The sequence below is a fragment of the Aeromicrobium sp. HA genome, assembly GCF_027171405.1.
Classification (GTDB): Bacteria; Actinomycetota; Actinomycetes; order Propionibacteriales; family Nocardioidaceae; genus Aeromicrobium; species Aeromicrobium tamlense.
Window position 1 is genome coordinate 1,861,464 of sequence record NZ_CP114372.1, and the last position, 55,373, is coordinate 1,916,836.

At 71.1% G+C, this 55,373-nt stretch carries 58 protein-coding genes (1 of these 58 only partly in view); 20 read left to right on the plus strand and 38 right to left on the minus strand.

The features are described 5' to 3' along the window. The 5 genes from prcB to arc form a co-directional block, all read right to left on the minus strand. Complete coding sequence (gene prcB / locus O3S82_RS09135) at positions 1-813, minus strand: proteasome subunit beta (protein WP_179428060.1); 813 nt, start codon at positions 811-813, stop codon at positions 1-3. Beyond that, positions 813-1,007 carry a ubiquitin-like protein Pup gene (locus tag O3S82_RS09140; RefSeq protein WP_179424303.1) on the minus strand — a complete coding sequence of 65 codons (195 nt, stop codon included), beginning with the start codon at positions 1,005-1,007 and terminating at the stop codon, positions 813-815. The genes prcB and O3S82_RS09140 overlap by 1 nt, the downstream gene beginning before the upstream one ends. Positions 1,008-1,023: 16 nt before the next feature. After that, entirely contained in the window at positions 1,024-2,529 is a 1,506-nt protein-coding gene (gene dop / locus O3S82_RS09145; RefSeq protein WP_269302299.1) for a depupylase/deamidase Dop, read from the minus strand. A gap of 147 nt (positions 2,530-2,676) precedes the next feature. Next, positions 2,677-3,129, minus strand: a complete 453-nt coding sequence (locus tag O3S82_RS09150; protein WP_269302300.1) for a GNAT family N-acetyltransferase — start codon at positions 3,127-3,129, stop codon at positions 2,677-2,679. 14 nt (positions 3,130-3,143) lie between these two features. Then, a complete protein-coding gene (gene arc, locus O3S82_RS09155) occupies positions 3,144-4,793 on the minus strand; it encodes a proteasome ATPase (RefSeq protein WP_179424301.1) in 1,650 nt (549 codons plus the stop codon). Positions 4,794-4,933: 140 nt separating this feature from the next. Between arc and O3S82_RS09160 the strand changes: the two genes are divergently transcribed. Together O3S82_RS09160 and O3S82_RS09165 are read left to right on the plus strand one after the other, a co-directional pair. After that, a complete protein-coding gene (locus O3S82_RS09160) occupies positions 4,934-5,476 on the plus strand; it encodes a hypothetical protein (protein WP_269302302.1) in 543 nt (180 codons plus the stop codon). After that, positions 5,473-6,351 carry a hypothetical protein gene (locus O3S82_RS09165; RefSeq protein ID WP_269302304.1) on the plus strand — a complete coding sequence of 293 codons (879 nt, stop codon included), beginning with the start codon at positions 5,473-5,475 and terminating at the stop codon, positions 6,349-6,351. Before O3S82_RS09160 ends, O3S82_RS09165 begins: the two co-directional genes overlap by 4 nt. 3 nt (positions 6,352-6,354) lie before the next feature. Here O3S82_RS09165 and O3S82_RS09170 read toward each other — a convergent pair whose 3' ends face one another. The 3 genes from O3S82_RS09170 to O3S82_RS09180 form a co-directional block, all read right to left on the minus strand. Then, positions 6,355-7,233 carry a tRNA (adenine-N1)-methyltransferase gene (locus O3S82_RS09170; protein WP_269302306.1) on the minus strand — a complete coding sequence of 293 codons (879 nt, stop codon included), beginning with the start codon at positions 7,231-7,233 and terminating at the stop codon, positions 6,355-6,357. Next, positions 7,230-8,147: a M50 family metallopeptidase gene (locus tag O3S82_RS09175; RefSeq protein WP_179424297.1), complete on the minus strand. Its 918-nt coding sequence runs from the start codon at positions 8,145-8,147 to the stop codon at positions 7,230-7,232. The genes O3S82_RS09170 and O3S82_RS09175 overlap by 4 nt, the downstream gene beginning before the upstream one ends. A gap of 71 nt (positions 8,148-8,218) precedes the next feature. Beyond that, on the minus strand, positions 8,219-8,875 hold the full coding sequence (locus tag O3S82_RS09180; protein ID WP_269302308.1) for an HAD family hydrolase: 657 nt from the start codon (positions 8,873-8,875) through the stop codon (positions 8,219-8,221). Between the two features lie 173 nt (positions 8,876-9,048). Between O3S82_RS09180 and O3S82_RS09185 the strand changes: the two genes are divergently transcribed. Beyond that, on the plus strand, positions 9,049-9,939 hold the full coding sequence (locus tag O3S82_RS09185; protein WP_269302310.1) for a sulfite exporter TauE/SafE family protein: 891 nt from the start codon (positions 9,049-9,051) through the stop codon (positions 9,937-9,939). A 6-nt stretch (positions 9,940-9,945) separates the two neighbouring features. Here O3S82_RS09185 and O3S82_RS09190 read toward each other — a convergent pair whose 3' ends face one another. Beyond that, on the minus strand, positions 9,946-10,767 hold the full coding sequence (locus tag O3S82_RS09190; RefSeq protein ID WP_269302312.1) for a class I SAM-dependent methyltransferase: 822 nt from the start codon (positions 10,765-10,767) through the stop codon (positions 9,946-9,948). Positions 10,768-10,817: 50 nt separating this feature from the next. After that, the gene (locus O3S82_RS09195; protein ID WP_269302314.1) at positions 10,818-11,795 is read right to left on the minus strand and encodes a carboxypeptidase-like regulatory domain-containing protein; all 978 of its coding nucleotides are present in this window, start codon (positions 11,793-11,795) and stop codon (positions 10,818-10,820) included. Positions 11,796-11,958: 163 nt separating this feature from the next. Here O3S82_RS09195 and O3S82_RS09200 point away from each other — a divergent pair, with 163 nt between their 5' ends. The 3 genes from O3S82_RS09200 (at position 11,959) to O3S82_RS09210 (ending at position 18,186) form a co-directional block, all read left to right on the plus strand. After that, a complete protein-coding gene (locus O3S82_RS09200; protein WP_269302316.1) occupies positions 11,959-13,416 on the plus strand; it encodes an MDR family MFS transporter in 1,458 nt (485 codons plus the stop codon). Positions 13,417-13,599: 183 nt separating this feature from the next. After that, positions 13,600-17,328 (plus strand): methionine synthase, encoded by a 3,729-nt coding sequence (metH, locus tag O3S82_RS09205; protein ID WP_269302318.1) that lies wholly within the window; start codon positions 13,600-13,602, stop codon positions 17,326-17,328. 9 nt (positions 17,329-17,337) lie between these two features. Further along, positions 17,338-18,186, plus strand: coding sequence for a PAC2 family protein (locus O3S82_RS09210; protein WP_269302320.1), 849 nt, complete (start codon positions 17,338-17,340; stop codon positions 18,184-18,186). A gap of 111 nt (positions 18,187-18,297) precedes the next feature. Here O3S82_RS09210 and mshC read toward each other — a convergent pair whose 3' ends face one another. Next, the gene (gene mshC, locus O3S82_RS09215; protein WP_269302322.1) at positions 18,298-19,521 is read right to left on the minus strand and encodes a cysteine--1-D-myo-inosityl 2-amino-2-deoxy-alpha-D-glucopyranoside ligase; all 1,224 of its coding nucleotides are present in this window, start codon (positions 19,519-19,521) and stop codon (positions 18,298-18,300) included. A gap of 47 nt (positions 19,522-19,568) precedes the next feature. Between mshC and corA the strand changes: the two genes are divergently transcribed. Beyond that, the gene (gene corA / locus O3S82_RS09220) at positions 19,569-20,522 is read left to right on the plus strand and encodes a magnesium/cobalt transporter CorA (RefSeq protein WP_179424289.1); all 954 of its coding nucleotides are present in this window, start codon (positions 19,569-19,571) and stop codon (positions 20,520-20,522) included. A gap of 178 nt (positions 20,523-20,700) precedes the next feature. On the opposite strand, the gene O3S82_RS09225 is transcribed toward corA, so the two are convergent. Further along, entirely contained in the window at positions 20,701-21,534 is an 834-nt protein-coding gene (locus O3S82_RS09225) for an undecaprenyl-diphosphate phosphatase (RefSeq protein WP_179424287.1), read from the minus strand. Positions 21,535-21,577: 43 nt separating this feature from the next. On the opposite strand from O3S82_RS09225, the gene O3S82_RS09230 reads away from it, so the two are divergent. Beyond that, positions 21,578-22,537, plus strand: coding sequence for an aldo/keto reductase (locus O3S82_RS09230; RefSeq protein ID WP_269307051.1), 960 nt, complete (start codon positions 21,578-21,580; stop codon positions 22,535-22,537). Then, positions 22,534-22,719: a DUF5703 family protein gene (locus O3S82_RS09235; protein WP_179424285.1), complete on the plus strand. Its 186-nt coding sequence runs from the start codon at positions 22,534-22,536 to the stop codon at positions 22,717-22,719. The genes O3S82_RS09230 and O3S82_RS09235 overlap by 4 nt, the downstream gene beginning before the upstream one ends. A 3-nt stretch (positions 22,720-22,722) precedes the next feature. On the opposite strand, the gene O3S82_RS09240 is transcribed toward O3S82_RS09235, so the two are convergent. The 6 genes from O3S82_RS09240 to O3S82_RS09265 all read right to left on the minus strand — a co-directional run bounded on the left by O3S82_RS09240 (position 22,723) and on the right by O3S82_RS09265 (position 26,582). Continuing rightward, entirely contained in the window at positions 22,723-23,751 is a 1,029-nt protein-coding gene (locus O3S82_RS09240; RefSeq protein ID WP_269302324.1) for a YihY/virulence factor BrkB family protein, read from the minus strand. Next, positions 23,751-24,017: a DUF3618 domain-containing protein gene (locus O3S82_RS09245; protein WP_179424283.1), complete on the minus strand. Its 267-nt coding sequence runs from the start codon at positions 24,015-24,017 to the stop codon at positions 23,751-23,753. Before O3S82_RS09245 ends, O3S82_RS09240 begins: the two co-directional genes overlap by 1 nt. Positions 24,018-24,030: 13 nt before the next feature. Next, positions 24,031-24,435 carry a phage holin family protein gene (locus tag O3S82_RS09250; RefSeq protein WP_269302326.1) on the minus strand — a complete coding sequence of 135 codons (405 nt, stop codon included), beginning with the start codon at positions 24,433-24,435 and terminating at the stop codon, positions 24,031-24,033. Further along, entirely contained in the window at positions 24,432-24,815 is a 384-nt protein-coding gene (locus O3S82_RS09255) for a YtxH domain-containing protein (RefSeq protein WP_269302327.1), read from the minus strand. Before O3S82_RS09255 ends, O3S82_RS09250 begins: the two co-directional genes overlap by 4 nt. 74 nt (positions 24,816-24,889) lie before the next feature. Beyond that, positions 24,890-26,179, minus strand: a complete 1,290-nt coding sequence (locus O3S82_RS09260; RefSeq protein ID WP_179424280.1) for a M20/M25/M40 family metallo-hydrolase — start codon at positions 26,177-26,179, stop codon at positions 24,890-24,892. Positions 26,180-26,192: 13 nt separating this feature from the next. Next, positions 26,193-26,582 (minus strand): SRPBCC family protein, encoded by a 390-nt coding sequence (locus O3S82_RS09265; protein ID WP_179424279.1) that lies wholly within the window; start codon positions 26,580-26,582, stop codon positions 26,193-26,195. A gap of 23 nt (positions 26,583-26,605) precedes the next feature. Here O3S82_RS09265 and O3S82_RS09270 point away from each other — a divergent pair, with 23 nt between their 5' ends. The 3 genes from O3S82_RS09270 to O3S82_RS09280 are packed head-to-tail and all read left to right on the plus strand — an operon-like array spanning position 26,606 to position 29,350. After that, entirely contained in the window at positions 26,606-27,490 is an 885-nt protein-coding gene (locus tag O3S82_RS09270) for an AAA family ATPase (RefSeq protein WP_218845746.1), read from the plus strand. Then, complete coding sequence (locus O3S82_RS09275; RefSeq protein WP_269302329.1) at positions 27,487-28,881, plus strand: VWA domain-containing protein; 1,395 nt, start codon at positions 27,487-27,489, stop codon at positions 28,879-28,881. The genes O3S82_RS09270 and O3S82_RS09275 overlap by 4 nt, the downstream gene beginning before the upstream one ends. A 13-nt stretch (positions 28,882-28,894) precedes the next feature. After that, entirely contained in the window at positions 28,895-29,350 is a 456-nt protein-coding gene (locus O3S82_RS09280; protein ID WP_269302331.1) for a hypothetical protein, read from the plus strand. A gap of 1 nt (position 29,351) precedes the next feature. On the opposite strand, the gene O3S82_RS09285 is transcribed toward O3S82_RS09280, so the two are convergent. Beyond that, positions 29,352-30,248: an EamA family transporter gene (locus tag O3S82_RS09285; RefSeq protein WP_269302332.1), complete on the minus strand. Its 897-nt coding sequence runs from the start codon at positions 30,246-30,248 to the stop codon at positions 29,352-29,354. A gap of 60 nt (positions 30,249-30,308) precedes the next feature. Here O3S82_RS09285 and O3S82_RS09290 point away from each other — a divergent pair, with 60 nt between their 5' ends. The 7 genes from O3S82_RS09290 (at position 30,309) to efeB (ending at position 36,626) form a co-directional block, all read left to right on the plus strand. Continuing rightward, the gene (locus O3S82_RS09290) at positions 30,309-30,806 is read left to right on the plus strand and encodes a macro domain-containing protein (protein ID WP_269302333.1); all 498 of its coding nucleotides are present in this window, start codon (positions 30,309-30,311) and stop codon (positions 30,804-30,806) included. A gap of 21 nt (positions 30,807-30,827) precedes the next feature. After that, on the plus strand, positions 30,828-31,352 hold the full coding sequence (locus O3S82_RS09295) for a metallophosphoesterase family protein (RefSeq protein ID WP_269302334.1): 525 nt from the start codon (positions 30,828-30,830) through the stop codon (positions 31,350-31,352). 5 nt (positions 31,353-31,357) lie between these two features. Further along, positions 31,358-32,020 (plus strand): hypothetical protein, encoded by a 663-nt coding sequence (locus O3S82_RS09300; protein ID WP_269302336.1) that lies wholly within the window; start codon positions 31,358-31,360, stop codon positions 32,018-32,020. Between the two features lie 53 nt (positions 32,021-32,073). Then, positions 32,074-33,228: an HNH endonuclease signature motif containing protein gene (locus O3S82_RS09305; RefSeq protein WP_269302338.1), complete on the plus strand. Its 1,155-nt coding sequence runs from the start codon at positions 32,074-32,076 to the stop codon at positions 33,226-33,228. 97 nt (positions 33,229-33,325) lie between these two features. Continuing rightward, positions 33,326-34,183 carry an iron uptake transporter permease EfeU gene (gene efeU / locus O3S82_RS09310; protein ID WP_269302339.1) on the plus strand — a complete coding sequence of 286 codons (858 nt, stop codon included), beginning with the start codon at positions 33,326-33,328 and terminating at the stop codon, positions 34,181-34,183. Then, positions 34,180-35,391 (plus strand): iron uptake system protein EfeO, encoded by a 1,212-nt coding sequence (efeO, locus tag O3S82_RS09315; protein WP_269302342.1) that lies wholly within the window; start codon positions 34,180-34,182, stop codon positions 35,389-35,391. The genes efeU and efeO overlap by 4 nt, the downstream gene beginning before the upstream one ends. Next, a complete protein-coding gene (gene efeB / locus O3S82_RS09320) occupies positions 35,388-36,626 on the plus strand; it encodes an iron uptake transporter deferrochelatase/peroxidase subunit (protein ID WP_269302344.1) in 1,239 nt (412 codons plus the stop codon). The genes efeO and efeB overlap by 4 nt, the downstream gene beginning before the upstream one ends. On the opposite strand, the gene nusB is transcribed toward efeB, so the two are convergent. From nusB to O3S82_RS09410, 18 genes are all read right to left on the minus strand, one after another. Further along, entirely contained in the window at positions 36,558-37,049 is a 492-nt protein-coding gene (gene nusB, locus O3S82_RS09325; protein WP_269302346.1) for a transcription antitermination factor NusB, read from the minus strand. The two genes, efeB and nusB, sit on opposite strands and share 69 nt — an antisense overlap. Then, the gene (efp, locus tag O3S82_RS09330; RefSeq protein WP_425545978.1) at positions 37,049-37,615 is read right to left on the minus strand and encodes an elongation factor P; all 567 of its coding nucleotides are present in this window, start codon (positions 37,613-37,615) and stop codon (positions 37,049-37,051) included. Before efp ends, nusB begins: the two co-directional genes overlap by 1 nt. Further along, positions 37,612-38,685 carry a M24 family metallopeptidase gene (locus O3S82_RS09335; RefSeq protein WP_269302349.1) on the minus strand — a complete coding sequence of 358 codons (1,074 nt, stop codon included), beginning with the start codon at positions 38,683-38,685 and terminating at the stop codon, positions 37,612-37,614. The genes efp and O3S82_RS09335 overlap by 4 nt, the downstream gene beginning before the upstream one ends. Continuing rightward, entirely contained in the window at positions 38,678-39,760 is a 1,083-nt protein-coding gene (aroB, locus tag O3S82_RS09340; RefSeq protein WP_269302351.1) for a 3-dehydroquinate synthase, read from the minus strand. Before aroB ends, O3S82_RS09335 begins: the two co-directional genes overlap by 8 nt. Beyond that, positions 39,757-40,269 carry a shikimate kinase gene (locus O3S82_RS09345; protein ID WP_269302353.1) on the minus strand — a complete coding sequence of 171 codons (513 nt, stop codon included), beginning with the start codon at positions 40,267-40,269 and terminating at the stop codon, positions 39,757-39,759. Before O3S82_RS09345 ends, aroB begins: the two co-directional genes overlap by 4 nt. Beyond that, positions 40,266-41,444 (minus strand): chorismate synthase, encoded by a 1,179-nt coding sequence (gene aroC / locus O3S82_RS09350; protein WP_179424263.1) that lies wholly within the window; start codon positions 41,442-41,444, stop codon positions 40,266-40,268. The genes O3S82_RS09345 and aroC overlap by 4 nt, the downstream gene beginning before the upstream one ends. A gap of 12 nt (positions 41,445-41,456) precedes the next feature. Beyond that, positions 41,457-42,125 carry a prepilin peptidase gene (locus tag O3S82_RS09355; RefSeq protein WP_269302356.1) on the minus strand — a complete coding sequence of 223 codons (669 nt, stop codon included), beginning with the start codon at positions 42,123-42,125 and terminating at the stop codon, positions 41,457-41,459. 10 nt (positions 42,126-42,135) lie between these two features. Then, positions 42,136-42,939 carry a shikimate dehydrogenase gene (locus O3S82_RS09360; RefSeq protein WP_269302358.1) on the minus strand — a complete coding sequence of 268 codons (804 nt, stop codon included), beginning with the start codon at positions 42,937-42,939 and terminating at the stop codon, positions 42,136-42,138. Between the two features lies 1 nt (position 42,940). Further along, entirely contained in the window at positions 42,941-44,077 is a 1,137-nt protein-coding gene (mltG, locus tag O3S82_RS09365; protein WP_179424260.1) for an endolytic transglycosylase MltG, read from the minus strand. Further along, complete coding sequence (gene ruvX / locus O3S82_RS09370) at positions 44,074-44,550, minus strand: Holliday junction resolvase RuvX (protein WP_269302360.1); 477 nt, start codon at positions 44,548-44,550, stop codon at positions 44,074-44,076. Before ruvX ends, mltG begins: the two co-directional genes overlap by 4 nt. Before the next feature lie 10 nt (positions 44,551-44,560). After that, the gene (gene alaS / locus O3S82_RS09375) at positions 44,561-47,218 is read right to left on the minus strand and encodes an alanine--tRNA ligase (RefSeq protein ID WP_269302362.1); all 2,658 of its coding nucleotides are present in this window, start codon (positions 47,216-47,218) and stop codon (positions 44,561-44,563) included. Next, complete coding sequence (locus O3S82_RS09380) at positions 47,218-47,487, minus strand: DUF6167 family protein (protein ID WP_269302364.1); 270 nt, start codon at positions 47,485-47,487, stop codon at positions 47,218-47,220. Before O3S82_RS09380 ends, alaS begins: the two co-directional genes overlap by 1 nt. Next, on the minus strand, positions 47,484-47,960 hold the full coding sequence (locus tag O3S82_RS09385; RefSeq protein WP_269302366.1) for a hypothetical protein: 477 nt from the start codon (positions 47,958-47,960) through the stop codon (positions 47,484-47,486). The genes O3S82_RS09380 and O3S82_RS09385 overlap by 4 nt, the downstream gene beginning before the upstream one ends. A gap of 10 nt (positions 47,961-47,970) precedes the next feature. Next, entirely contained in the window at positions 47,971-49,332 is a 1,362-nt protein-coding gene (locus tag O3S82_RS09390; protein ID WP_269302368.1) for a replication-associated recombination protein A, read from the minus strand. A gap of 34 nt (positions 49,333-49,366) precedes the next feature. After that, positions 49,367-49,861, minus strand: coding sequence for a DinB family protein (locus tag O3S82_RS09395; RefSeq protein WP_179424255.1), 495 nt, complete (start codon positions 49,859-49,861; stop codon positions 49,367-49,369). Next, complete coding sequence (gene aspS / locus O3S82_RS09400) at positions 49,858-51,627, minus strand: aspartate--tRNA ligase (RefSeq protein WP_269302370.1); 1,770 nt, start codon at positions 51,625-51,627, stop codon at positions 49,858-49,860. The genes O3S82_RS09395 and aspS overlap by 4 nt, the downstream gene beginning before the upstream one ends. After that, on the minus strand, positions 51,624-52,946 hold the full coding sequence (gene hisS, locus O3S82_RS09405) for a histidine--tRNA ligase (protein WP_269302372.1): 1,323 nt from the start codon (positions 52,944-52,946) through the stop codon (positions 51,624-51,626). Before hisS ends, aspS begins: the two co-directional genes overlap by 4 nt. Before the next feature lie 76 nt (positions 52,947-53,022). Continuing rightward, positions 53,023-53,718 (minus strand): MBL fold metallo-hydrolase, encoded by a 696-nt coding sequence (locus tag O3S82_RS09410; RefSeq protein ID WP_269302374.1) that lies wholly within the window; start codon positions 53,716-53,718, stop codon positions 53,023-53,025. Between the two features lie 56 nt (positions 53,719-53,774). Here O3S82_RS09410 and O3S82_RS09415 point away from each other — a divergent pair, with 56 nt between their 5' ends. Next, positions 53,775-54,998 carry a DUF349 domain-containing protein gene (locus O3S82_RS09415; RefSeq protein ID WP_269302377.1) on the plus strand — a complete coding sequence of 408 codons (1,224 nt, stop codon included), beginning with the start codon at positions 53,775-53,777 and terminating at the stop codon, positions 54,996-54,998. A gap of 110 nt (positions 54,999-55,108) precedes the next feature. Here O3S82_RS09415 and O3S82_RS09420 read toward each other — a convergent pair whose 3' ends face one another. Further along, a protein-coding gene (locus O3S82_RS09420) for a RelA/SpoT family protein (protein ID WP_395487554.1) crosses the window boundary here: on the minus strand, positions 55,109-55,373 show its 3' end. Its footprint extends 2,060 nt past the window's final position; the window shows 265 of its 2,325 coding nt (coding positions 2,061-2,325); the start codon falls outside the window, past its right edge — the gene reads right to left on this strand; the stop codon is at positions 55,109-55,111.

A 55,373-nucleotide genomic window follows, 5' to 3' on the forward strand; every position in this document is an offset into this window, starting at 1 on the left:
CTAGGTCAGCGGGGCGGACGGGCCGTCGGGCGACTGCATGCGCCCGCCGATCACCAAGTCGGCGATCGCGGCGGTCCTGGACTCGTCCCACGCGCGGTAGCCGTCGGCGGTGATCACCGAGATGAGCGGGAAGATCCGGCGCGTCAGGTCGGGGCCGCCCGTGGCGGTGTCGTCGTCGGCGGCGTCGTACAGCGCCTGGACGACCGCCGTGACGGCATCGGTCTCGGTCATGCCGGAGCGGTAGAGCTTCTTGAGCGAGCCGCGCGCGAACGTGGAGCCCGAGCCCACCGAGTGGAAGGTGCGCTCCTCGTTCTTGTTGCCGGTGACGTCGAACGCGAAGATGCGGCCCTGCTCGGCCTCGAGGTCGTAGGCGGCGAACAGCGGCACCACGGCGAGTCCCTGCATGGCCATGCCGAGGTTGCCGCGGATCAGCGTCGCGAGCCGGTTGGCCTTGCCGTCGGTGGAGAGCGTGGTGCCCTCGATCTTCTCGTAGTGCTCGAGCTCGACCTGGAACAGTCGCGTCATCTCCACGGCGATGCCCGCGGTGCCGGCGATGCCGACGCAGCTGAACTCGTCGGTCGGGAAGACCTTCTGGATGTCGCGCTGCGCGATGACGTTGCCCATCGTGGCGCGGCGGTCGCCGCCCATCACGACGCCGCCGTCGAACGTGGCGGCGACGATCGTGGTCCCGTGGGTCACGTCGAGGCCGGACACGGTGCCGACCGGGGCGCTCGGGAGCAGGTCAGGAGCCTGGGTGGCGAGGAACTCGGCGAACGAGGAGGATCCGACGGCGCGGAAGCCTCCATCGAGCATCACTGCCCGCCCTTCTGGACGAAGCTGCGCACGAACTCCTCGGCGTTCTCCTCGAGGACGTCGTCGATCTCGTCGAGGATGGAGTCGACGTCGTCGTCGAGCTTCTCCTTGCGCTCGGCATCGACCTCGGTGGTCTCGACCTGCTCTTCGTCGACGTCGCTCTTGCGCGTCGTCCTCTGCTGTTGCTCGGCCATGTCTCCACCCTATCCACTAGCGGCCCGTGATGGCCCGGAAGAGTTCTGCGGCGCTCCCGACGCGCTGGAACAGTCCGTCGACGTGCTCGGCGGTGCCCTTGAGCGGCTCCATCGTCGGCACGCGCTGGAGCGAGTCGTGTCCGGGCAGGTCGAAGATCACCGAGTCCCACGACGCCGCGGCGATGTCGGCGGAGAACCGCTGCAGGCAGCGGCCGCGGAAGTAGGCCCGGGTGTCGTGCGGCGGCTCGGTGACCGCCTCCTCGATCGCGGCGTCCTCGAGCAGCCGCTCCATGCGCCCGGCGGCCACCAGCCTGTGGTAGAGCCCGCGCTCGGGGCGGATGTCGTGGTACTGCAGGTCGACCAGGTGCAGCTTCGCGTGGTCCCAGTCGAGGCCGTCGCGCTCGCGGTACTGCTCCAGCAGCGCCAGCTTGGCCACCCAGTCGAGCTCGCGGACGAGGCTCATCGGGTCGTCCGCGAGGCGGGTGAGCACCGACTCCCACGTGTCCAGCACGTCGAGCGTCTGCGGGTCGTCGTCGCCCTGGCTCTCGACGAACTTGCGGGCGTGCTCGAGGTAGTGCTCCTGCAGCTCCAGCGCGGTGATGCTGCGCCCGTCGGCCAGCTGCACGGTGGTGCGCAGGGTGGGGTCGTACGAGATCTGGTGCAGCGCGCGGACGGGCTCGGCCAGCTCGAGCGGCTCGGGCAGCGCGTCGGCCTCGATCATCGCCAGCACGAGCGACGTGGTGCCGTGCTTGAGGTAGATGGAGGTCTCCGACAGGTTCGCGTCGCCGATGATGACGTGCAGGCGCCGGTACTTCTTCGGGTCGGCGTGCGGCTCGTCGCGCGTGTTGATGATCGGCCGCTTCAGCGTGGTCTCGAGACCGACCTCGACCTCGAAGTAGTCCGAGCGCTGGCTGATCTGGAACGCGTGGACGCTGCCGTCCTGGTGCTGGCCGACGCGGCCCGCGCCGGTGATGATCTGGCGGCCGACGAAGAACGGCGTCAGCTGGCGCACGATCGACAGGAACGGCACGTCGCGACGCATGAGGTAGTTCTCGTGCGAGCCGTACGCGGCGCCCTTGTTGTCGACGTTGTTCTTGTAGAGCATGATCGGCGCGACGCCGGGCACCCGTGCCGCCAGCCGGGCACCGCGCAGCATCACGAGCTCGCCGGCCTTCTCCCAGCGCACGACGTCGAGGGGGCTGGTGACCTCGGGGCTGGAGTACTCGGGGTGGGCGTGGTCGACGTACAGGCGGGCGCCGTTCGTCAGGATGATGTTGGCCAGGCCCATGTCCTCGTCGGTGAGCTGCGAGGGATCGGCCGCGTCACGGCCGAGGTCGAAGCCACGCGCGTCGCGCAGCGGGCTCTCCTCCTCGTAGTCCCAGCGGGCGCGGCGCGTGAGGCCGTTCGCGGCCGCGTAGGAGTTGACCACGTGGGTCGCGGCCACCATCGGGTTCGCCTGGGGCTGGCCCTGCACGGCGATGCCGTACTCGACCTCGGACCCCTGGACTCGTCGGACGCTCACGCTGGCCAGCCTACGTCGTCACGCGAGCCCCGCCCGGGCTACGCGCGCGCCGTCCGGCGCGCGAGATGTGTAGCGCTGTCCACCGTTTTTTCGGCCGATGGGCCGAAAGAGGGTGGATACCGCTACACATCTGGGGCCGGGGACCGGTCAGAGGACCTTGCCGAGGTGGACGGAGTCGTCGTACTCGGCGTAGTAGCCGAAGGGTGGCACGTCGCCGTAGCCGGCCGAGCGGTAGAGCGCGATGGCCTCGGGCTGCTCGGTGCCGGTCTCGAGGACGAGGCGGCGGATCCCCTGGCGGGCGGCGCTGCGCTCGAGCTCCTCCAGCACCTGGCGCGAGAGGCCCTGTCCGCGGTGGGAGTCGAGCACGAACATGCGCTTGATCTCGCCGTCGGTGTCGCCCGCCGGGCCGCCGCGGCGCCAGCCGCCCATGGCGACCGGCACCTCGTCGACGTAGCCGATGAAGAAGATCCCGTTGGGGTGGTCGAACTCCTCAGGGTGCATCGGCGAGGAGTCGCCCACCTCGCTGGCGTAGCGCCGGACGTACTCGGCCTGGACCAGCTCGGTGAGCTTCACGGCGTCCGGGTGGTCGTAGCGGACCACGCGCAGTTCGAGTGTCAGAGGTACTGTCCCGTGTTCGCGACCGTGTCGATCGACCGACCCGGCTCGTTGCCGCCCTTGCCCGTGATGAGCGTGCGGATGAAGACGATCCGCTCGCCCTTCTTGCCCGAGATCCGCGCCCAGTCGTCGGGGTTGGTGGTGTTGGGCAGGTCCTCGTTCTCCTTGAACTCGTCGACGCACGCCTGCAGCATGTGCTGGACCCGGAGGCCCTTGCTGCGGTGGTCGAGGAAGTCCTTGATCGCCATCTTCTTCGCGCGGTCGACGATGTTCTGGATCATCGCGCCCGAGTTGAAGTCCTTGAAGTACAGGATCTCCTTGTCGCCGCCGGCGTAGGTGACCTCGAGGAACTGGTTCTCCTCGCTCTCGGTGTACATCCGCTCGACGGTGCGCTGGATCATCCCGTGCACGCACGCCTCACGGTCGCCGTTCCACTCGCGCAGGTCGTCCTCGTGCAGCGGCAGCGTCGTGGTCAAGTACTTGCTGAAGATGTCGCGTGCGGCCTCGGCGTCGGGGCGCTCGATCTTGATCTTCACGTCGAGGCGACCGGGTCGCAGGATCGCCGGGTCGATCATGTCCTCGCGGTTCGAGGCGCCGATGACCAGCACGTTCTCCAGTCCCTCGACGCCGTCGATCTCGCTGAGCAGCTGGGGGACGATCGTGTTCTCGACGTCGGACGAGACGCCCGAGCCGCGGGTGCGGAACAGCGAGTCCATCTCGTCGAAGAAGACGATGACGGGCGTGCCCTCGCCGGCCTTCTCGCGCGCCCGCTGGAAGACCAGGCGGATGTGGCGCTCGGTCTCGCCGACGTACTTGTTCAGCAGCTCGGGACCCTTGATGTTGAGGAAGTAGGAGCGACCCTCCTCCCCCGTGCGCTCGCTGACCTTCTTGGCCAGGCTCGCCGCGACCGCCTTGGCGATCATCGTCTTGCCGCAGCCGGGCGGGCCGTAGAGCAGGATGCCCTTCGGCGGCTTGAGCTCGTGCTCGACGAACACCTCGGGGTACAGGTAGGGCAGCTCGACGGCGTCCTTGATGATCTCCACCTGGTTGCCCAGGCCGCCGATGCTGGTGTAGTCGATGTCCGGGACCTCCTCGAGGACCAGCTCCTCGACCTCGGACTTCGGGATGCGCTCGTAGACGTAGCCGGCGCGGCTGTCGAGCAGCAGGGAGTCGCCCGCGCGCAGGCGCTCCTGAGCGAGGGTGTCGGCCAGCCGGACGACCTTCTCCTCGTCGGCGTTGCCGAGGACGAGGGCGCGCTCGCCGTCGGGCATGAGCTCCTTGAGCATCACGACCTCGCCGATCTGCTCGAACGCCAACGCCGCGACCACGTTCATGGCCTCGTTGAGGATGACCTCCTGGCCCTTGCGCAGCGCGTCCTTGTCGACGGCGGGGCTGACGTTCACCCGCAGCTTGCGGCCGCCGGTCATGACGTCGACCGAGTCGTCCTCGTTGCGCTGCAGGAACGTGCCGAAGCCCGTGGGCGGCTGGGCGAGGCGGTCGACCTCCTCCTTGAGCGCGACGATCTGGTCGCGCGCCTCCCGCAGGGTGGAGGTCAGGCGCTCGTTCTGCGCGGCCGTGCTGGCCAGGCGCGCCTCGGCGTCGGCGAGGCGGGCCTCGGCGTACCTGTCGGTGTACTCGCTACCGGTCATGTGACACCTCCTGGAGGGATTGCTACGACCCTACCCGCCGAGCACGTCCTCACCAGTCCATCTCGCGACGGATGTGTTGCGATCGTGTTGCGCGGTGCACGGGCAGGCTCCCACGGCGTGTCCTGACTACGATGTGGGCCATGACTCGAGGGACTCTCCTGACGCTGACGTGCGCCCTGACGCTGAGCCTGGGACTGGCCGGCTGCGGTGGCGACGACGATGACCCGGCGGGTCCGCGTCCCAGCGCCTCGGCCTCGGCCTCCCCCACGGCCGACGACGAGGAGACGGCCGTCGCCGCCGCGTACACGGCCTTCCTCGAGGAGAAGCGCACGATCGAGAACTCGGGCACGGTGCCGGAGGACGCCTACGAGGCCACCGTCGCGCCCGTCCGGATCGAGAAGGAGCGCGCGCTCGCGCGGCAGTACGCCGAGTCCGGACTCGTCCGCGTGGGTCAGTCCGAGGTCAAGGACCCCGAGGTCGTCGACCTGTCCGGCGACAGCGCCACGCTCGTGGTCTGCGAGAACGAGGACGGCTGGGGCTTCAAGCCGAAGGGCCAGGAGGTCCAGTACCCCGAGAACGGCTGGGGTCCCCGCGGCATGAAGGTGGTCCGCGTCGACGACCGCTGGCTCGTCGCCGAGCCGATCGACCAGAGCCAGCTGCCCGCGAAGGACTGCGGCGCATGACCGGCCTCGCACGCCGCCTCGGCGCCCTCCTGACCCTCGTGCTCGTGGGCGGGTTCCTCATGGCCTCCCCCGCCGCCGCGGACCGCGTGTGCCTGAAGGAGGGCCTCATCCAGCAGCCCGACGGCTCCGCCACCTACGGCTGCATCCAGTGGTCCGAGGGTGGCGGCGGCGACTCCGGCGGTGGCGGGGGCGGCGGCGGGAACGCGACCCCCTCGTGCACCTACCAGGACGTCTACGACGATTTCTGCATGGGCGATCGCGCCTGCTTCATGAACGATCCCGCGGTCTACCAGGACGTCGAGGAGATCCGCGAGCGCGGCGACTCGATCTCGGACAAGCCCGACGACGCCGACCACATCATCTACGTCGGCTGCATGGGGCCCGACGGCACCGAGTACCGCAACTGGTACTGGGACACCGAGTTCGAGACCGTCTCGGTGCGCGACCGCCTGCTGGCCGCGTACGGCCGGATCGTCCTCCCGGACGTGACCCCCGTCCACAACCCGCCGACTCGCACGCTGGTCAACCTCGACACGTGGTGGTGGGCCGAGGGCGCCTCGTCGAACCCGATCGTGGGCTCGGAGGCGCTCGGCCTCGTGGCGATCGCCGAGCCGCGCGAGATGACCGTGAGTGCCGCCGGGCAGTCGATCAGCTGTCCGGTGGTCACGACCCGGTCGGACGCCTGCTCGATGACGTTCCGCCGCAGCGGCTCGCACGTCGCCACGATGCGGATCCTCTACGACATCCGCTTCGAGCTGGACGGCGCGCCGTTCGCGGTGCCGGCAGGCAACGACGAGCTGCTGACGATGGAGTCCAGCGACACGGTCACGGTGCCGGTGCTCGAGGTGCAGTCGCTCGTGACCGACCTGGGCTGAGCCTCACACGTCGGCCGGACGCGGTCCCACGTAGTCGGGGCCGTAGGCGCCGGGAGCGGGGCGCCGCGTCTTCGGCATCGGCTTCTGGCCGGGTGCCAGGCGCCGCGCGGTGACGAGGAACGCCGTGTGCCCGTTCATCTTGTGGTGAGGGCGCACCGCCAGGCCCTCGAGGTGCCAGTCGCGCACCAGGGTCTCCCACGCGTGCGGCTCGGTGAACCCGGCCGACTCGCGCAGTGACTCGACGAAGCGCGACAGCTGCGTGGTGGTGGCGACGTAGCCGCACACGATGCCGCCGGGCACGAGGCGCTCGAGTGCCAGCGGGATGCAGGTCCACGGATCGACCATGTCGAGGATGATGCGGTCGACCTCGGGGCCGTCCGCCGCGTCGCGGAGGTCGCCGACCGTGAGGGTCCAGGTGTCCGGAACGCCGCCGAGCGCCTGCTCGACGTTCTTGCGGGCGGTCTCGGCGAACTCCTCGCGCAGCTCGTGCGACTCGAGGTGTCCCTCGGGCCCGATGGCGCGCAGCAGGTAGGAGCTGAGGCTGCCCGATCCGGCGCCGGCCTCGATCACGCGCGCGCCGGGGAAGATGTCCGCCTGGACGAGGATCTGGGCCGCGTCCTTGGGGTAGATGATCGCGGCGCCGCGCGGCATCGAGACGACGTATTCGAACAGCAGCGGGCGGAACACCTGGTACGGGAACTCCAGCGACGTCTCGACCACGATGCCCTCGGGGCGGCCGATGATGTCGTCGTGGCGGATCTGCCCCTTCTTGGTGCTGAACTCCTTGCCGGCGACGAGCTGGATGTTGTGTTTGCGGCCCTTGGGGTCGGAGAGTCGGATCCACTCACCCTCGACGAAGGGGCCGGTGCGTTGGTGGTTCATCCGGCTTCACGATAGGCGCGGTCGACGGTGGATGCGAAGAGGGTCCCCACGACCGTGCCCCGGTCGTCGACCAACGCGTACGCGTTCGAGGGATTCTCCGCCATCGCGACCAGCAGGTCGCGGCCCTTGAGGTCGACCGAGATCGGCACCGCGCCGGTCGGCGGCGGCTCGGGACGCATGAGCCTCTCGGCCCTCAGCGCACCGATCCGGGCGAGCGCGACGCCCTGCTTGAGGGCGTAGGACGCGCCCTGCCAGAGGAAGAGGGCGACGGCGAGCAGCAGCAGGGCCCGGCCGATCGCGAACGTGTCGTCGCCGAACATCATCGGGACGGCGAAGGCGACCAGGACGAGGGCGGCGACGCGGCCGATCCAGCCGGCGACGCGCACGCCCTTGGCCTCGCTGCCGGTGACCGCCCAGATGAGGGCGCGCAGCACGCGGCCCCCGTCGAGCGGCAGGCCGGGCAGCATGTTGAAGACGGCGATCAGCAGGTTGATGAAGCCGACCGACCACAGCACCGAGTGGCTCGCGCCCGTCGTCGCGGTCGCGCCCCACAGCGCCGCGATGCCGAGCACGAACGAGCTCAGCGGTCCGACGATCGAGGTGACGAGCTCCTGCCAGGGGTGACGCGAGTCTCCCTCGATCCGGGTCTCGCCGCCGAGCAGGTGCAGCTCGACCGCGGACACCCGCATGCCGAACCAGAGAGCGGCGGCGAGGTGCGCCAGCTCGTGCAGCAGCACCGAGACGTACAGGCTCAGGACGAAGACGATCGCGGTCAGGTACGGGTCGGGGCCCGCACCGAGCGACTCGAACTGCGGCGCGAAGACGATCACCAGGATGACGCCCATCACCAGCAGGGAGGGACGCACGACGATGTCCGCGCCCGCGATGCGCGCGATGCGCCAACCGCCACTCATGGGTACAACGTACTGGCGTCGTCGCGGGCGGCTCGCCTTCTGGGGGCGGTGGCGCAGCGCGAGTTCCGGCGTCAGAGAGCGGCGAGGCGCCCGAGGTCCTCGACTGTGAGGTGGGTGAGGCTCGTGATGATCGTGCGTCGCGGCGCCTCGGGCACGTTGACCGCGTGCGGGACCGCCACCACGTGGCATCCGGCGGCGTTCGCGGACGCCGCTCCCGTGCGGGAGTCCTCGATCGCCACGCAGTCGGCGGCCTGCACGCCCAGCAGCTCCGCCGCGCGCAGGTAGGGCTCGGGGTGGGGCTTGCCGTGCGTGACCGCGTCGCCCGTGACGACGGCGTCGAACCCGAGGATCTCCACCACCGGCTCCGCGATGTAGTCGTACGACATGGTGACGAGCGCCTGCGGCACACCGGCCTCGCGCAGGGCCGTGATCAGCTCGACCGCTCCGGGGCGCCAGTCCTGCTTCTCGCGCAGGCCCGCGGCGACCTTGCCCCCGAGCCAGGCCGTGATCTCCTCGGGCTCCATGTCCGAGCCGATGCGGCGCTTGATGTAGACGGCGGCCTCCCGCAGGTCGCTGCCCACGAGGGACAGCGCGTCCTCCTCGGTCCAGACCGCGTCGTGTTGCGCCGCGAGCTCGTACTCGCCGCCGATCCACAGCGGCTCGGTGTCGACGATCGTGCCGTCCATGTCCCACAGGACGGCGGCCGGGAGGTGCGAAGGCGCGTTCATGGTCAGTCTCTCGAGAGGGGGCACTCACGACCAACGTCTCACGCGGGGCCCCGGCGCGTGCCGGAGGGCACGCTCCCGAGCGGGCGTCCCACGTTCCGGACACCCCTCGCCTTGAGCTCAAAGTCACCTAATCTACTCGTGTTTGACCACTACGGACGTCGGAGCGAGGTGACATGGGGATCGTCGTGGCCTTCGCGCTGGCGGGCGGACTGGCTCAGCTCGTCGACGGCACCCTGGGCATGGGCTTCGGCGTCACGTCGGCCACCGTGCTGCTGTTCATGGGCGTCGCGCCCGTCACGGCGAGCGCCGCCACCCACGCCGCGAAGCTGCCGACGACGCTGATCAGCGGGCTCTCGCACTGGCGTGAAGGCAACATCGACACCGCGGTCCTGGTGCGCGTCGCGCTGCCGGGCGCGGTGGGCGGGTTCCTGGGCGCCGTCGTGCTCACCACCATCAGCCTCGCCTCGGCGAAGGGCTGGATGTCGGGGCTGCTGCTCTTCTTCGGCTTCGTGATCTTCGCCCGGTTCGGCCTCGGGATCCGGCTGATCCCGACGCCGAGGAACGGCCACACTGCGCGCTGGCTCTCCCCCATCGGCCTGCTCGGCGGCTTCGTCGACGCGACCGGGGGCGGTGGCTGGGGTCCGGTCGTCACCCCCAGCCTGATGACCGTCACCCGCCACGAGCCGCGCCAGGTGGTGGGCACCGTCAACGCCGCCGAGTTCCTCGTCGCCGTCTCCGTCTCGTTCGGCTTCCTCACCGGCGCCGCGCAGCACGGGATCCCGTGGCTGCCCGTCCTCGGTCTCGCGCTCGGCGGTGCCGTCATGGCTCCCATCGCGGCACGTCTCGCCGGCCGACTCCCCCACGCGCCGATGGGCACGATGGTCGGCGGCATGGTCATCCTGGTCAACGGGGTCACGATCATCGCGGCCCTCGGCGGCCTCCCCAGCTGGCTCGACGCCCTGCTGGTCCTGGCCGCGGTCGGCGCCACCGGCACCGTCGCCGCCAGGGCGTGGCGCCGCGAGCGGGACGACCGCCGCGCCGCCGTGCTGGCTCCGACCTCCTGAGCCTCGTCAGGCGGGTCGGCGGGCGACGACCTCGATCCAGCGGGTGGGGGCCTCGATCGGATCGGGTCCGAAGTGACGCCTCAGGGCGTCCTCGGCGATCCGTGTCGCCTCCTCGAGCTCCATGGTCGAGTGCCGCTCGATCGCCAGCCGCAGCGGCGTGCCGTGGCAGAAGGCCTCCGCGGCCTCGGCCGCCGTGGTGCGGCTCGTCCCGGCGAGGGACCTGATCGTGGCGTCCGGCATCCCGGCCTCCTCCAGGTCGTCGCGCAGGTGCGGGACGTGGAAGTAGCCGTGCGGCAGGCGGCTCATGAAGTCCAGCGGCTCGTGCGGGGTCGCCGTGACGAGGGCGGAGTGGACGACCCACGGGACCTCGCTGGTCTCGATGCGGTCCCAGACCGTGTAGGCGAGGGTGCCGCCGGGACGCAGCACCCGCCGGGCCTCGCGGAGCCCCCGCACGCGATCGGGCAGGAACATGACGCCGAACTGGCACACGACGAGGTCGAACTCCTCGTCGCCGTACGGAAGGTCGAGCGCATCGGCCTGCCGCCAGCGGACGTCGCCCGCGTCCTGCGCTCTCGCCGTGTCGAGCATCGACTCGCTCAGATCGGTGGCGGTGAGGCGGGCGTCCGGACAGCTGCGCGCCAGCGCCCTCGTGAGCACTCCGGTGCCGGCGGCGGTCTCGAGGATGTCGGACGGGGTGGTCTCCGCCACGACGCGGGCGAGGTGCTCCGCCGGCTCCTCGAAGATCATCGGCACGAGGAGCCGCTGGTAGACCTCCGCGATGCCGGCGTGGAACTGCGCGTCCGGGCTCGTCGGGGAACCTGCGCCCATCTTCGCAAGGTACGCCGCCGGTGCGGCCCCGACAATGCTCCGAAGGAGCCTCAGCGCACCGTGAGCGTGAGCGGCTTCGACGCGATGCGGAACGTGTCCTGATCGCCGCCCCAGATCCACTTGTACGTGTGCGTCCCCTTCGGCTGCTTGATCGTGTAGATCTTCGACTTCCCGAGCTTCACGTAGAGGAACTTGATGCGCTTCCCGTCGCGGTAGAGCGAGAGGCGCAGCGGCTTGTCGCGCCACAGGTCGAACTCGGCGCGCGTGCGGTAGGTGTTGCCGATCCGGACCCCGAACCGCACCTCACCGGGCCCCGCGAGCGGCACCCCGTTCCTCACGTACCCGCGGTCGCGCAGGAACGTCGACCAGTGCACCTTGGTCACCAGCTTGACGTTGCGGACGACCTCGCCGGGCTTCGAGATCCTGACCAGCGACGGGAACGTCACCTTCGGGATGTTGTCCGAGAAGTCCTGCCGGCCCGTCAACGGCCACGTGCCGGTCGGCAGGCCGCGCAGCGTCAGGATTCCGCGGGCGTCGGTGAACGAGTAGCGCTCGCCGAACACCGGGCTGGTCGCTCCCTTCGCCTCCACGAGGTAGCGCGGCAGACGGTGGCCGGATGGCGTCGTGACGGTGGCGCGCACCGTGCTGCCTCGAGCCACCTCGAACGTGCCGAGCGAGGTCGTGCCCTCCTGCACCGTCACCGTGACGGGGTCGACCCAGGTGTACTTCACGGGGTTCGGCTCCCAGTAGAAGCTGTCGGTGAAGTACTCCTCCGCGACCAAGGTGTACTGGCCGGGCGCCGCGGCGGTCGTGCTGAACTCGCCGGTCGCCGACGTCACCAGGTCGATCGCGGCACCGCCGCCGGCTGGCGTGAGCCGGACCTTCATGCCCTTCACCGGGCGGTCGAGATCGTCGACGATCCGGCCGGTCACCTGCGTCGCGGGTGCCTCGGCCACCGCCGGCTGCATCGCCGTCGCCGCCAGCACCATCGTCATGACGGCCACCACGGCCGCTGCCCATCCCCGCATGCTCGATCCCCCCGGACCTGTCGGACTCCTCCAGCGAGGGTACGTCGCCGCGTGAGTCATGTCACGGCTGTGACGGATGGGAACAAGGACGCGCGGCGGCGCGTTCAGGACCACTGTCGCCTCGGGCGACCCGTCCCCCGCCGCACGACCGCACAGGAGCACTGTGACCACCACTGCCACCTCGGCACCGCCCACCTCGAGCACCGACCACTCCGGCCGCCTCATCGCACTGCTGGTCGGCTCGGCCTTCGTCGTGATCCTCAACGAGACGATCATGAGCGTCGCGCTGCCCGAGCTGATGCGCGAGTTCGACGTCCAGGCGACGACGGCGCAGTGGCTGACCACGGCGTTCCTGCTGACCATGGCCGTGGTCATCCCGATCACCGGCTTCGTGCTGACGCGCTTCCCGCTGCGCCGGGTCTTCATGGCGGCGATGATCTCGTTCACCGCCGGCACGCTGCTCGCGGCGTTGGCGCCCACCTTCGGCGTGCTCGTGGCCGCTCGCGCGGTCCAGGCCGTCGGCACCGCGCTGATGATGCCGCTGCTGATCACGACGATCCTCAACCTGGTGCCGGCCGACCGCCGCGGTCGCATGATGGGCACGGTCTCGATCGTCATCTCCGTCGCGCCCGCGATCGGCCCGACGATCTCGGGCCTCGTCCTCGACCAGCTCGACTGGCGCTGGATGTTCTGGCTCGTGCTCCCCATCGCGCTCGTCGCGCTCGTCCTGGGCGCGGCGTGGGTGCGGAACGTGACCGAGCCGGTCGACGTGCCCATCGACGTGCCCTCGGTGGTCCTCTCGGCCCTCGCGTTCGGCGGCCTCATCTACGGCCTCAGCAGCATCGGCGAGGCCGCCGCGGGCGAGGTGCCCGTGTCGCCGTGGATCCCGATCGCGGTGGGCGCCCTGGCTCTCGTCGTGTTCGTGCTGCGCCAGCTGTCGCTGCGCGAGCGGGCCCTGCTGGACCTGCGCACCTTCGCACATCGCAGCTTCTCGATCGCGGTCGTCCTCGTCGCCGTCAGCATGATGGCGCTGTTCGGCACGCTGATCCTGCTGCCGATCTACCTCCAGACCGTGCTCGGCCTCAGCACGCTCGACACGGGGCTCGTGCTGCTGCCCGGCGGTCTGGTCATGGGCCTGCTCGCGCCGTTCGTCGGCCGCCTGTTCGACCAGCACGGCCCCCGCCCGCTGGTCGCCCCGGGCGCCGCGATCACCTCGGCCGCCCTCTGGTCGATGTCGATGTTCGACACGGACACGTCGCAGGGCCTCGTCGTCGCGGTGCACGTCGCGATGAGCGTCGGCCTCGCGCTGATGTTCACGCCGCTGCTCACCTCGGCGCTCGGCTCACTGCCGCACCACCTGTACTCCCACGGCAGCGCCACCGTCTCGACGCTGCAGCAGGTCGCGGGCGCCGCCGGCACCGCGCTGTTCGTGACGGTGATGACGCGCCACTCGGTGGCCGAGCTGGACGCCGGCGCATCGGTCGTCGACGCCACCGCCGCGGGCGTCCACGCCGCCCTGTTCTACGGCGGCGCGATCTCCGCGATCGCGGTCGTCGTGGCGCTGTTCGTGCGGAGCACGAAGACCGAGACGGCCGAGGTCGTCGAGCCCGCCGCGCACTGACACGAGGGCGGGTTCGCCCGCCTCCGAACGTGGCGTTCCACTCTGCGGCGGCTCCCGGTTACCGGCCGGGAACTACCGTAGAGTGAACGTCATCGTTCGGAACCTTCCCGAGGCCCAGGCGAGCCCGCCGCCGGCTGAAGGTTCCCAGCATCCGTTCGCCGATGCCCCGAGGATTCTTCACCCATGACCGAGTTCGTCCCGCAGTTCCGTCCCGACGCCACCGCCGCTCTCACCGAGGCGATGGCGCGACGGATCCTCGTGCTCGACGGCGCCATGGGCACCGCAATCCAGCGCGACCGGCCCGACGAGGCCGGCTACCGCGGCGAGCGCTTCGCGCAGTGGTCGTGCGACGTCCAGGGCAACAACGACCTCCTGACTCTGACCCAGCCCGAGATCATCGCGAGCATCCACCGCGAGTACCTCGAGGCCGGCGCCGACATCATCGAGACGAACACGTTCAACGCGAACGCGATCTCGCTGCGCGACTACGACATGGTCGACCTCGCGTACGAGCTGAACTACGCCGCCGCGCGGCTCGCCCGCGAGGCCGCGGACGCCGTGGGCACGCCCGAGCACCCGCGCTACGTCGCCGGCGCGCTCGGCCCGACCACGCGCACCGCCTCGATCTCCCCCGACGTCAACGACCCCGGCGCCCGTAACGTCACGTGGGACGAGCTCGTCGACGCCTACCTCGTCGCCGCGCGCGGCCTGGTCGACGGCGGCGCCGACCTGCTGATGATCGAGACGATCTTCGACACCCTCAACGCCAAGGCGGCGATCTTCGCCGTCGAGACGCTGTTCGAGGAGACCGGCCGCCGCTGGCCCGTCGTCATCTCGGGCACGATCACCGACGCGTCGGGCCGCACGCTCTCGGGCCAGACGGTCGAGGCCTTCTGGCACTCGGTCCGCCACGTGCGCCCGCTGCTCGTGGGCCTGAACTGCGCCCTGGGCGCCGACGAGATGCGCCCCTACATCGCCGAGCTCTCGCGCATCGCCGACTGTCACATCTCCTGCTACCCCAACGCCGGTCTGCCGAACGCGTTCGGCGAGTACGACGAGTCGCCCGACCAGACCGCGGGGATCCTGCGCGAGTTCGCCGAGAGCGGCTTCTTCAACGTCGTCGGCGGCTGCTGCGGCACCACGCCGGCCCACATCGGCCGCATCGCCTCGGTCGTCGAGGGCCTGCCCCCGCGCGAGCTGCCCGAGATCGCCCCGGCACTGCGCCTCTCGGGTCTCGAGCCCGTCACCGTCACCGAGGACTCCCTGTTCGTCAACGTGGGCGAGCGCACGAACATCACCGGCTCGGCCCGCTTCCGCAACCTCATCAAGGCCGAGGACTACCCGGCGGCCCTCGCGGTGGCGCTGCAGCAGGTCGAGAACGGCGCGCAGGTCATCGACATCAACATGGACGAGGGCATGATCGACGGCGTCGCCGCGATGGACCGCTTCTGCAAGCTGATCGCGGCCGAGCCCGACATCAGCCGCGTGCCGGTCATGGTCGACTCGTCCAAGTTCGAGGTCATCGAGACCGGCCTCAAGGCCATCCAGGGCAAGTGCATCGTCAACTCGATCTCCCTGAAGGAGGGCGAGGAGAAGTTCGTCGAGCAGGCGCGCCTGTGCCGCAAGTACGGTGCGGCCGTCGTGGTCATGGGCTTCGACGAGGACGGCCAGGCCGACAACCTCGAGCGCCGCAAGCAGATCAGCGAGCGCGCCTACCGGATCCTGACCGAGGAGGTCGGCTTCCCGGCCGAGGACATCATCTTCGACCCCAACGTCTTCGCCGTCGCCACGGGCATCGAGGAGCACGCCGAGTACGGCCTGGACTTCATCGAGGCCACCCGCTGGATCAAGCAGAACCTGCCCGGCGCGCTCGTCTCGGGCGGCGTCTCCAACGTCTCGTTCTCGTTCCGCGGCAACAACCCCGTGCGCGAGGCGATCCACGCCGTCTTCCTCTTCCACGCCATCGGCGCGGGCATGGACATGGGCATCGTGAACGCGGGCGCGCTCGTGCCCTACGACACCGTGCCCACCGAGCTGCGCGACCGCATCGAGGACGTCGTCCTCAACCGCCGCGACGACGCCACGGAGCGCCTCCTCGAGATCGCCTCGGACTACGCCGGCGACGGCGAGAAGGCCGAGGCCGCCACCGAGGAGTGGCGCGACCTGCCCGTCGGCGAGCGCATCACCCACGCCCTCGTGAAGGGCATCGACGCCCACGTCGAGTCCGACACCGAGGAGCTCCGCCAGCTGATCTCCGACCGCGGCGGGCGCCCCATCGAGGTCATCGAGGGCCCCCTCATGGACGGCATGAACGTCGTCGGCGACCTCTTCGGCGCGGGCAAGATGTTCCTGCCCCAGGTCGTGAAGTCGGCGCGGGTCATGAAGAAGGCCGTCGCCTACCTCATCCCGTTCATCGAGGCCGAGAAGTCGCCCGACGACGTGGGCAACAGCAACGGCACCGTCGTCATGGCCACGGTCAAGGGCGACGTGCACGACATCGGCAAGAACATCGTCGGGGTCGTGCTGCAGTGCAACAACTACGACGTCATCGACCTCGGCGTCATGGTGCCGGCGCAGAAGATCCTGGACGCCGCGCGCGAGCACGACGCCGACGTCATCGGCCTGTCCGGCCTCATCACGCCGTCGCTCGACGAGATGGAGAGCTTCGCCGCCGAGATGGCGCGCCAGGACTTCGACATCCCGCTGCTGATCGGCGGCGCCACCACGTCGCGCGCCCACACCGCCGTCAAGGTCGACCGCAAGTACCCCGGCCCCGTGGTGTGGGTCAAGGACGCCTCGCGCTCGGTGCCGGTCGTGGCCGCCCTGCTCTCGGACGAGCAGCGCCCGAAGCTCATGGCCGACATCAAGACCGACTACGACGCGCTGCGCGAGCGCCACGCCAACCGCGGCGACGCGCGCACGATCCTGCCGCTCGAGGCCGCGCGCGAGGGCCAGACGCCGCTCGACTGGTCGGCCTACACGCCTCCGGTCCCGGCGAAGCCCGGCATCCACGAGTTCGGCCCGTACCCTCTGGGCGAGCTGCGCGAGTACATCGACTGGCAGCCGTTCTTCAACGCCTGGGAGATGAAGGGCTCGTTCCCCGACATCCTCAACTCCCCCACGCACGGCGAGGCCGCGCGCAAGCTCTACGACGACGCCAACGAGATGCTCGACCGCATCATCGCCGAGGACTGGTTGACCGCACGCGGCATCGCCGGTCTGTTCCCCGCGGCGCGCGAGGGCGACAGCACGATCGTCTACGCCGACGAGTCGCGCACGACCGAGCTCACACGCCTGCACCACCTGCGCCAGCAGACCGAGCACCGCCCCGGCGTCCCGCACCGCTCCCTGGCCGACTTCGTCGCGCCGGCCGAGACGGGCCTGCCCGACTACGTGGGCGCCTTCGCGGTCACCGCCGGACTCGGCAGCACCGAGCGCGTCACGGCGTTCAAGGCCGAGCTCGACGACTACTCCGCGATCATGGTCGAGGCGCTGGCCGACCGGCTGGCCGAGGCGTTCGCCGAGCGCCTGCACGAGCGGGTGCGCACCGAGCTGTGGGGCTACTCCCCCGACGAGAAGCTCTCGAACACCGAGCTCATCAAGGAGAAGTACGACGGCATCCGTCCGGCGCCGGGCTACCCCGCGTGCCCCGAGCACACCGAGAAGCACACCATCTGGGAGCTGCTCGACGTCGAGGCGCGCACGGGCATCGAGCCGACCGAGAGCATGGCCATGTGGCCGGGCGCCTCGGTGAGCGGCCTGTACTTCTCGCACCCGCAGTCGCAGTACTTCGTGCTCGGCCGCATCGGGCGCGACCAGGTGCAGGACTACGCGGAGCGCAAGGGCTGGACCATCGCGGAGGCCGAGCGGTGGCTGTCGCCGAACCTCGGCTATCGAACCGAGGATGAGTAGGCTGAAGGCGTGACCGACGCCGACATCGCCCGCCTGAGGAACCCCTGGATGGTGGCCGCCTTCGAGGGCTGGAACGATGCGGCGGACGCCGCCACGAGCACCGTCGACCATCTCCTCGAGGAGTGGGACGCCGAGATCTTCGCCGAGCTCGACCCGCAGGAGTTCTACGACTTCCAGGCGGTCCGCCCGGTCATCGCGCCCTCGGAGAACGGCACGCGCGACATCGTGTGGCCCACCCCCACGCTGTACCTGGCCCATCCGCCGCGCCAGGATCGCGACGTCCTGCTCCTGCGCGCGGTCGAGCCGAACTACCGCTGGCAGGCGTTCTGCGCCACGGTGGTGGATCTCGCGCAGGCCGCCGGCGTGCACGAGCTGATCACCCTCGGCGCCCTGCTGGCCGACACGCCGCACACGCGCCCCGTGCCCGTCACCGGATCCACGAACGACCCCGTGCTGATGGAGCGGCTCTCCCTCGACCAGTCGCGCTACAGCGGCCCCATCGGCATCACCACCGTGCTCAGCGACGTCGCCGCCCGCGCGGGACTGGCCACCGCCGGCATCTGGGCCGCCGTGCCGCACTACGTGGCCGAGCCGCCCTGCTACAAGGCCACGCTGGGCCTGCTGGGCGCGCTCGAGGACGCGATCGGCGTCGGACTCCCCCAGGGCGTGCTGCGCGAGATGTCCGACGCCTGGCAGCGCGGCGCCGACGACCTCATGGAGCAGGACGAGGACCTGCTCGAGTACGTCCGCACCCTGGAGAACGAGCGCGACGCCGGCGAGCCGCCCGAGGCCTCCGGCGACGCGATCGCGCGGGAGTTCGAGCGCTACCTGCGCCGGCGCCCCACCGAGGACTCCTGACGCCCGGTCCCCTTCGTGAGCGGTGAGCAGTCAACCCTTCCCGCGGGTGGGCGGTGACTGGTCAACCTCATGAGGGGTGCTTGAGGTTGAGCACTCACCGCTCCCCCGCGGTCAGAGCGCGACGCCGAGCAGCGCGTCGACCGCGGCGCGCACGGTGCGCGGTCCGTCGCCGTCGGTGCCCTGCGTGGCGGCCCACTCGTCGACCGCCGCGAGGGCGGCCGGCGCGTCGAGGTCGTTCGCGAGCGCCGCGCGCAGCCGCTCGACGAGCTCCTCGCCCGAGGGACCGGTCGAGCGGTCGGCCGCGGCGCGCCACGTGGCGAGGCGCTGCTCGGCGGCGTCGATCGCTTCGGCGAACCACTCCCAGTCCTCGCGGTAGTGGTGCGCCAGCAGCGCGAGCCGGATCGCCATCGGGTCGTGACCCTCGGCGCGCAGCTTCGAGACGAGCACCAGGTTGCCCTTGGACTTGCTCATCTTCTCGCCCTCGTAGCCGACCATGCCGGCGTGGACGTAGGCGCGCGCGAACGGCTCGCCCGTGGCGGCCTCGGCCTCGGCGGCCGACATCTCGTGGTGCGGGAAGACCAGGTCGGAGCCACCGCCCTGCACGTCGAACGCCGTGCCCAGGTGGTGCAGTGCGATCGCGGCGCACTCGATGTGCCAGCCGGGACGGCCGCGGCCGAGCTCGGTGTCCCAGGCGGGCTCGCCCGGACGCTCGGCCTGCCACAGGAGGCAGTCCAGCGGGTCGCGCTTTCCGGCGCGGTCGGGGTCGCCGCCGCGCTCGGGGAAGATCCTCAGCATCGTCTCGGTGTCGAAGCCCGAGACCTCGCCGAACGTCCCCGACGAGCGGACCTCGAAGTACAGGTCGTCATCGACCTTGTAGACGCCGCCGGTCTTCTCCAGGCGGCGCACGAGGTCGATCACGAGCGGGATCGACTCGACCGCGCCGATGTAGTGCTCGGGCGGCAGGATGCGCAGGGCCGTCATGTCCTCGCGGAACAGCTGCGTCTCGCGCTCGGCGAGCTGGACCCAGTCGATGCCCGTGGCGTTCGCGCGCTCGAGCAGCGGGTCGTCGACGTCGGTGACGTTCTGCGTGTAGTGGACCTCAAGGCCTTGGTCGAGCCACTGGCGCTGCAGCAGGTCGAACGCGAGGTACGTGTTCGCGTGCCCGAGGTGCGTGGCGTCGTAGGGCGTGATGCCGCAGACGTAGAGGCGCGCGGCGCCGTCGGGCGCCGACGGGACCACCGTGCGGCGGGCCGTGTCATGGACGTGGAGCTGCGGTCCCGTACCGAGCCCGGAGTCCGAGAGTCGTGGGATCGGCGGGCGGGACCAACTCTGCATGTCGTCGAGCCTATCGGGACCCTGAAGTCCACAATGAGCAGGTGATCATGGATTGCGCGGTGTATCTCGACGGAGTGCGCGAGGAGACCGACCGCGACCCCGAGACGCTCGACGACACGCTGGCCGACCTGAGCGGTCAGGACTTCCTCTGGATCGGCGTCAGCGACCCCACGCACGAGGAGATGGAGCGCCTCGGCGGCGCCCTCGGACTGCACCCGCTGGCGATCGAGGACACGCTCGCTCCCCACCAGCGGCCGCGTGTGGACCGGTTCAGCGACCACCTGTTCCTGTCGCTGCGGATCGTCTCGTACAGCGACGACGACATCACCACCAGCGAGGTCAACATCTGTCTCGGACGGCACTACGTCCTGACGGTGCGCCACGGCGGGCCCGAGCTGTCGATGGCCCGCCACCGCGCCGAACGGGTGCCCGAGCGGCTCAGGCAGGGCCCGATCGCGGCCGTCCACGCCGTCGTGGACGCGATCGTCGACCGCTACGAGGACGTCGCCGGCGAGCTCGTGACCGACGTCGAGGAGGTCGAGACCTCGGTGTTCTCGGCCGACCGCACCCGCGACTCGGCCCGCATCTACCGGCTCAAGCGCGAGACGCTGGAGTTCCGGCACGCCGTCGCTCCCCTGCGCGACCCGATCCTGCGCTTCGCCCAGGTGGCCGACCCAGAGGACCTGCGCCCGTACTTCCGCGACATCGCCGACCACCTCCAGCGCGCCCTCGACGCCATCGACTCGATCGACTCGCTGCTCACCAACGCGCTCAACGCCCACCTCGCCCAGCTGAGCGTGCAGCAGAACGAGGACATGCGGAAGCTCACCGCCGGCGCCACGCTGTTCGCCATCCCCACGGCCGTCGCCGGGATCTACGGGATGAACTTCGAGCACATGCCCGAGCTCACCTGGACCTACGGCTACCCGATCTGCCTCGCCGCCATGGGCGCCGCCTGCTTCTACGTCTACCGCCGATTCAAGAAGTCGGGCTGGCTGTGAGGGTTTCTGCGTCCGACGCCGCGCCCACTGCCTATCTTGTGGCGCTCAGGCCCACATACGGGCGCAGGTGGCACAAGATCACCCGTCGGCCCGCTCAGCTGACGAACGATGATGCCTTCGGCCCCGCTCCGATACCCGAATGCCTCATCGTTCGTCCCGGCCGCGCCCCACAGCGGCGTCAGGCGGCGACGGCGCCGGTGAGGACGCCGGCGGCGAGCAGGATGAGCACGAGGGAGCCGAGGGCGACGCGGTAGATCACGAACGGCTTGTACGAATGGTTGCTGACGTACTTGAGCAGCCAGTGGATCACGGCGAGGCCGACCACGAACGAGACGGCCGTGCCGACGAGGGTGGGCACGGTGCCGTAGGCGTTCTCACCGCCCGGGATGTCCTTGAGCTTGTAGACGCCGGCGCCCACGACGGCGGGGATCGCCAGCAGGAACGCGTAGCGGGTGGCGGCCTGGCGCTCGTAGCCCAGGAACAGGCCCATCGAGATCGTCGCGCCCGAGCGGGACACGCCCGGCACCAGTGCGCACGACTGCGCGAAGCCGAGCAGGATCGCGTCGCGCGTGGAGAGGTCGGCGATCGGCTTGGTCTTGCGCCCCAGCTTCTCCGCGAGGCCGAGCACGAGGCCCATGCCGATGAGCATCGCGCCGATGAACCACAGGTTGCGGAACTCGCTGTCGATCAGGTCCTCCAGCAGCAGGCCCAGGATCACGATCGGCGTCGAGCCGATGATGATGAACCAGCCCATCCGCCACTCGGACTGGCGACGGGCGTCGGCGCTGAACAGGCCCTTCACCCAGCCGGACCCGATGGTCCAGATGTCACGCCAGAAGTAGAGGACGACCGCCAGCTCGGTACCGATCTGGACCACCGCGGTGTACGCGGCGCCGGGGTCCTCCCAGCCGAGCAGCTGCGGCACGATCGCCAGGTGCGCGCTGCTCGAGATCGGGAGGAATTCGGTCAGGCCCTGGACGATGCCCAGGATGACGGAGCGCAGCAGATCCACCGTGCGAGCCTACACAGCAAAGTTCAGGCCACCGACTAACCTCATCCGCATGCAGGTGCGTCGACTCGGCGGTTCCGGTCTCCAGGTGTCGCGACTCGCTCTCGGGACCATGTCCTGGGGTGCGGCCGTCGACGAGTACGCGGCCGACGAGCAGCTGAGGCTGTTCCTCGACTCCGGCGGCACCCTCCTCGACACCGCCCCCATCTACGGCGACGGATCGTGCGAGCGCGTCATCGGCGCGCTGCTCGACAAGCACGGCGTCCGCGACGAGCTCGTGCTGGCCGGCAAGGCGGGGGTCGCGCGTCGTGACGGCCGCGTCGTCACCGACGGCTCCCTGCGCTCGCTGCTGCGCCAGCTGGACCAGACGCTCGCCGACCTCGGCACCGACCACCTCGACCTGTGGCAGGTCCACCGCTGGGACGACTCCGTCCCCGTCGACGAGACGATGGCCGCGCTCGACCAGGCGATCCGCTCGGGCAAGGTCCGCTACGCCGGCATCAGCAACTTCACCGGTTGGCAGACCGTGGCCGCCCAGCACGCGTTCAGCCGGCTCGGCGGTGGCGTGCCGCTGGTCAGCACCCAGGTCGAGTACTCGCTGCTGCGACGCGAGCCCGAGATCGAGGTCGTCCCGGCCGCGCAGCACGCGGGCCTGAGCCTCCTCGCCTGGTCGCCGCTGGGCCGCGGCGTCCTCACCGGGAAGTACCGCGGCGGCGTCCCTTCCGACTCGCGGGCGGCCGACGCCCGCTGGGAGGCGTTCGTCGCCCCTCACCTGACCCCGTCCAAGGCCCGTGTGGTCGATGCCCTCGCGGCAGCCGCCGAGGGACTCGGCGTGCCGATCTCCCACGTCGCGCTGGCCTGGCTGCGCGACCAGCCGCACGTCGGCGCCGCGATCGTCGGCGCCCGCACCACCGCCCAGCTCCAGGAGTCCCTCGGCTCCGAGCTGCTCGACCTGCCCCACGAGATCGTCGCCGCGCTGAGCGACGTGTCCGAAGGAGTCCGATGATCGAGTACGAGTTCTGGGACGTCGCCATCTCGCGCACCAAGTCGCGCAACGCCGTGTGCCAGTGGCTGACACAGGCGGCCGAGTTCCAGGGCTGGGAGCTCGACCGCCTGCGCAAGGATCCCACCGGTCACCGCACGGTGCGGCTGCGGCGCAAGGTCATCCGGATGCGCGCCACCGTCTGACGGTCAGGCGTCGTCCGTCTCGCCGCGGCTGCGCCGCAGCGCACGGGCCCGACGGACGTCCTCCTCGTACTTCTTGCGGTCCTTCTCGATCTTCGTGGTGTCGCGCGGAGGCAGCTGGATCTCCTCCTCGGCCGGCAGCCCGGCCTGCAGCTCACGACCCCGCTCGAGCTCGGCGTCGAGCTCGGCGCCGAAGACCAGCGCGAGGTTCGTGATCCACAGCCACAGCAAGAACACGATGACGCCGGCCAGGGAGCCGTACGTGCGGTCATAGTTCGAGAAGTTAGCCACGTAGAGGCCGAACAGCGCCGACGCGATCAGCCACGTCACGATCGCGACCACGGCGCCCACGCTGATCCAGCGGAACCGGGGCTGCTTGACGTTCGGCGTGACGTAGTAGAGCAGCGCCACGATGAGCACCACGACGCACAGCATCACGGGCCACTTGGCGATGTTCCAGACCGTCACGGCGGTCTCGCCGATCCCGAGGGCGTTGCCGACCGCCTCCGCGGCGGGACCGGTGAGCACGAGACTCAGCCCCACGAGCGCGGTGAGCAGGACCGTCACCAGCGTCAGCACCAGCATGACCGGGCGAAGCTTCCAGAACGGACGTCCTTCGTCGATCTCGTAGATGCGGTTCATGCCCCGCGAGAACGCGTTGACGTAGGCCGAGGCCGACCACAGCGCCGCTGCGAGGCCGATGACGAACCCGAGACCCGAGTTCTGGTTCTCACCCAGCTGGCGCAGCGTCGGCTCCAGCGTCTCCGCGGCGCCGGAGGCCCCGACGTCTCGCAGCACCTGGAGCATCGCGTCGACCGTGTCCGCGCTGCGGCCCGTCAGGCCGACGAGCGACAGCACGGCCAGCAGACCGGGGAACAGGGCCAGCACCGAGTAGTACGTCAGCGCGGCCGCCAGGTCGGTCCCCTGGTCCTCGGAGAACTCCCGAGCGGTCTTGCGGAACACGTACATCCACGGCCGCTTCTTGAGCTCCTTCGGGGAGTCGGGGCCGTGCGCCTGACCGGGTTCGGATGCCATCAGCGGCGCCGGCGCAGCGAGCGGAGCACCAGGCTCGCGAGGTACAGCGACAGGAGGCCGCCGGCGAGTGCCAGCACCTCCGGGCGCGGCTTGCCGTCGGAGTCGACGACCTGCGTCTTCGCGGACTCGGTGAACTCGTGCGCGGACTCCTTCGCCCTGGACTTGACGTCGAACTTCGCGGCCAGCTCGTCGACGGTGTCGGCGAGCTGCTCACGGGTGCGCTCGACGTCCTCGCGCAGCACTTCGGATTCGTGGGGTTCGGTCATGGGTTCCTCCGGTTCAGTGATCGCGGGCGTGACGGACGGCGTCGACGTCGGCCTTGACGCTCTCCACCGTCGCCTGGGGCACGGGGGCGCCGGCCTCCTGCACGCGGTTCTTGCCCATCAGGGCGGCGACGCCGGCGATGACGAACAGCACCACCGCGACGATCAGGGCGGCGATCCAGACGTCCATGGCGAGCGACAGTGCCGCGATGATCGCGGCGATCAGCGCGCCGAGGCCGTACAGCGCGATCAGGCCGCCGGCGCCGATGATGCCGGCGCCGACGCCGGCCCGCTTGGCCTTGCTCGAGACCTCGATCTGGGCGAGGCGCATCTCGTCCCGGACGAGCGTCTTGAGCTCGTCGGTCAGGCGCGAGATGAGCTCGCCCGTCGAGGCCTCACCACCGGGCTCGTGGTGACTCATCGCCCACCGGCTCCGGTCCCGCCGCCGGTCGTGCCCGAGCCGCCCGTGCCGGAGCTACCGGTGCCGCCCGGAGTCGAGCCGGCGCCGGAGCCGAAGCTGCTGCCGCCGGTGCTGGACCCGGTGCTGCCGGAGCCGGAGCCCGAGCCGCCGAAGCCGGACCTGCTGCCGGAGCTCGAGCCGCTGCCCGAGTCGCTCCCGCCCATTCCCGGCACGTGCTCCTGGGCGGCGTGCTGCGCCTTGTCGGCCACGTCCTGGACCCGCGGGTCCTTCCACAGGCTCTGCGCCTTCTGGACGATCTGGTCGTACCGCTCTCGTCCCGAGCGCGTGCCCAGGACGTATCCGGCCGCGGCACCTACGAGGAACGTCAGCTTTCGGGCCATGGTGGCCACCTCCACTCGATCGACTGTGACTCTTGCGTCGAGGGAGTACCCCACCCCTGCGGAGGTATGCGGGGTCAGGCCAGATCGAGGAACTCGTCGAAGACCCGGGTGCCGAACTGCAGCGCGTCGACCGGCACGCGCTCGTCGACGCCGTGGAACAGGGCGGTGAAGTCGAGGTCGGCAGGGAGCCGCAGCGGCACGAACCCGTACGACGTCATGCCGAGCTTGTGCCACGCCTTCGCGTCGGTGCCACCGGACATGAGGAAGGGCGCGACGTGCGCCTCGGGGTCGTGCTTGAGCAGCGACACGGTCATCGCGTCGACGAGGTCGCCCTCGAAGCCGTACTCGAGCGGGATGTCCTGGTGGTACGGCTCGACCCGGACGCCCTCGCCGACGATGTCCTGCACGCGCGACACGAACGTCTCGTGGTGTCCGGGCAGCGGACGTCCGTCGACGTAGGCGACGGCCTCCCCCGGCACGACGTTGTGCTTGTACCCGGCCTGCGCCATCGTCGTGTTGGTCGAGTTCCGCAGGCCGGAGCCGATCATCCGCACGGCGGGGCCGAAGTGCTCGAGGAGCTCGTCGGGCGTGCCCTCGGTGCCGCTCAGCTCGCGCACCTTGTCCAGCAGCAGCCGCATCGAGGGGCCGGGCTCGAGGGGCCACTCGTGCTCGCCGATGCGGACGAGCGCCCGGGCGAGGTGGGTGATCGCGTTGTCGGGGTTGGCCATCGAGCCGTGGCCGGCCGTGCCGGTGGCGGTGAGGCGCAGCCAGGCGATGCCCTTCTCCCCCGACTCCAGCAGGTAGAGGCGCTTGCCGGCGACCTCGGTGGAGAAGCCGCCGACCTCGCCGACGGCCTCGGTGCAGCCCTCGAACCACTCGGGGTGCTCGGCCACGAGCCAGTGGGCGCCGAGCTGTCCGCCGGCCTCCTCGTCGGCCGTGAAGACCAGCAGGATCGGGCGGGCGGGGATGCGGCCGGCACGCTGGCGCTCGCGCACCACGGCCAGCAGGATCGCGTCGAAGTCCTTCATGTCCACGGCGCCGCGGCCCACGACGTAGTCGTCGACGATCTCGGCGGCGAACGGGTCGACCGACCAGTCCGACGCCTGCGCCGGCACCACGTCGAGGTGGCCGTGGACCACGAGCCCGGGGCGCGAGGAGGTCTGGTCGCCCCACCGCGCCAGCACCGAGGCGCGTCCGGACTCCGACTCGAGGATGGTCGACTCGATGCCGACCTCGGCGAGGCTGGCGGCGACGTACTCGGCGGCGGCGCGCTCGCCCGGGCCCGAGGAGTCACCGTAGTTGGACGTGTCGATCCGGATCAGGTCACGGCAGAGGTCGACGACCTCGTTCTCGGCGGCGGACATGCGTCCAGCCTAGTCAGGCCAGCAGACGCCGCAGGACCGTCGAGACCATCAGGCCCAGCAGCCGCCGGGTGACCGGGTCGAGGAGGCGCGGCACGCCGATGACGCTCACGTCCTCGTCCCACGTGACGACCGACCCCGTGCCGTGCGGCTCGACGGTGATCGAGGCCCTCCCCCGGACGACGCGTCCCCGCTTCACGAGGTCGACGCGGCGCGGCGGCTCCCACGCCGTCACGTCCATCGGGTCGTCGAAGCCGACGGGTCCGATCGCGGTCCGGGCGGTGAAGCCGTCGGGCCGCGTGGTGATCGTCGTGAGGGGCACGCGGTGGCGCTCCCAGTCGGTCACCCGGGCGAACGCCGACTCGACGTCGTGGTGTGACGTGTACCTCACTACCGTCCTGGCCATACGGACAGCGTAGAGTTGAATCCATGTTCAACAAGGGCACCATGCCGTTCTCCTCGGTCGCCGACGTCAAGGCGCGCCTGGCCACGGCCGGCTACCTGGCCTCGGACGCCGTCGCCACCACCGTCTTCCTCGCCAGCGAGCTGGGCAAGCCGCTGCTCGTCGAGGGCCCCGCCGGCGTCGGCAAGACCGAGCTCTCGCGCGCGGTCGCCCAGGCCTGCGGCGCCGAGCTCGTCCGCCTCCAGTGCTACGAGGGCGTCGACGAGTCGCGCGCGATCTACGAGTGGAACCACGCGAAGCAGCTGCTGCGCATCTCGGCCGGACAGGACGAGACGTGGAGCGAGGCGAAGTCGGACATCTTCTCCGAGGAGTTCCTGCTGCCGCGCCCGCTGCTCTCGGCGATCCGCAACGAGGGCCCCACGGTGCTGCTCATCGACGAGACCGACAAGGCCGACGTCGAGATCGAGGGTCTGCTGCTGGAGGTCCTGGGCGACTTCCAGATCACGATCCCCGAGCTCGGCACCGTGACGGCGACCCAGCGCCCCTTCGTCGTGCTGACCTCGAACGCGACCCGCGAGCTGAGCGAGGCGCTGCGCCGCCGCTGCCTGTTCCTGCACATCGAGTTCCCCTCGGCCGACCTGGAGCGCGACATCGTCGCCCTGAAGGTGCCCGACCTCGACCAGGCGCTCGCCGACTCGGTGGTCCGCGTCGTCAACGCCCTGCGCGCGATGCCGCTGCGCAAGGCCCCCTCGGTCTCCGAGACGCTCGACTGGGCGCGCACCCTCGTGGCCCTCGGCGCCGACACCCTGACCTCCGAGGTCGTCTCGGAGAGCCTCGGCGTCGTGCTCAAGCACAACGACGACATCGACAAGGCCCGCGCGAAGCTGGACCTGGACGCCGTTCTCTCATGAGCACCCAGGTCGCCGCCCGGCTGGTCGAGTTCGTCGAGGCGCTGCGCGTCAAGGGCGTCAACGCCGGGCCCAGCGAGACGATCGACGCGGCCGACGTCATGCGCGTGCTGGGCCTCGACGACCGCGACCTGCTCCGCGAGGGCCTCGCCGCCGCGCTCGTGCGCCGCGGCGGTCAGCGCGACGTCTTCGACCAGACCTTCGACCTGTTCTTCCCGATCGGCGTGGGCCGTCCCGAGGCCGCCCGCGACGCCGACGAGGACCTCGACGTCCAGCAGATCCGCGAGCTGCTGCTCATGGCGCTGCTCGACCGCGACCCGCGCACGCTGGCTCAGATCGCGGAGATCGCCGTCGACGTGCTCGGCGAGGTGGGCCAGCCCGGCACCGAGACCGCCGGCTGGTCGGCCTATCAGACCATCGACCGGCTCCAGCCCCAGACGCTCATCGCCGCCGCCATGGCGATGCGTCCCGGTGGCGGTTCGGGCCAGGGCGGGCAGGGCCTCGGCACGCAGTTCACCGACCGCCTCGCCCGCGACGAGGTCCGTCAGGGCGTCGAGGCCTTCCGCGAGATGGTGCAGGCCGAGGCCCGGCGTCGCTCCGCCGAGCTGCGTGGCCGCGAGCTCGTCGCCCGCCACGCCGTGCGCTCGTCGCGCGACCGCGTGGACTTCCTCAGCGCGAACCGCCAGCAGCTCGAGGAGCTGCGCCGCTCGGTGCAGCCCCTCGCGCGCGTGCTGGCCACGCGCCTGTCCGCCCGTCGCCGGCGTCGCCGCCGCGGGAAGATCGACATGCGCCGCACGCTGCGCCGCGCGATGGGCACCGGCGGCGTCCCGATGCGACCCGTGTTCGAGAAGCCGCGTCCCAGCCGCCCCGAGCTCGTCCTGCTGTGCGACGTCTCGGGCTCGGTCGCGGGCTTCTCCAACTTCACGATGCTGTTGACGCAGGCACTGAGCGCGCAGTTCAGCAAGGTCCGCGTCTTCGCGTTCGTCAACGCCATGGCCGAGGTCACCGAGATCGTCCGCGACGGCGCGGTCTCCGGTGGCGCCGAGATCGAGCCGCGCATCCGTGCCGAGGCGAAGATCACGAAGTGGCACACGAGCAGCGACTACGGCGAGGCCTTCCTGGACTTCCAGGAGTTCTTCCTCGACGCGGTCGGCCCGCGCACCGCGGTGCTGATCCTGGGCGATGCGCGCAACAACAACCAGAACCCGCGCTTCGACGCCCTCCACGAGATCGCGATGCGGTCGCGACGGACGTACTGGCTCAATCCCGAGCACCACACGCGGTGGGGTCTGGGCGACTCCGAGGCGCTGGCCTACGCTGAGATCGTCCCCATGCACGAGTGCGCGAACGTCGATCAGCTGACGCACTTCGTCACCCGCCTGCTGCCGGTCTGATCGAGGAGCCGCCATGCGCATCCTGTCCCGAGTCGCGGTGCTGGCGGTGTTGGCCCTCGCCCTCACGGCGTGCGGTGGCGAGGACGACTCCCCCGGCTCAGACTCGCCGACGTCGGCGACGCCGGCCCCGAGCCGCGGCGTGCCGTCCGGCGTCGAGGAGCGACTCGACTCCCCCGCGGGCGTCGTCGTCGGCGAGGAGGGACGCATCCACGTGGTGACGTACGGCAGCAGCACGAATCCCGCGATCGTCCGCCAGGCCAGTGCCGAGGGCCAGACCGTCACGGTGCAGGTGAGCGCGGTCGAGGGCCGCCCGGCGACGATGGACTACGTGCCGACCACGTCGACGTTCGACCTGCCCGAGGGCGTCGACCGCGACGAGCCGGTCACGTTCGTCCTCGGCGACTTCGGCACGGTCGAGCTCGAGGCGATCGAGCCCGGCAACCAGGCCTGGGTCGAACGCGAGGAGTGAGTCAGCGCACCGGCACGCGCTCGCGGCGCCGCAGCAGGCGTCCGAGCGCGGCCTGCACGGGCGCCTGGCCCAGCAGCACGCCCGCCAGCACGAGCAGCATGCCGATCGCCTGCACGGGGCCGAAGATCTCGTGCGCCAGGGCCACGCCCAGCACGGTGCCGGCCACCGGGTTCAGCAGGCCGATGAGCGACACCGACGCGGCCGGCATCCGCTGCAGGCCCCGGAACCACAGGTAGTTCGCCAGGCCCGTGGCCACGAGGCCGATGTAGAGGAAGCCCAGCACGGCCGGCGCGTCCAGCGCGGGCGGCGGCCCCTCCACGACGAGCGCGACGGGCAGCAGGAGCAGGCCGCCGGCGACGAGCTGCCAGGCCGTGAGGGTGAGCAGGTCGACCGGGGCGGTCCACCGCTTGAGCAGCACGTAGCCGAACGACGACATCACCACGGCGCCGAGCGAGGCGGCGACCCCGACCATGTCGACCGCGAAGCCGGCCCTCAGGACGAGCAGGGCGACCCCGGCGATGCCGAGGACGGCCGCACCGAGCGAGGCGAGCCGTGGGCGCTCGGCGATCAGCAGCCACGCCACGAGCATCATCGCGATGGGCGCCGTGGCCGTCAGCGTCGCCGCCAGGCCGCTGGGCAGCCGGTAGGCCGCCACGAAGATCAGGGCGAAGAACGCGCCGATGTTGAGCGTGCCGAGCAGCAGGGCGCGCCACCACCACGAGCCGCTGGGCAGGGTGGGCCGCAGCGCGAGCAGCAGCAGCCCGACCGGGAGCGCCCGCATCAGGGCCCCGAACAGCGGACGATCGGGCGGGAGGAAGGCGCCGGTGACGTAGTACGTCGATCCCCAGGCGACGGGTGCGAGCGCGGTCAGCAGGGGCGTCGTCCACTTCGCATCCACGGGTGGTTCAAGGCGTTCCGGCGTCGGGCTATTCCTGCGCTCTCGACCTACGATCGGCACATGACCCGGCTCAGCGCAATCCATGCCGACATCACGACGCTGGAGGTCGACGCGATCGTCAACGCCGCGAACAACGCCATGCGCGGCGGTGGCGGCGTCGACGGCGCGATCCACGCCGCGGGCGGCCCCGCCGTGCTGGCCGACTGCGTCGCCCGGTTCCCCGATGGTCTCGCGACCGGTGACGCCGGCTGGACCACCGCGGGTGACCTGCCCGCGCGCTGGATCATCCACACCGTCGGGCCGAACCGCCATGCCGGTCAGACCGACGTCGCCCTGCTCGAGTCCTGCTACCGGCGTTCGCTGGAGGTCGCCGACGATCTCGGCGCCCGTGAGGTCGCATTCCCGCTCGTCGGGGCCGGCGTCTACGGGTGGTCGAAGGCCGACTCGGTCGCGGCGGCCGTCCGTGCGGTGCAGGCGGGGACGTTCGGCGTCGAGCACGTCCTCCTGGTCGGCTACGACGACGCGGCCCGCCGCGAGATCGAGGCGGCGCTCGGCTGAGTGAGACGGTTGACTGTCCCCATGGCCACCCGATTCCTCCTGCTCGCGGACACCCACCTGCCCAAGCGCGCGAAGGACCTGCCGGACGAGGTCTGGGCCGCCGTCGACGAGGCGGACGTCGTCGTTCACGCGGGCGACTGGGTCGACGTGGACACCTTGGACGCCCTCGAGGCCCGGTCCGCGCGGCTGCTCGCGGTGTACGGCAACAACGACCACGGCGTCCTGCGCGAGCGGCTGCCGCTCGTCGCCCACTCCGAGATCGAGGGCATGCGGTTCGCGGTCGTCCACGAGACCGGCGACGCGAAGGGCCGCGAGGCGCGCTGCAGTGCCGAGTACCCCGACGCCGACGTGCTGGTCTTCGGGCACAGCCACATCCCGTGGGACACCACGACGGCGTCGGGACTGCGCCTGCTCAACCCGGGGTCCCCCACCGACCGCCGGCGCCAGCCGTTCTGCACGTACATGACCGCGGTCGCCGACGCGGGGACCCTGCGCGACGTCCGGCTCCACGAGCTGCCGCCGAGGACACCCGCCCGGCGGCGGTGAGCCCGGTGTTCCTGCTCGTCCCCAGTCCGCTGCTCGGCCCGGCCACGTGGCGACCGGTCGAGGACTGGCTGTTCGCGCAGGGGCACGAGGCGAGCACGGTCGACCTCGGGTCCGGGCCGCGCACGCCGGAGGGCGTGGTCGAGTCCGTGAGGGCGGCCGCCGGCGACCGGTCGGTCGTCCTCGTCCCGCACAGCAATGCGGGGCTGTACGCGGCACACCTGGGCACCGTCCTGTCCGTCACGGGCACCGTCTACGTCGACGCGGCACTGCCCGAGCCCACGGCGACCGAGGCCCGGCTCGCCCCTCAGGCGTTCCTCGGCTTCCTGCGCGACCTCGAGGACCCCGACGGCACGCTGCCGCCCTGGACCCAGTGGTGGCCCGCCGTCGACCACCTCTTCCCCGACCCGGGCACACGTGCCGCCGTCGAGCGCGAGCAGCCGCGGGTGCCGCTCGCCTACTTCACGCGCACCGTCCCCGTGCCCGAGCGTTGGACCGAGCGACCGGCCGCCTACCTCGCCTTCGGCGACACCTACGCGGCCGAGTACGACCTCGCCCGGACTTCGGGCTGGCCCGTCCAGCGCCTCGACGGTGCCCACCTGCACCAGCTGATCGACCCTGGGGCCGTTGGCGCCGCGGTGGCCGCCCTCGCCGAGGCTGCCTCCAGCTGACGCTTCGACCTCACGTTCGGAATCTGTCGGTGGCACCCACTAGGTTGGGCTTCATGGAGTTGAGCCGAGCGGTCGTCACGGGTGACGCGGTGCGTCGCGCACGTGCGGTCGCGGAGTTCGAGGAGTGGGAGTTCGTCGTCTCCCACCACGCGATGCGGGTGGCCGAGATCGACCGCGTCGATGACATCCCGCTGTCGAAGGATCTGGCCCGGCGTGAGGTCACACTCGACCTGGCGCGAGCGCTGCGGACCACCGAGCACCAGGTGTGGGGCATGGTCCACGAGGCCGACACGCTGCAGTCCCGGGCCCCGTTGGTGTGGGAGTCGTTCCGGTCCGGTGACATCGACGCCGACCGCACGTCCGCGATCGCCTCGACGGCCGAGCGGCTGCAGACGCGTGAGGCGTGGGCGGCGCTGGAGCACTCGGCTCCGGAGTACGCGGCCACCCACACGCTGGCCGAGCTGCGGTCGTGGCTGCGTCGGCTGCGGGCCCGGCTCGAGCCCGAGGAGACGCAGGCCGAGGCCGACCGTGCGGTCGAGCAGCGACGCGTCTCGATCACCCACAACGACGACGGCACGTCGTGGTTCAACGCGCTGCTGCCCACCGGGCTGGCGATCGCGATCGGCGAACGGCTGCGCAAGGCCGCCCGCGCCATCCCCTCCATCGACCCCGCCACGGGTGAGCGCGACCGCCGCACCCGCGACCAGAAGCAGGCCGACCTCGTCGCCGACTGGCTGACCTCCAACACCGGGACCGTCGGCGACCTCCGTGCCGAGATCGCCATCAGCATCAGCGCCAGCGACCTGCTCGGCTACACCAACGGCCCCGGCCTCACCCTCGACGGCGAGCCCGTCGGCGCCGCATGGGTCCGCGAGCTCGCCACCTCCGAGCACGCCGTGCTCCGACGGCTGGTCCTCGACCCCCTCGGACACGTCCTCGACACCCAAGTCCTCAGCTACCGGCCACCCGAATCACTCCGCCAAGCCCTCCACTGGAGAGACGGCACCTGCCGGGTCGCCGGCTGCCGAGCGAACGTCCACGAGACCGACCTCGACCACGCCAAGGCCTACGACTCAGGCGGATCCACCTCCGGAAACAACCTCCGCTGCCTCTGTCGAAAACACCACAACATGAAGTCCCACGGTCACCTCCACGACCGCCACCTCGACGCGCCCCTGAGCCGTCGGGAGCGCTACCGAGTCCTGTGACGCTTGCTACACCCGGGGTGCGTCGAGGGTGAGCGCGGACGGGAGTACCTTTGCTGAGGCTGCCCTAAGCCGGGCTGCTCGAAACCGAAGGTGAGTCATGCTCGGAACGTTCCTGATCGGCCTGCGCGAGGGCCTCGAGGCCTCGCTCGTCGTCGGCATCCTCATCGCCTACGTCCGCAAGATCGGGCGCGACGACGTCGTCCCCCGCATCTGGGCCGGCGTGGCGATCGCGGTCGCGCTGTCGCTCGGCCTCGGCGCCCTGCTGACCTTCGGGACCTACGGGCTGAGCTTCGAGGCGCAGGAGATCATCGGCGGCACCCTGTCGATCCTCGCCGTCGGGCTCGTCACCTGGATGATCTTCTGGATGGCCCGCACGGCCCGCGGTCTCAAGAGCGAGCTCGAGCACCAGGTCGACGCGCGCCTCGACGGTCCCGGATGGGGACTGGTCGCGATCGGCTTCGTCGCCGTCGCCCGCGAGGGACTGGAGACCGCGCTGTTCCTCTGGAGCGCCGTCCGGTCCAGCGGTGACGCTCCCCTGGCCTGGATCGGGGCCGTCCTCGGCCTGCTCGCCGCCGTGGCGATCGGCTGGCTGATCTACCGCGGCATCGTGCGGATCAACCTCGGGACGTTCTTCACCTGGACCGGCGCACTGCTGATCGTCGTCGCCGCCGGCATCCTCGCCTACGGCGTGCACGACCTCCAGGAGGCCGGGGTGCTTCACGGTCCGTGGACCGGCACCACCGGCTGGGCGTTCCAGCTCAGCGACACCATCGACCCCACGGGTCTGCCCGCTGCCCTCCTCAAGGGCACGGTCGGGTTCTCCCCGGACATGACCCAGCTCGAGATCGCCGTCTGGGCGATCTACCTCGTCGTCGTCGGCACCGCGTACGCGCGGGTCGTCGGTCGACCCCGCCGTGCGGCCCGCGCCGCCTCGAACGAAGGAACCCGTGCATGAACCGTCGCTCCCGCTCCACCGTGCTGGCCGTCGCCCTCACCGCGACGCTCGGCCTGAGCGCCTGCGTCAAGAACTCCGAGTCCGGCGACGCCGCGATCGAGGTCTCCAGCACCGCCGACGGCTGCGAGGTCTCGGCGGCGAAGGCCGCCAGCGGCACCATCACGTTCGACGTGACGAACGACGGCGACAAGATCACCGAGTTCTATTTGCTCGACAGCGACAAGCTGCGGATCATCGGCGAGGTCGAGAACATCGCCCCGGGCACCTCGCGCAACCTCACGGTGCAGGCGCAGCCCGGCGACTACTTCACCGAGTGCAAGCCCGGCATGGTCGGCGACGGCGTCGGGAACGCGGCCTTCACGGTCACCGGCGACGACGTCGCGGTCGACGAGGACGAGCAGGAGGCCATCGACGCGGCCGTCGACTCCTACACCGCGTACACCAAGGACCAGGTCGGCGAGCTCGTCGGCAACGTCGAGCAGTTCGTGGCCGCCTACGCCTCCGGCGACGACGCGAAGGCGCGCGAGCTCTTCCCGATCACCCGCATCAACTACGAGCGGATCGAGCCCACGGCCGAGCAGTTCGGCGACCTCGACCCGAAGATCGACTACCGCAAGCCCGGCGCCGAGGCCGAGGGCCTGCCGTTCACCGGCTTCCACCGGATCGAGATGGACCTGTGGCTCGACGAGGCTCGCAAGAACTACCCCGACGAGAAGATCGCCCCGCTGGACGCGGCCGCGCGGAAGGAGCTCGGTGAGCAGCTCGTCACCGACATCCAGGCGCTGTACGACAAGGTCCACTCCGACGACTTCGTGCTCTCGATCGGCGACATCACGAACGGCGCCATCGGCCTGCTCGACGAGGTCGCCGCGCCCGACGGCAAGCTCCCGGGCGAGGAGGACGAGTTCAGTCACACCGACCTCTACGACTTCTACGCCAACGTCGAGGGCGCCAAGGTGGCCTACACGTCCGTGCGCGACATCGCCGAGAGCAAGGGCGAGGACGGTGCCCAGCTGGTCACCGACCTCGACGAGCAGTTCGGCTCGATGTTCGCGCTGCTCGAGACGCACGGCGACTACGACAAGGGCTTCGTCTCGTACGACACCGTGGCGCAACCGCAGCGCAACGAGCTCGGCGCGCAGCTCAACGCCCTGAGCGAGCCGCTGTCGCAGCTCACGCACACCGTCCTCGGGGTCTCCTCGTCATGACCGGCTCGCGGCTGTCGCGCCGGTCGGCCCTCGGGCTGATCGGCGCCGCGGGCGCCGTGGGCGTCACCGGCGGGTTCGCCGCCGGCGCCACCCGCGACGACGCGCCGGCCACCGAAGACCGTGTGGTGCCGTTCCACGGCCCGCACCAGGCCGGCATCACCACGCCCGTGCAGCAGCACCTGTACTTCGCGTCGTTCGACCTGACGTCCACCGCCGACCGCGACGACGTGAGGTCACTGCTGGCCGACTGGACCGACGCGGCCGCGCGAATGACGCGCGGCGAGGAGGTCACGGCCGAGGGCGCCACCGGCGGTGGCCCCTACAAGCCGCCGGACGACACCGGCGAGGCGCTCGGCCTCTCGGCCCACGCCCTGACCGTGACGTTCGGCTTCGGCCCCAGTCTCTTCGACGACCGCTTCGGTCTCGCCGACCGGCGCCCGCGCGAGCTCGTCGAGCTGCCGTCGTTCGCGTTCGACCTGCTGGAGGACCGCTACAGCGGCGGCGACCTGTGCATCCAGGCGTGCGCCGAGGACCCGCAGGTCGCCGTGCACGCGATCCGCAACCTCTCGCGCATCGCGTTCGGACGGGCGCAGGTGCGCTGGACCCAGCTGGGCTACGGGCGCACGTCCACCACGACGAAGGCGCAGGCCACCCCGCGCAACCTCTTCGGGTTCAAGGACGGCACCGCCAACGTGTTCGGCACCGACACCGCCGACCTCGAGCGGTGGGTGTGGTCCGACGGCTCCGACCAGCCGTGGATGGCGGGCGGCTCGTTCCTCGTGGCCCGCAAGATCGCGATGCTCATCGAGTCGTGGGACCGCGTCCGGCTGGAGGAGCAGGAGGCGATCATCGGCCGCGACAAGGGCGAGGGCGCGCCCCTGTCGGGCGGCCGCGAGTTCACCGACCCCGACTTCGACGTGGTCTCCACGCAGGCTGGCGGTCCGGCGATCCCGATGACCGCGCACATGCGCCTGGCGCACCCCGACCAGAACGGCGGGGCGCGCCTGCTGCGGCGCGGCTACAACTACGTCGAGGGCAACAACGACCTCGGACAGCTCAATGCGGGACTGTTCTTCCTGGCCTACGGACGCTCGCCGCAGCAGTTCATCGACATCCAGCGGTCGCTCGCGACGGATGCACTCAACGAGTACATCCGCCACATCGGCTCAGCCGTCTTCGCGATCCCCCGCGGCGTCAGACCCGGCGGCTCCGTCGGCGACGGGCTCTTCGGCTGAGGCCTGCTCGGCCGCGCGCAACGCCTGCGGCTTCACCTCGGCGACCTTCGACAGCAGGCCGTTGATGAACTTCGGCGACTCGTCGGTGGACAGCTCGCGGGCCAGCTCGACGGCCTCGCTGATCGCCACCGGATCGGGCACGTCCTCGGCCCACAGGATCTCGTAGACGCCGATCCGCAGCAGGTTGCGGTCGACGGCCGGCATCCGGTCGAGCGACCACGCGTGCGAGTGCTCCTCGAGGAGGGCGTCGATCTGCGCGGCGTGCGCGGCGACGCCCTCGACGAGCCCGACCGTGTACGGGTTCACCGGCGGGTCGTTGACCTCGAGGCGGTCGGCCAACGTGCCGTCGGCCGCCAGGCCGCGGGACTCGGACTCGAAGAGGATGTCCAGGGCCCGCTTGCGGTACTTGGTGCGTGCAGCCATCAGGCCTTCACACGACCGAGGTAGCTGCCGTCGCGCGTGTCGACCTTGACCTTCTCGCCGGAGTCGATGAACAGCGGCACCTGGATCTCCTTGCCGGTCTCCAGGCGGGCGGGCTTGGTGCCGCCGCTGGAGCGGTCGCCCTGCAGGCCCGGGTCGGTGTGCTCGATGACGAGCTCGACCGAGGCCGGCAGCTCGACGTAGAGCACGCGGCCCTCGTTGGTGGCGACGACGGCGTTCTGGTTCTCCAGCAGGTAGTCGACCGTGGTGCCCATCGACTCGGGCGTGACCTCGATCTGGTCGTACGTGGAGATGTCCATGAACACGTAGTTCGTGCCGTCGTTGTACAGGTACTGCATGTCGCGCTTGTCGACCGTGGCCGTCTCGACCTTGGTGCCGGCGTTGAAGGTCTTGTCGAGGGTCTTGCCGGACTCGACGTCCTTGAGCTTCGTACGGACGAAGGCGGGGCCCTTGCCCGGCTTGACGTGCTGGAACTCGGTGACGGCCAACAGCTTTCCGTCGATCTTGAGGACCATGCCGTTCTTGAGGTCGTTCGTGGTTGCCATCAGTCGATCTCCAGGAGTTCCTTGGTGAGGTCGGTGAGCACGTCGGGCTCACCGCCGTGGTCGGGGTCGGTGACGAGGACGGTGTCCTCGATGCGCACGCCCCCACGGCCCGGAAGGTAGACCCCCGGCTCCATCGTCAGGACGGTGCGGCTGACCAGTCTACCGGGGTGCGCGGAGCCGATGAACGGGTCCTCGTGGATCTGCAGCCCGACGCCGTGGCCCAGACCGGTCGTGAAGGCGTCGATCCAGCCCGAGGCCTCCAGCGACGCGCGTGCCGCGGTGTTCGCGTCGGCCACCGGGACGTCCGGTCGCAGGCGGTCGAGACCCGCCGCCTGGGACTCGCGCACGGCGGCGTGGATCTCGCGCTGCCAGTCGGCGGCGGGGCCGAGGACGACCGTGCGGGTGCAGTCGGCGTGGTAGCCGTCGAACCGCGCGCCGAAGTCGATCTTGAGCAGGTCGCCGGCGCGCAGCTCACGGTCGGTCGGCGAGTGGTGCGGGATCGCGGTGTGCTCGCCGGAGGCCAGGATCGTGTCGAACGCCTTGTCCTCGGCGCCGAGCTCGAGCATGCGCCACTCGAGGTCGCGGGCCACCTCGCGCTCGGTGCGGCCGACGAGCGGACCGACCAGCAGGGCCTCGAGTGCCTCGCAGGAGATCTCACAGGCCCGACGCAGCGCGGCGACCTCGGTCTCGTCCTTGACCTCGCGCAGCCGCTCCACGAGCCGACCGGAGGCCTCGGGACGGTCGAGTCGCTGCCACGAGTCGACGTCGAGCAGGTGGGTCTCGGCGACGAGGTCGGCCGGTGCGCGGCCGGCGGCCACGCCGATCAGGTCGCGCGTGATGACGATCTCGACGTCGCCCAGTCCGGCGGCGTCGAGCTCGGCCGCGGCCTGGTCGCGGTAGCGCCCGTCGGTGAGGAACAGCGGCTCGCCCTCGGTGGGCACCAGCGCGGCGCCGTTCGACCCCGTGAAGCCGGTCAGGTAGCGCAGGTTGACCAGGTCGGAGACGTACATCGCGGCATGGCCGCCCTCGGCCAGCAGGCCGCGGAGGCGCTCGAGCCGGCTCGGGTCAGCCACGGACGGCCTCCCAGCTGGCGCGGAGCACGTCCTCGTCGGGACCGGCGAGGATGCGCGGGCTCGCGAGGCCGTCGAGCACGACGAACCGCAGCTGGTCGCCGCGCGTCTTCTTGTCGAGGCGCATCCCGGCGAGCAGCTCCTCGAACGTCGCTCCGTCGTAGCTGGTCGGCAGGCCCACGAGACCCAGCGTGTCACGGTGACGGGCCAGCAGCGCGTCGTCGACCAGGCCGGTGCGGTGGGCGAGCTCGGCCACGAACACCATGCCCACGCTGATCGCCTCGCCGTGGCGCAGGGTGTACCGCTCGTGCCGCTCGATCGCGTGGCCGAGCGTGTGGCCGTAGTTGAGCGCCTCGCGGCCGATCGAGCCGTCGGCGCCGCGCTCGTGCAGGTCGGCGGCGACGGTGCGCGCCTTCACGGCGATCCCGCGGGTGACGAGGTCGGCGAGGAGGTCGTCGGTGGGGTCGAGCGCCCGCTCGGGCGAGGCCTCGACGTCGGTGAGGATGGACGGGTCGGCGATGAAGCCGCACTTCACGACCTCGGCCAGTCCCCCGCGCAGCTCACGCTCGGGCAGCTCCGCGAGCGTGGCGAGGTCGCACAGCACGCCGATCGGCTCGTGGAACGCGCCCACGAGGTTCTTGCCGGCGGCGACGTTGATGCCGGTCTTGCCGCCGACGGCCGCGTCGACCATGCCGAGCACGGTCGTGGGGACCGTGACGAACCGGACGCCGCGCAGCCAGCTGGCCGCGACGAACCCGGCGAGGTCGGTGGTGGCTCCTCCCCCGACGCCGATCACGAGGTCGGAGCGGGTGAAGCCCCGCAGGCCCAGCTGGTCCCAGCAGTGCGCCAGGAACTCGACGGTCTTGGCCCGCTCGCCGTCGGGCGCCTCGATCAGCAGCACCTCGCGGCCGGGCAGGTGCTGCGCGAGGCCCTCGGCGACGCCGGTGACGGGTCCGGCGTGGACGATCGCGACGCGCAGCGCGTCGTCGGGCACGAGCGTCTCGAGCTCGGCCATGACGTGGTGTCCGACCACGACCTCGTAGGGCTGGGAGGTCTCGACCGCGACGCGGCGGGTCATCGGCCCAGCTCCGCGAGGACGCGGTCGACGACCTGGTCGGGCGAGAGGTCGTTCGTGTCCACGGTGAACGTCGCGACCTCGTTGTAGAGCGGGCGGCGCGAGTCCATGAGGGCCTTGAGCTGCCCGCGGATGTTGCCCAGCAGCAGCGGGCGGCCGGAGTTCATGCCGACGCGGGCGGCGGCCTGCGCCAGACCCACGTCGAGGTGGGCCACGACGTGGTCGGCCAGCAGCGCGCGGGTGCCGTCGTCCATGACCGCTCCCCCGCCCAGTGCGAGCACGCCGTCGTGCGTGCGCAGCGCCTCGGCCACCGCGGCGGCCTCGAGCCGGCGGAAGACGGGCTCGCCGCGGCCGACGAAGATGTCCTGCACGCTCTCGCGCTCGGCGGCCTCGACGTCCTGGTCGGTGTCGCGGACCTGCACCCCGAGTCGATCCGCCAGCAGTCCGGCCACCGTGGTCTTCCCGGCGCCGGGCGGACCGACGACCACGACGACCGGGCGGGTGCCGGTCACCGGTGGCTCAGGTTGTCGAGGTAGGAGCGCACGTTGCGGCTGGTCTCGCCGACGGAGTCGCCGCCGAACTTCTCCAGCAGCGCGTCGGCGACGACGAGCGCGACCATGGCCTCGGCGACGATGCCGGCGGCCGGGACCGCGCACACGTCGGAGCGCTGGTGGTGGGCCCGCGTCTCCTCACCCGTCTGCACGTCGACGGTGCGCAGCGCACGCGGGACGGTGGCGATGGGCTTCATCGCGGCGCGGACGCGCAGCAGCTCACCGGTGGTCATGCCGCCCTCGGTGCCGCCGGCACGACCGGAGACACGCCGGATGCCCTCGGGCGTCGGCACGATCTCGTCGTGGGCCAGCGAGCCGCGCGTGCGCGCCAGCTCGAAGCCGTCGCCGAGCTCGACGCCCTTGATGGCCTGGATGCCCATGAGCGCGGCCGCGAGGCGGCTGTCGAGACGTCGGTCCCACTGCGTGTGCGAGCCGAGTCCCGGCGGCAGGCCCTCGACGATGACCTCGACGACGCCGCCGAGGGTGTCGCCGTCCTTGTGGGCGGCGTCGACCTCGGCCACCATCAGCTCGGACGTGGCGGGGTCGAAGCAGCGCAGCGGGTCGGCGTCGAGGCGCTCGACGTCGGCGTGGCCCGGCAGCACGCCGGCGGGCGCCTTCACGGTGCCCAGCTCGACGACGTGGCTGACGATGCGGGCGCCGGTGGTCTGCGCGATGAACTGCGCGGCGATCTCGCCGAGCGCGACGCGGGCCGCGGTCTCGCGGGCGCTCGCGCGCTCGAGGATCGGGCGGGCCTCGTCGAAGTCGAACTTCTGCATGCCCGCGAGGTCGGCGTGGCCGGGGCGCGGACGCGTCAGCGGGGCGTTGCGCTTGAGACCGGCGAGGGTCTCGGGGTCGACCGGGTCGGCCGCCATGACCTGCTCCCACTTGGGCCACTCGCTGTTGCCGATCCGCATCGCGATCGGGCTGCCGAGCGTGCGCCCGTGGCGGATGCCGCCGATGATCTCGAGCTCGTCGGCCTCGAAGGCCATCCGGGCGCCGCGGCCGTAGCCGAGGCGGCGGCGCGCGAGGGCCGCCTGGATCTCCTTGCTCGTGACCTCCACACCGGCCGGGAGGCCGTCGAGGGTCGCGACGAGTGCGGGGCCGTGTGACTCACCGGCGGTCAACCAACGAAGCATGGGGCGATTCTCTCAGACCCACACCGCGGCGAACGCACCGAGCAGCAGGTACGGACCGAACGCGATCGGGATGTTCCGGCCGAGGCGTCCGCGGACGAGCACCAGCCCGACGACGGCGCCGATGCACAGACCGAAGAACACGCCGTAGTAGGTGGCCACGAGACCCAGCGGACCGAGGCCCACGCCCACCACCGCCGACAGCCGCACGTCGCCGTAGCCCATCGGCCCGATCAGGGCGAGGACGAAGTAGAAGCCGAACACCAGCACGTTGCCGGCGAGCGCCCCCAGCAGCACCGAGGCGTCGCGCATCAGCAACGCCCCGAGGCCGGTCAGGAGCCACGTGACGACGTACAGCGGCGCGACGATCAGGTACGGCAGGAGGTGGACCTTCCAGTCCACCCACGCCAGCACGGGCGTCGCGGCGGCGATGGGCACCCACACGGGCAGCAGCGCGGGCTCGCTGATCGTCGCGGCGGCGACCCCGGCGAGGACCATCGCGGGCAGCGCGAGCCACAGGCCGAGCCAGCGCGCGCCGGCGAGCTCGGCGTACAGGATCTTCGGCGGCATGTCCGGCTCCGGCTCCCCGGTCGGCTCGGGCAGCCGGGCCAGGATCCGGGGCGAGAGCGCGGCCAGCAGTCCGGCCAGCAGGATCGCGACGACCGAGGCGACGGGAAGGGGCACGAGGTGCACCCTAACGGCTGGCGAGCGCCTCCATGGCCGCCGTCACCAGGACGCCCGGCTCGACCGTGCGCCCGGTCATGAGGTCGACCTGGAGCACCGCCTGGTGAGCCAGCAGGTCGAGTCCGGTGGCGAGCGGGAGGCCCTCGGCCTGGGCCGAGCGCATGAGGCCCGTGGGCCACGGGTCGTAGACGACGTCGAACACCGCGGCGGCCGAGCCGATGAACGCGTGCTCGCGACCCGCGAGGGCGTCGCCGGGCACCGTGGAGACCAGCAGGTCGACCGACTCGAGCACGTCGACGTGCAGCGGCACGACCGACACCGCGAGTCCCAGCGACTCGATCACGCTCGCCGTGGCGGCGGCGCGCGCGGTGTCGCGAACGCGCAGCTCGACCTCGCGCGCTCCCAGCCGGGAGCACGAGAGCGCGACCGAGGCGGCCGTGGCGCCCGCGCCGACGATGCGCACGGACGTGAGCGATCCGACGCCGACCTCGCGGAGGGCGTTGGCTGCCCCGGGGACGTCGGTGTTCGACGCGGCCCAGCCACCGTCGATCGCCACGAGCGTGTTCGCCACGCCGAGCGCCTCGACGACGGCGTCGCGCCGGGCCGCCAGCGCGGCGGCCTCACGCTTGAGCGGCGCCGTGACGGAGTAGCCCCGCCAGCCGTCTCGGTGCTCGGAGACGAACTCGGTGAGCTCACCCTCCTGCACGTCGAACGCGCCGTAGCTCCAGTCGAGGCCGAGCACCCCGTACGCCGCGCGGTGCATCGCCGGTGACAGCGAGTGCGCGATCGGCGAGCCGAGGACGGCACACCTCATGTCAGCCGCCGCACGAACCGGCGCCGTACTCGGCCTGGCAGTCCGAGGTGTGCTTGCCGAAGTCCTGGTTGTAGACGACCGAGCCGTCCTTCTTGGCGAAGAAGTACAGCCAGTCGCCGTCCGCCGGGTTCAGCGCCGCCTCGATCGAGGCCTGGCCGGGCGAGCCGATCGGGCCCGGGGGCAGGCCCGCGTGCTGGTACGTGTTGTAGAGCGACGGGTTGGCGCGCTCCTCGGCCGTGGTCCAGACGTCGCCCTTGCGCTCGCTCACGTACGAGACGGTGGAGTCGAGCTGCAGGGGCATGCCCTGGTCGATGCGGTTGTAGAGCACGCGCGCGATCTTGGCGTAGTCCTCGGGCTTCTGGCCCTCGTACTCCAGGATGCTGGCGACGGTCAGGACCTCTTCGCCGTTGAGGCCGAGCGCGGGCGCGCGCGAGCCGATGTCGAGGTCCTTCGCGACCTTGAGCGTCTGCTGGACCATGCGCGTCAGCACGGCCTTCGCGTCGTCGCCCGGCTCGACGAAGTACGTCTCGGGGTAGAGGTAGCCCTCGGGGTTGCCGTTCGCGTAGTCGGGCAGGCCGATCGTCGACGGGTCGTCGAGCGCCGCCTCGAGGTCCTTGGCCTCCAGCTCGGTGTTCTTCGAGATGATCTCGACGATCTGGCCCACGCGGGCGCCCTCGGGCACGGTGAACTTGGCCTGGACGCGCGCCGACGGGTCGACGAGCGCGGTCAGCGCGGCCTCGGCCGACATCTGCTGGCGCAGCGTGTAGGTGCCCGGCTGGATCTTCTGGGCGCGCGCGTCGGTGAGGCTGAGCTGGTAGAACGCCTCGGACGACTTCACGACGTCCTGCTCGGCGAGCAGGCGGGCGATCTGGACGCCGTTCGCGCCGGACGGGATCGTGACCTCGGCCGTGCCGGTGCCCTGGCCCGAGTAGTCCTCGGCGCCGCCCATGCGGTCCATGACGTTGGTGACGACGACGTACCCGCCGATGAGGATGGCGATGACCGCGAGCAGGGCGATCACGTTCTTGATCCCCGACTTCTTCTTCGGGGGCTCCTCCCTGCGACGCGAGCCGGGACGCGCGCGTCGCGGCTCCTCCTCGCCGGTCAGGATCTCCAGACCGCCGTCACTCTCGCTCATGCGTCGTTTCCTTCCGTCGTCACGACCAGCTCGCCGGGCGCGGTTCCGCGCATCTTCTCGGCGTCGATGGCCGACTGCAGAATCACCACGGCTGCTGCCTGGTCGATGACCGATCGTGACGATTTCGTCGTGCGTCCACTCGCGTGCAGCTGGGCCTGGCCCGCCACCGTCGAGAGTCGTTCATCGATCAACCGTACCGAAACCCCCGGAAGCGCGGTGGCGAGTGCCGCCGCGAAGGCCCGCACCTTGACCGCGGCGGGCCCCTCGCGACCGGACAGGCCCAGAGGCAGCCCGACGACGACCTCGAGCGCCTCGTACTCGTCGGCGAGGGCGACGAGACGGCCGATCGCCGCCGGGCCGGCCTGCACCGTCTCGACCGGCGTGGCGATCAGCCCGTCGGGGTCGCACGACGCGACCCCGATCCGGGCGTCGCCGACGTCGACGCCGAGCCGGCGGCCCCTGCGCCAGGTCATCGGTGCCCGATCATCCGCGCAGGGCGTCCCGGACGGCCGCGAACGCGGGATCGATGCCGGCCAGGTCGGTGCCGCCGCCCTGGGCGACGTCGGCCTTGCCGCCACCGCGACCGCCGATCCGCTCGCCCACCGTCGCGATGAGCTGCTGCGCCGACAGGCCGCGGTCGATCGCCGCGGGGTTGAGCGCGACGACGGCGGACGGCTTGTCGCCGGCCGTGCCGATCACCACGACGACCACGGGACGATCCGTGATGCGGCCACGGATGTCCAGCGCCAGCTGACGCACGTCGCCGCCGCCGACGCCCTCGGCACGGTGGCCGACGAACGCGACGCCGTCGATGTCCTCGGCGGCCTTGGCCACGTCGCCCGCCGCGCCCTGGAGCTGCGCGGTGCGGATCTTCTCGAGCTCCTTCTCGGTGCCCTTCAGGCGCGAGACGAGGTCCTGCACGCGGTGCGGCAGGTCCTCGGGCTTGGCCTTCAGCACGTCGGTCAGCTGCAGCACGAGGTCGCGCTCGCGGGCGAGGTACTGGAAGCCCTCAATGCCGGTGAGCGCCTCGATGCGGCGGTTGCCGGCACCCACCGAGGTGTCCGAGGTCAGCACGACGGTGCCGATCTGGCTGGAGCGCTCGACATGCGTGCCGCCGCAGAGCTCGCGCGACCAGGGGCCGCCGATCTCGATGACGCGGACCTCCTCGCCGTACGTCTCACCGAACAGCGCGAGCGCGCCGAACTCCTTCGCCTCGGGCAGCGTCATCCAGTGCTGCGAGACCTGCAGGTCCTCGCGCAGCGCCCGGTTGGAGACCTGCTCGACCTGGTGGAACTGCTCGGGATCGAGCGCGCTGCCCCAGCCGAAGTCGAGGCGCAGGTAGCCCGGCCGGTTGTACGAGCCGGACTGCAGGGCCGTGGGGCCGAGCACCTCGCGCAACGCCGCGTGCACGACGTGCGTGCCCGAGTGCGCCTGGCGGGCGCCCACGCGCCACTCGTGGTCGACCTCGGCCGACAGCTCGAAGCCCGTGGTCAGCTCGCCCTCGACGACGCGCACCTGGTGCACGACGAGGCCACGGATCGGGCGCTGGACGTCGAGAACCTCGGCCCGGCCGCCGTCCCAGCGCAGCACGCCGGCGTCGGCGTTCTGGCCACCGGACTCGGCGTAGAAGCCGGTGCGGTCGAGCACGACCTCGCCGACCTGGCCCTCGGACAGCACCGGCACCGACTGGCCGCCGGACAGCAGCGCCAGCACCTTCGACTCGGTGATGAGGTTCGTGTACGCGACCCAGTCGGTGGGGCCGAACGCGTCGATCGTCTCGCGGTAGACCGTGGTGTCGGCGTGCAGGCCCTTCTTGGACTTCGCGTCCGCCTTCGCGCGCGCCTTCTGCTCGGCCATGAGCGAGCGGAAGCCCTCCTGGTCGACCGAGAGGCCCTGCTCCTCGGCCATCTCCAGGGTCAGGTCGATCGGGAAGCCGTACGTGTCGTGCAGCTGGAACGCCTGCTGGCCGCCCAGCACCGTGCCGCCGGACCTCTTCGTCTCGCCCGCGGCGACGTCGAAGATCTGCGTGCCCTTGCCGAGGGTCTGGCGGAACGCCTCCTCCTCGGCGTACGCGATCTGGCTGATGCGCGCGAAGTCGGTCTCCAGCTCGGGGTAGGAGGCCTTCATCCGCTCCATGCTCACCGGGAGCAGTTGGGGCAGCGCGGGGTCCTCGTAGCCGAGCAGGCGCATCGAGCGGACCGCGCGGCGCAGGAGCCGGCGCAGCACGTAGCCGCGGCTCTCGTTGCCGGGCGTGACGCCGTCGCCGATCAGCATGAGGCTGCTGCGGACGTGGTCGGCGACCACACGGAAGCGCACGTCGTCGGTGTGGTCGGCGCCGTACGTGCGGCCCGTGAGCTCGGAGGCACGCTCGATGACCGGGAAGACCTCGTCGATCTCGTAGAGGTTCTCCTTGCCCTGCAGCAGGTACGCGACGCGCTCCAGCCCCATGCCGGTGTCGATGTTCTGCTTCGGCAGCGGCTGGACGACGTCGAACTGGTCCTTCGCGGTGACGTTGGTGATCTCCTCCTGCATGAAGACCAGGTTCCAGATCTCCAGGAAGCGGTCCTCGTCGGCCTCGGGCCCGCCGTCGGGGCCGTACTCGGGGCCGCGGTCGACGTAGATCTCCGAGCAGGGGCCGCCCGGTCCCTCGACGCCCATGTGCCAGTAGTTGTCCAGCAGGCCGCGGTTCTGAATGCGCTCGTCGGGCAGGCCCGCGACCCTCTTCCAGATCTCCCGCGCCTCGGTGTCGGTGTGCAGGACCGTGACCCAGATCTTCTCCGGGTCGAAGCCCAGTCCGCCGTCGTCGACCGACTTCGTGATCAGCTCCCACGCGAGCGTGATGGCGCCTTCCTTGAAGTAGTCGCCGAAGCTGAAGTTGCCGTTCATCTGGAAGAACGTGCCGTGGCGGGTGGTCTTGCCGACCTCCTCGATGTCGAGGGTGCGCACGCACTTCTGCACGCTCGTGGCGCGGTCGAACGGCGGCGTCTCCTGGCCGAGGAAGTACGGCTTGAACGGCACCATGCCGGCGTTGACGAACAGCAGGTTCGGGTCGTCGAACAGCAGCGGCGCCGAGGGCACGACCGTGTGGCCGGCGTTCTCGAAGTGGTTCAGGAATCGGCGCCGGATCTCAGCGGTCTCCATCAGTGGGGGTCCTTAGGTTCGGAGGGTTCGGTGGGCTCGGTCAGGGCGAGCCGGGGTTCGTGGTCGAGCAGGCGCTGGCGCAGGTGCTGCTCCTGGGCGGACATGCCCTCGGCCATCTCGGCACGGAAGGCACGGACGCCGGAGCCGAGCGCGGCCGCCTGGTCGATCAGGCCGGGCATGGACAGCCGGTAGGCCGCCCGCTTGGCCTTGACGCTGGAGTAGACGCCCGCCGCGGCGCCGGCGACGAACCAGGCGAGGCGGGCGCTCATGAGCCCACCCAGCCCCGGCCGCCGGGCGGTGGGGGCGGTCCGTTGGTGGCGCGGGCCGCCGCACGGGCGGCCCGCTGACGAGCTCGCTTCCGGGCGCGGTACTCACGGCGCATGAGGCCCAGGATCCGGTCGCGGCTCTCGGGACGCAGCGCGTGCGCGACGCCCGCCGCGACGATGTTCAGCCGGACGGCAGGACGCGTCATCGACGCCGCCACGACCTGGTCGTGGGTGGGCTGCACGATCACGCGGCCCTCGACGACGCGCACGACCTCGAGCTCCGGCTCGCGCTCGCCCTCGGGCTCGGTCACCAGGACCGGCTCGAGCACCGTGCTCACCGGCTCGCTCACGCTCGCCGGCTCTCGGTCGGCCAGCGCCTTCGCCTGGCGCAGCGCGCGCACCGCGACGACGGCCGCGGCCACCGCGACGACCGCCAGGACGGCGGTGGCGACGAGCATCGCGAGCTGCACGGACATGGGAACGAGGTTACCGGTCTCGGACGATCGCGCGGATTCGGGCGAGCCGCTCCGCGATCGCTCCTTCCGCGCCGTGGGGCCCCGGCCGGTAGTAGTCGGAGCCGTCGACGTCGTCGGGCGCGTACTGCTGCGACACGACGCCGCGCGGGTCGTCGTGGGCGTAGACGTAGTCGTGCCCGTGGCCCAGCTTCTTGGCGCCGGAGTAGTGCGCGTCGCGCAGTGCGGGCGGGACGGCGCCCACCTTGCCGGCCCGCACGTCGGCCATCGCCGCGTCGATCGCGCGGATGACCGAGTTCGACTTCGGTGCCGTGGCCAGGTGGATCACGGCCTGCGCGAGCGGGATGCGGGCTTCGGGGAAGCCGATCATCGCGACCGCCTGCGCCGTCGCGGTGGCCAGCGGCAGCGCGGTGGGGTCGGCCATGCCGATGTCCTCGCTGGCGTGGATCATCAGGCGGCGGGCGATGAACCGCGGGTCCTCCCCCGCCTCGATCATCCGCGCCAGGTAGTGCAGCGCGGCGTCCACGTCGGAGCCGCGGATCGACTTGATGAATGCGCTCGTCACGTCGTAGTGCTGGTCGCCCTGGCGGTCGTAGCGGACGGCGGCCTTGTCCACCGCGAGCGCGGCGTCGTCGAGGGTGATCTCCTCGTGGCCCTGGTCGGCGGCGGCACCGGCCGCGGCCTCGAGGTAGGTCAGCACGCGGCGGCCGTCGCCGCCGGCCAGCCGTACGAGGTGCTCCCGCGCCTCCTGGCTGATCGAGATCGCGCCGCCGTAGCCGCGCTCGTCCTCGATCGCGCGGTCCACCAGCACCGTGATGTCGTCGTCGGTCAGCGGCTGGAGGGTGAGCAGCAGCGAGCGGCTCAGCAGCGGCGAGATGACGCTGAAGTGCGGGTTCTCGGTGGTGGCCGCGACGAGGCTGACCCAGCGGTTCTCGACCCCGGGCAGCAGCGCGTCCTGCTGGGCCTTGCTGAAGCGGTGGACCTCGTCGACGAAGAGGACGGTCTCCTTGCCGCGCGACAGCGCCTGACGGGCGCCCGCGATGACCTCGCGGACCTCCTTCACGCCGGCGCTGACCGCCGAGACCTCCACGAAGCGTCGATCGGTCTGGTGGCTGATGAGGCTGGCGAGCGTGGTCTTGCCGGTGCCGGGAGGCCCCCACAGCAGCACGGTCAGCGGAGCGCTGCCCTCGATCATCCGGCGCAGCGGCGAGCCCGGCGCGAGAAGGTGCTGCTGGCCCACCAGCTCGTCCAGCGACTGCGGCCGCATCCGCACCGCGAGCGGCGCGCTGGAGTGGGCGTTGCCGGCGAGCGTGCCGCTGGAGTCGCGCCGGCTCGTGTCGGGCGCCTCGGGAAGGTCGAAGAGTCCGTCGGTCACCCCACGAGCCTACGGCGTCACTCCCGCGTGGCGCCTACTCTCCCGTGCGACCGTCGATGCACTCGCGCAGCAGGTCGGCGTGACCGCAGTGGCGCGCGTACTCCTCGATCATGTGGACCAGCAGGTCGCGGATCTCGACCGTGCCGGAGCGGTGATGGGGCAGCTCGCGGCCGAAGTCGGCCTCGTCGATGCCATCGAGCCACTGCTCGGCCCGCTCCACCTGGGTGCGCAGCGCGGCGAAGGCCTCGTCGACGCACTCCTGCGTGCCGACCGCGTCGTTGAAGTCCGCGTCGCTGTCCTGCTCCTTCAGGAACAGCGGTGCCTCCGACGACTGCTGACCGACGCGCACGAACCAGGTGTGCTCGACGTACGCCATGTGACGGACGAGGCCGAGCAGCGACAGCGTGCTGGGCGGCACGCTGCGCAGCGCGAGCTGCTCGGGCGAGAGGTCCTCGCACTTGCGCAGCAGCGTCTGGCGGTACTGGGCCAGGTACTCGACGTAGGTGGCCTTCTCGCCGACGGAGCTCACGCCTCGTCGGCGTTCTCGTCGTCCGCCTCGGGCTCGGCGTCGACACCGGCCTCGGCACGCTGCTCGGGCGTGATCGGCGCGGGCGCCGCGGTCAGCGGGTCGTAGCCGCCGCCGGACTTCGGGAACGCGATGACCTCACGGATCGAGTCGGCCCCGGCGAGCAGCGCGACCGTGCGGTCCCAGCCGAACGCGATGCCGCCGTGCGGCGGGGCGCCGTACTTGAACGCCTCGAGCAGGAAGCCGAACTTCTCCTGGGCCTCCTCGGCGCCGATGCCCATGATCTCGAAGACGCGCTTCTGGACGTCCTCGCGGTGGATGCGGATCGAGCCGCCACCGACCTCGTTGCCGTTGCAGACGATGTCGTAGGCCTGCGCGAGCGAGTCGCCCGGCGTGGCCAGGGTCTCGGGGTCCTGGGGCGCGGTGAAGGCGTGGTGCACCGCGGTCCACTCGCCACCACCGACCGCGACGTCGCCGGAGTCGAGCTCGCTGACGGCCTCGAACATCGGCCAGTCGACGACGAATGCGAAGGCCCACTTCGACTCGTCGATGAGGTTCTCGCGCTTCGCGATCTCGATGCGCGCGGCACCGAGCAGTTGGCGCGAGCTCTTGACCGGGCCTGCCGAGAAGTAGACCGCGTCGCCGGGCTTCGCACCGACGGCCTCGACGAGGCCCTCGCGCTCGGTCTCGGACAGGTTCTTGGCCACCGGTCCGCCGAGCGTGCCGTCCTCCTGGACCAGCACGTAGGCGAGCCCGCGGGCGCCGCGCTGCTTGGCCCACTCCTGCCAGCCGTCGAGCGTGCGGCGGGCCTGCGAGGCGCCGCCCGGGTGCACGACCGCGCCGACGTACGGCGCCTGGAAGACGCGGAACGGCGTGTCCTCGAAGTAGTCGGTCAGCTCGACGAGCTCGAGGTCGAAGCGCAGGTCGGGCTTGTCCGAGCCGTACTTGCTCATCGCGTCGGCGTACGTGATCCGCGGGAACGGCGTCGGCAGGTCGACGTCGATCAGCTTCCACAGCGCGACGTAGATCTCCTCGGCCAGCGCCATGACGTCGTCGGGGTCGACGAAGCTCATCTCGATGTCCAGCTGGGTGAACTCGGGCTGGCGGTCGGCGCGGAAGTCCTCGTCGCGGTAGCAGCGCGCGATCTGGTAGTACCGCTCGAGCCCGCCCACCATGAGCAGCTGCTTGAACAGCTGGGGGCTCTGGGGCAGCGCGTACCAGGAGCCGGGACGCAGGCGCGCCGGAACGAGGAAGTCGCGCGCGCCCTCGGGTGTGGAGCGGGTCAGCGTGGGCGTCTCGACCTCGACGAAGTCGTGGCGCTCCAGCACGGCGCGGGCGGCCGCGTTGACCTTCGAGCGCAGCCGCATCGCGTGGGCCGGGGCGGGCCGGCGCAGGTCGAGGTAGCGGTGCTTGAGCCGCGCCTCCTCGCCCACTTCCACGTGCTCGTCGATCGGGAACGGCAGCGGCTCGGAGCGCGACAGGATCTCGACGTCGTCGGCGATGACCTCGATCTCGCCCGTGGCGATCGCGGGGTTCTCGTTGCCCTCGGGACGGCGCTGGACCGTGCCGGTGACCTTGAGGCAGAACTCGCTGCGCAGCTGGTGGGCGACGTCCTCGCGGACGACGACCTGGGCGACGCCACTGGCCTCGCGCAGGTCGATGAAGGCGACGCCGCCGTGGTCGCGGCGACGGGCGACCCACCCGGCGAGCGTGACGCTCTCGCCGATGTTCGCGGCCGTCAGGGTTCCGGCGTCATGGGTGCGGATCACGCTGTCGTCTCCTTGTGGGTCACCTGCGGTCGCAGGTCGGTCTCGGGGGGCGTCCAGGCGTCGGGATCGGCCGACACCTGCTCACCGGTTCGGATGTCCTTCACCTGGTCGCCATCCTCGGTGACGAACCAGACGAACGGGATGCCGCGGCGCTCGGCGAAGCGGATCTGCTTGCCGAACTTCTGGGCGGCCGGGGCCACCTCGCACGCGATGCCGCGGGCGCGCAGGCGCTGCGCGATCGCGTCGCTGCCGGGTCGGGAGTCCTCGTCGTTGACGGCCACGAGCACCGCCGACGGCACCGAGCGCGAGGACGTGATGCCGCTCGTGGTGAGCGTGGACAGCAGGCGCGAGACGCCGATCGACAGGCCGACGCCCGGGTACGTGCGCTTGCCGTCGCTGGCCAGCTGGTCGTAGCGGCCGCCCGAGCAGATCGAGCCCAGCGCCGGGTGCTCGGCCACGCGGGTCTCGAACACGGTGCCGGTGTAGTAGTCGAGGCCGCGCGCGATGCGCAGGTCGGCCGTGACGGTGACGCCCTCGACGGTGGCGCAGCCCGCGACCACGGCCTCGAGCTCGGTGAGCCCCTCGTCGAGCATCGGGTGCTCGACGCCGAGGTCGCGCACGCGCTGCACGAACGACGTGTCGGTGGTGACGATCTCGGCCAGCGCCAGGCACGCCTTGGCCTGGTCGGGCGTGAGGCCCTGCTCGGTCAGCAGCTCGGCGATGCGCTCGGCCGGCAGCTTGTCGAGCTTGTCGATCACCTGCATGACGGCCGTGGGCTCGGCGATGCCCAGACCCAGGTAGAAGCCCTCGAGGACCTTGCGGTTGCTGACCTGCAGCGTCAGCGACAGGCCCGGGATGGGCAGCCCCGCGAGCGCCTCCGCCATGACGCGGGCGACCTCGACGTCGAAGTGGAACGGCAGCGTGCCGTCGCCGACGATGTCGATGTCGGCCTGCGTGAACTCACGGAAGCGGCCGGCCTGCGGGCGCTCGCCGCGCCAGACCTTCTGGATCTGGTAGCGGCGGAACGGGAACTGCAGGTGGCCGGCGTTCTCCACGACGTAGCGCGCGAACGGCACGGTGAGGTCGAAGTGCAGGGCCAGCTCGGAGGCCTCGGACTCGTCGGCGTGCAGGCGGCGGACGGCGTAGACCTCCTTGTCGATCTCGCCCTTGCGCAGCAGCGTCTCGAGCGGCTCGACGGCGCGGGTCTCGATGTTGCCGAACCCGTGCAGCTCGAAGACGCGCGCGAGGTGGTCGAGCACGACGAGCTCGACGTTCCGCTCCGCCGGCAGGAACTCCGGGAAGCCGCTCAGTCTGCTCATGACGACACCTCCGTCGAAGAAGCACGGTACGGACGCGCCGACATGAGGTGCCTGAATGGAACTCGCTGGCACTCGATCATGCCGTCAGCTCCGCGAGGAACGGGTTCGTGGCCTTCTCGCGGCCGATCGAGGTCTGCTGGCCGTGACCGGGCAGGACGACGACGTCGTCGGGCAGCGTCAGCACCTTGGACTGGAGGCTGCGCAGCATCTCGGCGTGCACGCCGCCGACCAGGTCGGTGCGGCCGATCGAGCCGTAGAACAGGAAGTCGCCGGAGAACATGATCTGCGAGACGGGCTCGGGGCCCGTGTAGTCGACGCGGTACGCGACCGTGCCCGGCGTGTGGCCCGGGCAGTGGTCGACCGTGAGCGTCAGGTCGCCGACCTCGATCGTGGCGCCGTCGACGGCGTCGCGGACGTCGGCGGGCTCGGAGAACTGGGACTCGTCGATCTCGCCGAGCTGCTGGCGCAGCATCGCCGCCGACTCGTTCGAGATCGCGGCCATCGGGTCGGCGAGCAGGTGCCGGTCGGCCGGGTGGATCCACAGCGGGCAGCCGTAGGCGTCGGCGACCTGCGCGGCGTCCCACATGTGGTCGAAGTGGCCGTGGGTGACCAGCACGGCCGCCGGGGTCAGGTCGTGCTCGGCGACGACGGCGCGGACGCCCTCGAAGGACTGCATCCCGGGGTCGACGATCGCGCACGGCTGGCCGGGTCCGGAGGCGACGAAATAGCAGTTCGCCTGCAGCGGTCCGGCGGGGAAGGCGGTGAGAAGCACGCCTGTCAGGGTACGCGAGGAGGACCCAGCGCCGCGAACCTCCTAGACTGACCGCCATGAGTGACTGGGGCCGCGTCGACGCGGACGGCAACGTCTACGTCAAAGAGGGCGACGGCGAGCGTCTGATCGGACAATGGGTGACCGGCGGCGACGCCGACGAGGCGCTCGCGTTCTACACGCGACGCTTCGACAACCTCGAGACCGAGGTCGATCTGCTGGAGAAGCGGATCGAGGCCGGCACCGTCTCGCCCGACGACGCCACGAAGGCGATCGCGACCATCCGCGAGCAGCTCGTCGACGCGCAGGCGATCGGCGACCTCGCGTCGCTGTCCGCGCGCCTCGACAAGCTCGAGCCGGCCCTGGGCGAGCTGCGGGCCAAGCGCAAGGCCGAGCGCGAGCAGCGCACCGCCGAGGCCACCGAGGCCAAGACGCGCATCGTCGCCGAGGCCGAGAAGATCGGCGCCGGCCAGGACTGGCGCAACGGCGCCGACCGGCTGCGCGCGCTGCTCGACGAGTGGAAGGCGCTCCCCCGGCTCAGCAAGGCCGCCGACGATGAGCTGTGGCACCGCTTCTCCAGCGCCCGCACCGCGTACACGAAGAAGCGCAAGGCCCACTTCGGCGAGCAGAGCGTCCGTCGAGACGAGGCCAAGAAGATCAAGGAGAAGCTGATCGAGGAGGCCGAGGCCCTCTCCGGCTCCACCGAGTGGGGGCCGACCTCCGGCGCCTACCGCGACCTCATGCAGCGCTGGAAGGCCGCCGGCTCCGCGCCGCGCAACGTCGAGGACAAGCTGTGGAAGCGCTTCCGCGCCGCCCAGGACGTCTTCTTCCAGGCTCGCGAGGCCGCGAACGCCGCGCAGGAGTCCGAGTTCGCCGAGAACGCCGCGGTCAAGCGCGAGATCCTCGTCGAGGCCGAGGGGCTGCTACCGATCAAGGACCTCGAGGCCACGCGCCGCGCCTGGCACGACATCGCCGACCGCTGGGAGGCCGCGGGCAAGGTCCCGCGCGACCAGATCAAGGAGCTCGAGGGTCGCATCCGCGCCGTCGAGAAGGCGATCCGCGACGCCGGTGACCAGGAGTGGAAGCGCACCGACCCCGAGAAGTCGGCCCGCGCGGACGACATGATCACCAAGCTCGAGGACGCCATCGCCGGCATCGAGGCCGACATCGCCAAGGCCGAGGCCGCCGGCGACACGAAGAAGGTCGCGAAGCTCCGCGAGAACCTCGAGTCCCGCCAGGCCTTCCTCGACATCGCCCGCCGCACCGCCTCCGACTTCAGCTGAGGCTCCGAGCCCTTCGGGCTCCAGATCTGTAGCGCTGTCCACCTTTTTCAGCCGGTTCTGCCGGTAAAAGGGTGGACAGCGCTACACATCTCGCGCGCCGGAGGCGCGGGCTACTGGGTGACGCGGTAGGCGTCGAAGACGCCGGGGACGTTGCCGACGGCCTTGAGGACGGCGCCGAGGTGCTTGGCGTCGGCCATCTCGAAGGTGAAGCGGCTCTTCGCGACGCGGTCGCGCCCGGTGCTGAGGGTGGCCGACAGGATGTTGACGTGCTGGTCGGAGATCACCTTGGTGATGTCGGACAGCAGGTGCGGGCGGTCGAGGCCCTCGACCTGCATCGCCACCAGGAACGTCGTCTTCGCGTTCGCGATCCAGCGC

Excerpts from the sequence above, each read along its gene's own strand:
- aroB (WP_269302351.1), bottom strand. The coding sequence starts at position 39,760 with ATGACCCGCCGCGTCGCGGTCGAGACCTCCCAGCCCTACGAGGTCGTG.
- prcB (WP_179428060.1), bottom strand. The coding sequence starts at position 813 with ATGCTCGATGGAGGCTTCCGCGCCGTCGGATCCTCCTCGTTCGCCGAG.
- nusB (WP_269302346.1), bottom strand. The coding sequence starts at position 37,049 with ATGGCTGCACGCACCAAGTACCGCAAGCGGGCCCTGGACATCCTCTTC.
- O3S82_RS09260 (WP_179424280.1), bottom strand. The coding sequence starts at position 26,179 with ATGTCCGCCGCCGAGAACGAGGTCGTCGACCTCTGCCGTGACCTGATC.
- arc (WP_179424301.1), bottom strand. The coding sequence starts at position 4,793 with ATGACCGGTAGCGAGTACACCGACAGGTACGCCGAGGCCCGCCTCGCC.
- O3S82_RS09175 (WP_179424297.1), bottom strand. The coding sequence starts at position 8,147 with ATGAGTGGCGGTTGGCGCATCGCGCGCATCGCGGGCGCGGACATCGTC.
- O3S82_RS09185 (WP_269302310.1), top strand. The coding sequence starts at position 9,049 with ATGGGGATCGTCGTGGCCTTCGCGCTGGCGGGCGGACTGGCTCAGCTC.
- O3S82_RS09380 (WP_269302364.1), bottom strand. The coding sequence starts at position 47,487 with ATGAGCGCCCGCCTCGCCTGGTTCGTCGCCGGCGCCGCGGCGGGCGTC.
- O3S82_RS09360 (WP_269302358.1), bottom strand. The coding sequence starts at position 42,939 with ATGAGGTGTGCCGTCCTCGGCTCGCCGATCGCGCACTCGCTGTCACCG.
- O3S82_RS09235 (WP_179424285.1), top strand. The coding sequence starts at position 22,534 with ATGATCGAGTACGAGTTCTGGGACGTCGCCATCTCGCGCACCAAGTCG.
- O3S82_RS09170 (WP_269302306.1), bottom strand. The coding sequence starts at position 7,233 with ATGAACCACCAACGCACCGGCCCCTTCGTCGAGGGTGAGTGGATCCGA.
- corA (WP_179424289.1), top strand. The coding sequence starts at position 19,569 with ATGGATTGCGCGGTGTATCTCGACGGAGTGCGCGAGGAGACCGACCGC.
- ruvX (WP_269302360.1), bottom strand. The coding sequence starts at position 44,550 with ATGACCTGGCGCAGGGGCCGCCGGCTCGGCGTCGACGTCGGCGACGCC.
- O3S82_RS09305 (WP_269302338.1), top strand. The coding sequence starts at position 32,074 with ATGGAGTTGAGCCGAGCGGTCGTCACGGGTGACGCGGTGCGTCGCGCA.
- O3S82_RS09265 (WP_179424279.1), bottom strand. The coding sequence starts at position 26,582 with ATGGCCAGGACGGTAGTGAGGTACACGTCACACCACGACGTCGAGTCG.
- O3S82_RS09280 (WP_269302331.1), top strand. The coding sequence starts at position 28,895 with ATGCGCATCCTGTCCCGAGTCGCGGTGCTGGCGGTGTTGGCCCTCGCC.
- O3S82_RS09195 (WP_269302314.1), bottom strand. The coding sequence starts at position 11,795 with ATGCGGGGATGGGCAGCGGCCGTGGTGGCCGTCATGACGATGGTGCTG.
- metH (WP_269302318.1), top strand. The coding sequence starts at position 13,600 with ATGACCGAGTTCGTCCCGCAGTTCCGTCCCGACGCCACCGCCGCTCTC.
- O3S82_RS09415 (WP_269302377.1), top strand. The coding sequence starts at position 53,775 with ATGAGTGACTGGGGCCGCGTCGACGCGGACGGCAACGTCTACGTCAAA.
- O3S82_RS09290 (WP_269302333.1), top strand. The coding sequence starts at position 30,309 with ATGACCCGGCTCAGCGCAATCCATGCCGACATCACGACGCTGGAGGTC.
- O3S82_RS09240 (WP_269302324.1), bottom strand. The coding sequence starts at position 23,751 with ATGGCATCCGAACCCGGTCAGGCGCACGGCCCCGACTCCCCGAAGGAG.
- O3S82_RS09140 (WP_179424303.1), bottom strand. The coding sequence starts at position 1,007 with ATGGCCGAGCAACAGCAGAGGACGACGCGCAAGAGCGACGTCGACGAA.
- mltG (WP_179424260.1), bottom strand. The coding sequence starts at position 44,077 with ATGAGCGAGAGTGACGGCGGTCTGGAGATCCTGACCGGCGAGGAGGAG.
- efeU (WP_269302339.1), top strand. The coding sequence starts at position 33,326 with ATGCTCGGAACGTTCCTGATCGGCCTGCGCGAGGGCCTCGAGGCCTCG.
- O3S82_RS09275 (WP_269302329.1), top strand. The coding sequence starts at position 27,487 with ATGAGCACCCAGGTCGCCGCCCGGCTGGTCGAGTTCGTCGAGGCGCTG.
- O3S82_RS09295 (WP_269302334.1), top strand. The coding sequence starts at position 30,828 with ATGGCCACCCGATTCCTCCTGCTCGCGGACACCCACCTGCCCAAGCGC.
- O3S82_RS09165 (WP_269302304.1), top strand. The coding sequence starts at position 5,473 with ATGACCGGCCTCGCACGCCGCCTCGGCGCCCTCCTGACCCTCGTGCTC.
- O3S82_RS09255 (WP_269302327.1), bottom strand. The coding sequence starts at position 24,815 with ATGGCCCGAAAGCTGACGTTCCTCGTAGGTGCCGCGGCCGGATACGTC.
- O3S82_RS09270 (WP_218845746.1), top strand. The coding sequence starts at position 26,606 with ATGTTCAACAAGGGCACCATGCCGTTCTCCTCGGTCGCCGACGTCAAG.
- hisS (WP_269302372.1), bottom strand. The coding sequence starts at position 52,946 with ATGAGCAGACTGAGCGGCTTCCCGGAGTTCCTGCCGGCGGAGCGGAAC.
- O3S82_RS09160 (WP_269302302.1), top strand. The coding sequence starts at position 4,934 with ATGACTCGAGGGACTCTCCTGACGCTGACGTGCGCCCTGACGCTGAGC.
- efeO (WP_269302342.1), top strand. The coding sequence starts at position 34,180 with ATGAACCGTCGCTCCCGCTCCACCGTGCTGGCCGTCGCCCTCACCGCG.
- alaS (WP_269302362.1), bottom strand. The coding sequence starts at position 47,218 with ATGGAGACCGCTGAGATCCGGCGCCGATTCCTGAACCACTTCGAGAAC.
- O3S82_RS09180 (WP_269302308.1), bottom strand. The coding sequence starts at position 8,875 with ATGAACGCGCCTTCGCACCTCCCGGCCGCCGTCCTGTGGGACATGGAC.
- efeB (WP_269302344.1), top strand. The coding sequence starts at position 35,388 with ATGACCGGCTCGCGGCTGTCGCGCCGGTCGGCCCTCGGGCTGATCGGC.
- mshC (WP_269302322.1), bottom strand. The coding sequence starts at position 19,521 with ATGCAGAGTTGGTCCCGCCCGCCGATCCCACGACTCTCGGACTCCGGG.
- O3S82_RS09245 (WP_179424283.1), bottom strand. The coding sequence starts at position 24,017 with ATGACCGAACCCCACGAATCCGAAGTGCTGCGCGAGGACGTCGAGCGC.
- aroC (WP_179424263.1), bottom strand. The coding sequence starts at position 41,444 with ATGCTTCGTTGGTTGACCGCCGGTGAGTCACACGGCCCCGCACTCGTC.
- O3S82_RS09190 (WP_269302312.1), bottom strand. The coding sequence starts at position 10,767 with ATGGGCGCAGGTTCCCCGACGAGCCCGGACGCGCAGTTCCACGCCGGC.
- O3S82_RS09385 (WP_269302366.1), bottom strand. The coding sequence starts at position 47,960 with ATGTCCGTGCAGCTCGCGATGCTCGTCGCCACCGCCGTCCTGGCGGTC.
- O3S82_RS09250 (WP_269302326.1), bottom strand. The coding sequence starts at position 24,435 with ATGAGTCACCACGAGCCCGGTGGTGAGGCCTCGACGGGCGAGCTCATC.